Annotated in this window: 63 protein-coding genes and 1 pseudogene (1 of these 64 only partly in view); 5 read left to right on the top strand and 59 right to left on the bottom strand. The window is 38.8% G+C overall.

The window, feature by feature from the left end; translation table 11 throughout:
* Positions 1-115: 115 nt before the first annotated feature.
* Positions 116-1,471, bottom strand: coding sequence for a 23S rRNA (uracil(1939)-C(5))-methyltransferase RlmD (gene rlmD / locus GEZ84_RS08805; protein WP_153224255.1), 1,356 nt, complete (start codon positions 1,469-1,471; stop codon positions 116-118).
* A 37-nt stretch (positions 1,472-1,508) separates the two neighbouring features.
* Between rlmD and recX the strand changes: the two genes are divergently transcribed.
* Together recX and GEZ84_RS08815 are read left to right on the top strand one after the other, a co-directional pair.
* Positions 1,509-2,285 (top strand): recombination regulator RecX, encoded by a 777-nt coding sequence (gene recX, locus GEZ84_RS08810; RefSeq protein WP_153224256.1) that lies wholly within the window; start codon positions 1,509-1,511, stop codon positions 2,283-2,285.
* Between the two features lie 88 nt (positions 2,286-2,373).
* Entirely contained in the window at positions 2,374-2,907 is a 534-nt protein-coding gene (locus GEZ84_RS08815; protein ID WP_000775316.1) for a DUF402 domain-containing protein, read from the top strand.
* A 357-nt stretch (positions 2,908-3,264) separates the two neighbouring features.
* On the opposite strand, the gene GEZ84_RS08820 is transcribed toward GEZ84_RS08815, so the two are convergent.
* From GEZ84_RS08820 to GEZ84_RS09070, 51 genes and pseudogenes are all read right to left on the bottom strand, one after another.
* The gene (locus GEZ84_RS08820) at positions 3,265-4,122 is read right to left on the bottom strand and encodes an Rgg/GadR/MutR family transcriptional regulator (RefSeq protein WP_319946442.1); all 858 of its coding nucleotides are present in this window, start codon (positions 4,120-4,122) and stop codon (positions 3,265-3,267) included.
* Positions 4,123-4,134: 12 nt separating this feature from the next.
* Entirely contained in the window at positions 4,135-4,908 is a 774-nt protein-coding gene (locus tag GEZ84_RS08825) for a class I SAM-dependent methyltransferase (protein ID WP_153224257.1), read from the bottom strand.
* A gap of 397 nt (positions 4,909-5,305) precedes the next feature.
* Positions 5,306-6,073, bottom strand: coding sequence for an epoxyqueuosine reductase QueH (locus tag GEZ84_RS08830; RefSeq protein ID WP_000567570.1), 768 nt, complete (start codon positions 6,071-6,073; stop codon positions 5,306-5,308).
* A 134-nt stretch (positions 6,074-6,207) separates the two neighbouring features.
* Complete coding sequence (gene groL / locus GEZ84_RS08835) at positions 6,208-7,830, bottom strand: chaperonin GroEL (protein WP_153224258.1); 1,623 nt, start codon at positions 7,828-7,830, stop codon at positions 6,208-6,210.
* 15 nt (positions 7,831-7,845) lie between these two features.
* Positions 7,846-8,130 carry a co-chaperone GroES gene (groES, locus tag GEZ84_RS08840; protein WP_140834723.1) on the bottom strand — a complete coding sequence of 95 codons (285 nt, stop codon included), beginning with the start codon at positions 8,128-8,130 and terminating at the stop codon, positions 7,846-7,848.
* A 155-nt stretch (positions 8,131-8,285) separates the two neighbouring features.
* On the bottom strand, positions 8,286-8,681 hold the full coding sequence (locus GEZ84_RS08845; RefSeq protein WP_153224259.1) for a single-stranded DNA-binding protein: 396 nt from the start codon (positions 8,679-8,681) through the stop codon (positions 8,286-8,288).
* A gap of 77 nt (positions 8,682-8,758) precedes the next feature.
* Positions 8,759-9,520: an SDR family NAD(P)-dependent oxidoreductase gene (locus GEZ84_RS08850; protein WP_153224260.1), complete on the bottom strand. Its 762-nt coding sequence runs from the start codon at positions 9,518-9,520 to the stop codon at positions 8,759-8,761.
* 41 nt (positions 9,521-9,561) lie between these two features.
* Positions 9,562-10,188 (bottom strand): YtpR family tRNA-binding protein, encoded by a 627-nt coding sequence (ytpR, locus tag GEZ84_RS08855; RefSeq protein WP_153224261.1) that lies wholly within the window; start codon positions 10,186-10,188, stop codon positions 9,562-9,564.
* Positions 10,189-10,203: 15 nt separating this feature from the next.
* On the bottom strand, positions 10,204-10,521 hold the full coding sequence (locus GEZ84_RS08860) for a thioredoxin family protein (protein ID WP_000615777.1): 318 nt from the start codon (positions 10,519-10,521) through the stop codon (positions 10,204-10,206).
* Complete coding sequence (locus GEZ84_RS08865; RefSeq protein WP_153224262.1) at positions 10,518-10,817, bottom strand: DUF4651 domain-containing protein; 300 nt, start codon at positions 10,815-10,817, stop codon at positions 10,518-10,520. Before GEZ84_RS08865 ends, GEZ84_RS08860 begins: the two co-directional genes overlap by 4 nt.
* Positions 10,818-11,022: 205 nt before the next feature.
* A complete protein-coding gene (locus GEZ84_RS08870; RefSeq protein ID WP_194252054.1) occupies positions 11,023-12,096 on the bottom strand; it encodes an N-acetylmuramoyl-L-alanine amidase family protein in 1,074 nt (357 codons plus the stop codon).
* A gap of 119 nt (positions 12,097-12,215) precedes the next feature.
* Entirely contained in the window at positions 12,216-13,823 is a 1,608-nt protein-coding gene (locus tag GEZ84_RS08875) for a CTP synthase (protein WP_153224263.1), read from the bottom strand.
* Between the two features lie 236 nt (positions 13,824-14,059).
* Positions 14,060-14,647, bottom strand: a complete 588-nt coding sequence (gene rpoE / locus GEZ84_RS08880; RefSeq protein WP_194252055.1) for a DNA-directed RNA polymerase subunit delta — start codon at positions 14,645-14,647, stop codon at positions 14,060-14,062.
* A gap of 449 nt (positions 14,648-15,096) precedes the next feature.
* Positions 15,097-15,732 carry a hypothetical protein gene (locus GEZ84_RS08885; protein ID WP_153224265.1) on the bottom strand — a complete coding sequence of 212 codons (636 nt, stop codon included), beginning with the start codon at positions 15,730-15,732 and terminating at the stop codon, positions 15,097-15,099.
* Positions 15,725-17,056: an AAA family ATPase gene (locus GEZ84_RS08890; protein ID WP_153224266.1), complete on the bottom strand. Its 1,332-nt coding sequence runs from the start codon at positions 17,054-17,056 to the stop codon at positions 15,725-15,727. Before GEZ84_RS08890 ends, GEZ84_RS08885 begins: the two co-directional genes overlap by 8 nt.
* A 101-nt stretch (positions 17,057-17,157) precedes the next feature.
* Positions 17,158-19,809 carry a valine--tRNA ligase gene (locus tag GEZ84_RS08895; protein WP_153224267.1) on the bottom strand — a complete coding sequence of 884 codons (2,652 nt, stop codon included), beginning with the start codon at positions 19,807-19,809 and terminating at the stop codon, positions 17,158-17,160.
* Between the two features lie 13 nt (positions 19,810-19,822).
* Positions 19,823-22,840, bottom strand: coding sequence for a DEAD/DEAH box helicase (locus tag GEZ84_RS08900; RefSeq protein ID WP_153224268.1), 3,018 nt, complete (start codon positions 22,838-22,840; stop codon positions 19,823-19,825).
* A gap of 11 nt (positions 22,841-22,851) precedes the next feature.
* Positions 22,852-23,358 (bottom strand): annotated as a pseudogene (locus GEZ84_RS08905) (GNAT family N-acetyltransferase).
* Entirely contained in the window at positions 23,345-23,923 is a 579-nt protein-coding gene (locus GEZ84_RS08910) for a flavin reductase family protein (RefSeq protein ID WP_153224269.1), read from the bottom strand. The pseudogene GEZ84_RS08905 and the gene GEZ84_RS08910 overlap by 14 nt, the downstream one beginning before the upstream one ends.
* 282 nt (positions 23,924-24,205) lie before the next feature.
* Positions 24,206-24,601 (bottom strand): helix-hairpin-helix domain-containing protein, encoded by a 396-nt coding sequence (locus GEZ84_RS08915; protein WP_000038635.1) that lies wholly within the window; start codon positions 24,599-24,601, stop codon positions 24,206-24,208.
* 95 nt (positions 24,602-24,696) lie between these two features.
* Positions 24,697-24,951, bottom strand: coding sequence for a DUF1912 family protein (locus GEZ84_RS08920; RefSeq protein WP_153224270.1), 255 nt, complete (start codon positions 24,949-24,951; stop codon positions 24,697-24,699).
* Positions 24,952-24,961: 10 nt separating this feature from the next.
* Positions 24,962-26,296 (bottom strand): DUF438 domain-containing protein, encoded by a 1,335-nt coding sequence (locus GEZ84_RS08925; RefSeq protein ID WP_153224271.1) that lies wholly within the window; start codon positions 26,294-26,296, stop codon positions 24,962-24,964.
* On the bottom strand, positions 26,296-26,529 hold the full coding sequence (locus GEZ84_RS08930; protein WP_000368734.1) for a DUF1858 domain-containing protein: 234 nt from the start codon (positions 26,527-26,529) through the stop codon (positions 26,296-26,298). The genes GEZ84_RS08925 and GEZ84_RS08930 overlap by 1 nt, the downstream gene beginning before the upstream one ends.
* Before the next feature lie 115 nt (positions 26,530-26,644).
* A complete protein-coding gene (locus GEZ84_RS10735; RefSeq protein WP_194252056.1) occupies positions 26,645-26,797 on the bottom strand; it encodes a hypothetical protein in 153 nt (50 codons plus the stop codon).
* The gene (locus tag GEZ84_RS08935) at positions 26,794-26,976 is read right to left on the bottom strand and encodes a hypothetical protein (RefSeq protein ID WP_050242259.1); all 183 of its coding nucleotides are present in this window, start codon (positions 26,974-26,976) and stop codon (positions 26,794-26,796) included. The genes GEZ84_RS10735 and GEZ84_RS08935 overlap by 4 nt, the downstream gene beginning before the upstream one ends.
* 1 nt (position 26,977) lies before the next feature.
* Complete coding sequence (locus GEZ84_RS08940; protein WP_153224272.1) at positions 26,978-27,757, bottom strand: hypothetical protein; 780 nt, start codon at positions 27,755-27,757, stop codon at positions 26,978-26,980.
* A gap of 366 nt (positions 27,758-28,123) precedes the next feature.
* Positions 28,124-29,233 (bottom strand): SPFH domain-containing protein, encoded by a 1,110-nt coding sequence (locus GEZ84_RS08945; protein ID WP_153224273.1) that lies wholly within the window; start codon positions 29,231-29,233, stop codon positions 28,124-28,126.
* A 12-nt stretch (positions 29,234-29,245) separates the two neighbouring features.
* A complete protein-coding gene (locus tag GEZ84_RS08950) occupies positions 29,246-29,803 on the bottom strand; it encodes a hypothetical protein (protein WP_000386258.1) in 558 nt (185 codons plus the stop codon).
* Positions 29,804-29,823: 20 nt separating this feature from the next.
* Entirely contained in the window at positions 29,824-30,327 is a 504-nt protein-coding gene (locus GEZ84_RS08955; RefSeq protein ID WP_153224274.1) for a hypothetical protein, read from the bottom strand.
* Between the two features lie 169 nt (positions 30,328-30,496).
* On the bottom strand, positions 30,497-30,847 hold the full coding sequence (gene rbfA, locus GEZ84_RS08960; RefSeq protein WP_153224275.1) for a 30S ribosome-binding factor RbfA: 351 nt from the start codon (positions 30,845-30,847) through the stop codon (positions 30,497-30,499).
* A 250-nt stretch (positions 30,848-31,097) separates the two neighbouring features.
* Positions 31,098-33,896 (bottom strand): translation initiation factor IF-2, encoded by a 2,799-nt coding sequence (infB, locus tag GEZ84_RS08965; RefSeq protein WP_153224276.1) that lies wholly within the window; start codon positions 33,894-33,896, stop codon positions 31,098-31,100.
* 16 nt (positions 33,897-33,912) lie between these two features.
* Positions 33,913-34,212, bottom strand: a complete 300-nt coding sequence (locus GEZ84_RS08970; RefSeq protein WP_001041390.1) for a YlxQ-related RNA-binding protein — start codon at positions 34,210-34,212, stop codon at positions 33,913-33,915.
* Entirely contained in the window at positions 34,205-34,498 is a 294-nt protein-coding gene (rnpM, locus tag GEZ84_RS08975) for an RNase P modulator RnpM (protein WP_000857561.1), read from the bottom strand. Before rnpM ends, GEZ84_RS08970 begins: the two co-directional genes overlap by 8 nt.
* Before the next feature lie 21 nt (positions 34,499-34,519).
* Entirely contained in the window at positions 34,520-35,656 is a 1,137-nt protein-coding gene (gene nusA, locus GEZ84_RS08980; protein ID WP_153224277.1) for a transcription termination factor NusA, read from the bottom strand.
* A 43-nt stretch (positions 35,657-35,699) separates the two neighbouring features.
* Entirely contained in the window at positions 35,700-36,179 is a 480-nt protein-coding gene (rimP, locus tag GEZ84_RS08985; protein WP_001808691.1) for a ribosome maturation factor RimP, read from the bottom strand.
* Between the two features lie 127 nt (positions 36,180-36,306).
* Positions 36,307-37,458 (bottom strand): glycoside hydrolase family 3 protein, encoded by a 1,152-nt coding sequence (locus GEZ84_RS08990; RefSeq protein ID WP_153224278.1) that lies wholly within the window; start codon positions 37,456-37,458, stop codon positions 36,307-36,309.
* 169 nt (positions 37,459-37,627) lie between these two features.
* Positions 37,628-38,263 carry a tRNA (guanosine(46)-N7)-methyltransferase TrmB gene (gene trmB, locus GEZ84_RS08995; RefSeq protein ID WP_153224279.1) on the bottom strand — a complete coding sequence of 212 codons (636 nt, stop codon included), beginning with the start codon at positions 38,261-38,263 and terminating at the stop codon, positions 37,628-37,630.
* Positions 38,260-39,054, bottom strand: a complete 795-nt coding sequence (ccrZ, locus tag GEZ84_RS09000; protein ID WP_000363005.1) for a cell cycle regulator CcrZ — start codon at positions 39,052-39,054, stop codon at positions 38,260-38,262. Before ccrZ ends, trmB begins: the two co-directional genes overlap by 4 nt.
* 162 nt (positions 39,055-39,216) lie before the next feature.
* Positions 39,217-39,828: a CPBP family intramembrane glutamic endopeptidase gene (locus GEZ84_RS09005; RefSeq protein WP_153224280.1), complete on the bottom strand. Its 612-nt coding sequence runs from the start codon at positions 39,826-39,828 to the stop codon at positions 39,217-39,219.
* A 30-nt stretch (positions 39,829-39,858) separates the two neighbouring features.
* Positions 39,859-40,107: an immunity protein BlpZ gene (blpZ, locus tag GEZ84_RS09010; RefSeq protein ID WP_153224281.1), complete on the bottom strand. Its 249-nt coding sequence runs from the start codon at positions 40,105-40,107 to the stop codon at positions 39,859-39,861.
* Positions 40,108-40,143: 36 nt separating this feature from the next.
* Entirely contained in the window at positions 40,144-40,527 is a 384-nt protein-coding gene (locus GEZ84_RS09015) for an immunity protein (RefSeq protein WP_194252057.1), read from the bottom strand.
* Positions 40,528-40,609: 82 nt separating this feature from the next.
* On the bottom strand, positions 40,610-40,795 hold the full coding sequence (locus tag GEZ84_RS09020; RefSeq protein ID WP_153224283.1) for a hypothetical protein: 186 nt from the start codon (positions 40,793-40,795) through the stop codon (positions 40,610-40,612).
* A 361-nt stretch (positions 40,796-41,156) separates the two neighbouring features.
* Complete coding sequence (locus GEZ84_RS09025) at positions 41,157-41,561, bottom strand: immunity protein (RefSeq protein WP_153224284.1); 405 nt, start codon at positions 41,559-41,561, stop codon at positions 41,157-41,159.
* A gap of 28 nt (positions 41,562-41,589) precedes the next feature.
* Complete coding sequence (locus GEZ84_RS09030) at positions 41,590-41,910, bottom strand: hypothetical protein (RefSeq protein WP_000645118.1); 321 nt, start codon at positions 41,908-41,910, stop codon at positions 41,590-41,592.
* Positions 41,911-41,924: 14 nt separating this feature from the next.
* On the bottom strand, positions 41,925-42,152 hold the full coding sequence (locus GEZ84_RS09035) for a bacteriocin class II family protein (RefSeq protein ID WP_319946443.1): 228 nt from the start codon (positions 42,150-42,152) through the stop codon (positions 41,925-41,927).
* 140 nt (positions 42,153-42,292) lie between these two features.
* The gene (locus GEZ84_RS09040) at positions 42,293-42,697 is read right to left on the bottom strand and encodes an immunity protein (RefSeq protein WP_153224286.1); all 405 of its coding nucleotides are present in this window, start codon (positions 42,695-42,697) and stop codon (positions 42,293-42,295) included.
* 58 nt (positions 42,698-42,755) lie between these two features.
* Positions 42,756-43,424 carry a CPBP family intramembrane glutamic endopeptidase gene (locus tag GEZ84_RS09045; RefSeq protein WP_153224287.1) on the bottom strand — a complete coding sequence of 223 codons (669 nt, stop codon included), beginning with the start codon at positions 43,422-43,424 and terminating at the stop codon, positions 42,756-42,758.
* A gap of 438 nt (positions 43,425-43,862) precedes the next feature.
* A complete protein-coding gene (locus GEZ84_RS09050; protein WP_153224288.1) occupies positions 43,863-44,267 on the bottom strand; it encodes an immunity protein in 405 nt (134 codons plus the stop codon).
* Positions 44,268-45,277: 1,010 nt separating this feature from the next.
* Positions 45,278-45,634: a hypothetical protein gene (locus tag GEZ84_RS09060; protein ID WP_153224290.1), complete on the bottom strand. Its 357-nt coding sequence runs from the start codon at positions 45,632-45,634 to the stop codon at positions 45,278-45,280.
* A 687-nt stretch (positions 45,635-46,321) separates the two neighbouring features.
* Positions 46,322-47,662 carry a sensor histidine kinase gene (locus tag GEZ84_RS09065; RefSeq protein ID WP_153224291.1) on the bottom strand — a complete coding sequence of 447 codons (1,341 nt, stop codon included), beginning with the start codon at positions 47,660-47,662 and terminating at the stop codon, positions 46,322-46,324.
* Between the two features lie 13 nt (positions 47,663-47,675).
* Positions 47,676-48,413: a response regulator transcription factor gene (locus tag GEZ84_RS09070; RefSeq protein WP_153224292.1), complete on the bottom strand. Its 738-nt coding sequence runs from the start codon at positions 48,411-48,413 to the stop codon at positions 47,676-47,678.
* Between the two features lie 295 nt (positions 48,414-48,708).
* Between GEZ84_RS09070 and GEZ84_RS09075 the strand changes: the two genes are divergently transcribed.
* Positions 48,709-49,038, top strand: coding sequence for a helicase BlpT (locus tag GEZ84_RS09075; protein ID WP_153224293.1), 330 nt, complete (start codon positions 48,709-48,711; stop codon positions 49,036-49,038).
* Between the two features lie 60 nt (positions 49,039-49,098).
* Here the strand turns inward: GEZ84_RS09075 and GEZ84_RS09080 are convergent, their stop codons facing one another.
* Both GEZ84_RS09080 and GEZ84_RS09085 read right to left on the bottom strand, forming a co-directional pair.
* On the bottom strand, positions 49,099-50,148 hold the full coding sequence (locus GEZ84_RS09080) for an ABC transporter permease (RefSeq protein WP_153224294.1): 1,050 nt from the start codon (positions 50,146-50,148) through the stop codon (positions 49,099-49,101).
* Positions 50,145-50,876 carry an ABC transporter ATP-binding protein gene (locus GEZ84_RS09085; protein WP_153224295.1) on the bottom strand — a complete coding sequence of 244 codons (732 nt, stop codon included), beginning with the start codon at positions 50,874-50,876 and terminating at the stop codon, positions 50,145-50,147. The genes GEZ84_RS09080 and GEZ84_RS09085 overlap by 4 nt, the downstream gene beginning before the upstream one ends.
* Positions 50,877-50,943: 67 nt before the next feature.
* Here GEZ84_RS09085 and GEZ84_RS09090 point away from each other — a divergent pair, with 67 nt between their 5' ends.
* Both GEZ84_RS09090 and GEZ84_RS09095 read left to right on the top strand, forming a co-directional pair.
* Entirely contained in the window at positions 50,944-51,354 is a 411-nt protein-coding gene (locus tag GEZ84_RS09090; RefSeq protein WP_033679703.1) for an HIT family protein, read from the top strand.
* A 9-nt stretch (positions 51,355-51,363) separates the two neighbouring features.
* Entirely contained in the window at positions 51,364-51,651 is a 288-nt protein-coding gene (locus GEZ84_RS09095; protein WP_000777752.1) for a hypothetical protein, read from the top strand.
* 275 nt (positions 51,652-51,926) lie between these two features.
* On the opposite strand, the gene dnaJ is transcribed toward GEZ84_RS09095, so the two are convergent.
* The 5 genes from dnaJ to hrcA all read right to left on the bottom strand — a co-directional run.
* On the bottom strand, positions 51,927-53,063 hold the full coding sequence (dnaJ, locus tag GEZ84_RS09100; RefSeq protein WP_153224296.1) for a molecular chaperone DnaJ: 1,137 nt from the start codon (positions 53,061-53,063) through the stop codon (positions 51,927-51,929).
* Positions 53,064-53,261: 198 nt separating this feature from the next.
* Complete coding sequence (locus GEZ84_RS09105; protein WP_153224297.1) at positions 53,262-53,894, bottom strand: DJ-1/PfpI family protein; 633 nt, start codon at positions 53,892-53,894, stop codon at positions 53,262-53,264.
* A gap of 215 nt (positions 53,895-54,109) precedes the next feature.
* Positions 54,110-55,933 (bottom strand): molecular chaperone DnaK, encoded by a 1,824-nt coding sequence (gene dnaK, locus GEZ84_RS09110; protein WP_153224298.1) that lies wholly within the window; start codon positions 55,931-55,933, stop codon positions 54,110-54,112.
* Between the two features lie 474 nt (positions 55,934-56,407).
* Complete coding sequence (gene grpE / locus GEZ84_RS09115) at positions 56,408-56,932, bottom strand: nucleotide exchange factor GrpE (RefSeq protein ID WP_049538869.1); 525 nt, start codon at positions 56,930-56,932, stop codon at positions 56,408-56,410.
* 26 nt (positions 56,933-56,958) lie between these two features.
* Positions 56,959-57,189 carry the 3' portion of a heat-inducible transcriptional repressor HrcA gene (gene hrcA, locus GEZ84_RS09120; RefSeq protein WP_153224309.1) on the bottom strand. It continues 804 nt past the right edge of the window, so the window shows 231 of its 1,035 coding nt (coding positions 805-1,035); its start codon lies beyond the right edge, outside the window; it ends in the stop codon at positions 56,959-56,961.

The raw sequence follows: 57,189 nt of genomic DNA on the forward strand, positions 1-57,189 counted from the left end.
TCGAACCCGTGTTACCGCCGTGAAAAGGCGGTGTCTTAACCCCTTGACCAACGGACCTGAGTTGTTTTCAACTCTTACTATTATACAGACTTTTTAAACTTTGTCAACACCTTTTTTAATCTTTTTTAATTAATTTTACAACAGCTTCAGTTCGAGCGGTGTGTGGAAACATATCGACCGACTGAATATAATGGATATTGTAGACTTCTACTAACCTCACCAAATCACGAGCCAAGGTCGAAACATTGCAAGAAATATAGACCATTTTTTCTGGTACATAGGTAAGAATAGTATCTAATAACTTATCGTCCAGACCTGTACGCGGTGGATCTACGATCAGAGCATCTGCTCGGTAGCCTTCCTTATACCAACGAGGAATAATCTCTTCTGCCGTTCCAGCTTCATAATGAGTATTGTCAAATCCCATTCTTTTAGCATTTCGCTTGGCATCTTCAATGGCTTCTGGAATAATATCCATACCTCTTAGTGTTTTAACTTTCTTTGCGAAGGCAAATCCAATCGTTCCAACTCCACAATAAGCGTCAATCAAATGGTCTTCTTTATTTACATCCAAGGCTTTTACCGCCTCGTTATAAAGAACTTCTGTTTGTTCAGGATTTAGTTGATAGAAAGCTCGAGGAGATAGTGAAAATTCATAATCAAGTACACCTTCTTGAATACTCTTTTCTCCCCAGATAATCTCTGTCTTTTCGCCATAAATCTCACTGGTTTTAGCTGTATTTGTATTCACAGCTACTGTCACAATTTCTGGGAAAGCTTTAACTAAGTCTTTTACTAGTTGGGCTAAATTAAGCTGACGATTTGTAACAATAATAATCTGAACCTGTCCAGTCTTTCTTGCTCGTCGAACCATTATAGTTCTAACACCTAGAACTTTTCTCTCATCCGTGATTGGAATTTGGTGAAAAGTAAGTAATTCCGCTAGACGATTAGCAATCACTTGGGTTTCCTTGTCTTGTACCAGGCAGTCTTTCAACTCTACTAAATAGTGAGAGTTTTGTGCATATAAGCCCGCCTTAACCTGATTTTTGAATTTTCGAGTCTGAAATTGTAACTTAGCACGGTAATATTTTGGTTCCTGCATACCAATCGTCGGGCGGATTTCATAATTTTCATATCCTGCAGGGGCAAATTTTTTCAGCGCTTGATGAAGCAAGTCCGTCTTGAACTCCAGTTGCTTATCATAATGCAGGTGCATGATTTGGCAGCCTCCGCACTCATTGTAAATAGTACAAGCTGGCACAACTCGAAATTTAGACTTCTTGTTGACCTTCAGTAATTTTGCCTCAACAAAGTTACGTTTAATAGAAGTAATCTGACAATAGATATCTTCACCTTTGAGAGCACCAGGCACAAAGACTAATGTTTTTTGATAAAAGCCGATTCCCTCACCATTAATTCCCATGCGCTTGATTTTTAACGGTATTTTTTGTTTCACTTTCAGATTCATACCCCTATCTTATCACATTTTGAGTTATAATAGAACTATGAAAATCACAAAACTTGAAAAGAAAAAAAGACTCTATCTGATGGAGCTTGATAATGGCGACAAATGCTACATTACTGAAGATACTATTGTTCGTTTTATGTTATCAAAAGATAAGGTGATAAGTGAAGAAGAATTGAAAGAGATTCAGGGCTTTGCCAAATTTTCTTACGGTAAGAATCTAGCCCTCTACCACTTATCCTTTAAAGCGCGTACTGAAAAAGAGGTCAGTGAATATCTAAAAAAATATGATATTGATGAAAACATCCTTTCTCAAGTCATTATTAATCTTAAAGAGGATAAGTGGATTAATGATAGCCAGTACGCTTATGCTATCATCAACGCCAATCAACTTTCAGGAGACAAGGGGCCTTATGTACTGACTCAGAAATTAGCACAAAAAGGAATTTCAAAATCTACTATAGAAGAGATCTTGAATGATTTTGATTTTTCGGAAGTTGCTCAACGTGTAGCCAATAAACTATTGAAGAAATATGAAGGAAAACTTCCATCTCGTGCTTTGCAAGATAAGATTATCCAGAATCTGACCAACAAGGGATTTTCCTATTCTGATGCTAAAAGTGCCTTTGACCAGTTGGATAGTCAAGTTGACCAAGAAACGACTCAGGAACTCATCTTCAAGGAACTTGATAAGCAATATGCTAAGTATGCCCGAAAATATGAAGGATACGAACTTAAACAGCGTTTAACCCAAGTTTTAGCACGAAAGGGCTACGATTTTTCGGATATAGCAAGCGCTCTTAGAGAATATCTTTAATATTTTCATGTAAAATTCACAGATTTTAGGTAATTTTATGGTACAATAGTAAACGATAAACTTATAAATTGTAGAAAGTTGGTTAGTTATGAAGCTTCCAAAAGAAGGCGACTTTATTACAATTCAAAGTTATAAGCATGATGGGAGTCTCCACCGAACTTGGCGGGACACCATGGTACTAAAAACAACAGAAAACGCCATTATTGGTGTCAACGATCATACACTGGTTACCGAAAGTGATGGTCGTCGTTGGGTCACTCGAGAACCTGCTATTGTTTACTTTCACAAGAAATATTGGTTTAATATCATTGCCATGATTCGTGATAATGGAATTTCCTACTATTGCAATATGGCTAGCCCCTACTATCTGGATGAAGAAGCACTGAAGTATATTGATTACGATTTGGATGTTAAAATTTTTACAGATGGAGAGAAACGTCTCTTGGACGTTGAGGAGTATGAGCGTCACAAACGCAAAATGAATTATTCTGATGACTTGGACTATATTTTAAAAGAACATGTCAAAATTCTTGTTGATTGGATTAACAATGGACGTGGTCCTTTCTCAGAAGCCTATGTAAACATTTGGTACAAGCGCTATGTAGAACTAAAGAATCGGTAAAGTTGTCAAAGGTCAGGAACAAAATCCTGACCTTGTTTTTTTTGATAGTGTAAAATAAGTTGTGTAGACACAAAAAAGGAATAAATCTATTATAGTAGAGTTACAACACATTACTAGAAAGAGATTTATGCAGAATTCACGAAATATATAAAACAAATAAATATACTGATATTTTTTAATATCTTTGTTCCTTGTAAGTTTATAATAAACTTATATCGTTTAATACAAAAATACGGAGATGACTCGTATAAAAAATACAGGTCAACTTCGTATCAAAAAATTTTTTTGTATTTCCACCTAGCATCAATCATTTAGCACAACATTTTAAAAATAATATCTTTACAGAGAAAATGCTATTTAATCTACCAACTCATTTAATCGTTTTTGAAAATATAAAGCAATACTTTTAGATTCAATAAACTCAAAATATTTTATGACATTGTTCATTTGTTTAATTCCAGACTCTTTAGATTCAGTCAGATATATTTTATATCCTTCTACAAATTTGAATGTAGATTTTTCAAAAACTTTTGTGTCATCTTTTAATAATTTCTTTAATTTCATTTCAAAGTAGTCTGCATATATTAGATGTGAATTTTCAAGGCAACAGAACCAAAAATTTAAACAAGCTGACACAACTAAATTTCTATTCTTACCGATTTTTTCGTAATAATGTGTACGCTCTAGTATTTCTTTTCCGACCCTGTAAATATAATCTATTTCAAAAAGATGATATAAATTACCAATCAGCGTTATCTCATAGGACTCCCATCGTTCCTTCTGGAATAAATAGTCATATACTAAATTTAGATCATCTCTACTAACTACATGATTACAATCTATCTGATTTAATAATCCCTGAACCATAATTGTATTTATTTTATGAGTTTTTTCCCCAGTCTTCTCAAAAAGCTTTTGTTGCTCATTTTTTATTACCTCCAATCCTTTGGTATTCAAACTATAAAAATTCGGAGATAAATTAACCAAAAAATCATCAAGCTCCGATCTTTTATAATGTTCTAGGTAATTACAAAAATTCTCTATCGAAACATTGATATTTGATAATAATTCAAAAAACGTTGAAAGAGAAATTTCATTTTCTCCCCTTTCAAACCTAGAGAGTTGAGATTTTGATATAGAATCAGCTGCAGCATACTCTAAAGAATATCCGTTTAATTTTCTAAAATATCGAAAAGCTTTTCCGTAATTTTTCACAATTTCGTTCCCTTAACTTTCTTTTCGAGCGATAAACATACCATATTCTTTAGGAATGATCAACATACCATTATTAAACTCACTTTCCAATCTTTTACGTATTATTTCCTCTTCTAGTGAACCTATTTCTGAAATTCCTTTAAACGATTGGATGTATTTAACTAGGTCATCTATACTAGTTAAATGTAACTCATCATCATAGAGTAATGTATCGACAGAGTTAAAATACCTACTCAGGTACCTTTTACCATTTTGTAAAGTAAACGTTTTATTTTCTAAATCTTGATTAACCTCATCTTTAAATAAATTTGCCAAATAATTTACAACTCCATTTTCGCCAAATGTAGCACAGTAAAAAATGCCTTCGGTTTTTAATACCCTATTCACCTCAGAGAGAGCTTTAGGAATATCATTCACATGATGTAAAAGCATATTAGCAATAACAATATCAAAAGTTTCATTCTCAAAAGAAATCTTTTGAATATCCATTATCTCATAGTTGACATTGTCTCTATTTCCAATCACTGACTTCGTAGTTTCTACCATGTCATTAGAAAAATCCGTTATAATCAATTGCTTCATCTTGTCTATAGAATCAAGATTACTTTTCCATAGTTCTCCTGTACCACATCCCAATTCTAGAACCTTTACTTCATCAGTGATTTGGTAGTTAGAAAATATCCAATTATTAAAGCCCAATTTATTTTTGGAATACTTCTTATGCAATTCTACTCGAATATCAAGATTATCATGACTTTTATATTGTTCAATTACTTTATCAATCATTTTAAATGACCTCCACTCTATAATTTGACATTATATCACAAGAATAAAGATAGTGTAAAAAAAGTTGTATAAATGCAAAAAAGGAATATTCCATTATAGCAGAGTTGCAACACATTTCTATAAAGAAATTTATTCCTACGACTCAGTTTAGCGTGCTTAACTTCCTAACTCAAAAACAAAGCATCGATTAATTTATCCGTTCTTCTTTGGAAACGGGTTTGAACTGATAATTGCTCGTTTTGATTTAAAAAGCTCCTTTTAGTAAAACTTTATTTTTTAAGAGTCCTAGCCTTATTGAAGTCTCGCAAATTATGGACTAGGAATTCATAGATCGGTCCATCGACTTCTCTCCATCACCTTTTCCTAGCAAAAAACCTGCCTCGAGGCAGGTTTTCGTTTAAATATCTAATTTCGTAACGGTAAATTTAATGTGGGAATAATCTTTCTCTATATCCTTATCTACCATAAAGGCTGTAGCATCTTTCTTAACCTGAACAAGGTCAATGTTCTGGGCTTGGGCTGCATAGACGCATCCACAATAACATTGACGGTAGATGTCATACTCTTCACACATCTCTACTGAACGTTTGTATCCTTGATTTTTCTTGAAATCACTTGGAAGATAATGAGTTGTGTAAATTTTTTGCACATCGATTCCGATGCTGTTGATGGTTTGAGAATTCTTATGAGGACTGATGGTCAAGGCTGAACCAAAGTAGTCAAAGCCCAAATCCATAGCCACTTGCGCTGTCTTATCCAGTCGATAGTCAAAGCAAACCTTGCAACGGTCGCCACCTTCTGGTTCTTCCTCAAGTCCTCTAACTAGTTTTCTATATTCATTTGGTTCGTAGGGAGCTTCTAGGTACTGAACCGTATTTCCTGTCCGCTCATTGAAATCACTGACAAATTTCTTGGTAACATAAGCTCGCTTATGGTATTCTGCCTTGGGATGGATATTGGAATTGGCAAAATAGATGGTCACATCTGCATACTTGGTCAGATATTCTAGGGTATAGGTACTGCAAGGGGCACAGCAAACATGCATGAGAATGGTTGGCCGTTGCTCATTTTTCTCCCATACTTGTACCATCTTCTGCATGACACGGTCATAATTAATCTTCTGATTGGGGTTCATCTTGCTCAGAATTTCTTCTACATCGATCATGTTCTTCTCCTTTTTCTAGTCTTATTTTATCATATAAGTTAGGAGAGCTCAAATCTATTTAGAAGTGAATAGCATAAAAAGGAGGGATAGGCATTCCCTCCTTTTGTGATTTTTATAAGTTTCTTTCTGAAAGCTTACATCATCCCGCCCATCATACTTGGATCCATGGCTGGAGCTGGGGCTACTGGTTCTGGTTTATTGGCTACGACTGCTTCCGTAGTCAAAATCAAGCTGGCTACAGATGCTGCATTTTGTAGGGCTGAACGGCTCACTTTAACTGGGTCGATAATCCCTTGATCAATCATATTAACCCACTCGCCAGTTGCTGCGTTAAAGCCTGTACCAACTTCAGCATTTTTCAAACGATCGATAACGATTGAACCTTCAAATCCTGCATTGTGGGCGATTTGACGAACAGGTTCTTCCAAAGCACGGAGAACAATATTGCGTCCTGTTGCTTCATCTCCTGTCAATTCCAAATCAGCTACGGCAGGTATAACATTTACAAGTGCTGTTCCACCACCTGCAACGATTCCTTCTTCAACAGCTGCACGAGTAGCGTTGAGGGCATCTTCAATGCGGAGTTTCATTTCTTTCAACTCAGTTTCAGTTGCGGCACCGACCTTAATAACCGCTACACCACCTGACAATTTGGCCAAGCGTTCTTGCAATTTTTCACGGTCAAATTCAGAAGTTGTGGTTTCGATTTGAGACTTGATAACCGCAACGCGGTGAGAAATCGCTTCAGGATTTCCAGCACCTTCTACGATAACCGTGCTATCTTTGTCCACAGTTACTCTCACTGCTTGACCAAGTGCTTCAATTGTCGCATCTTTCAACTCAAGACCAAGGTCTTCTGTGATAACTGTTCCGCCTGTTAAGATGGCAATGTCTTCTAGCATGGCTTTGCGACGGTCACCAAAACCAGGTGCCTTGACTGCTACCACGTTGAAGGTTCCACGAATCTTGTTCAATACAAGGGTTGGAAGAGCCTCACCATCCACATCATCCGCAATAATCAAGAGCGGACGATTGCTTTGGAGAATGCTTTCTAGGAGTGGCAAGATTTCTTGGATATTTGAAATCTTCTTATCAGTAATCAAAATGTATGGATTTTCAAGATCTGCCACCATTTTTTCGCTATCTGTCACCATGTACTGTGAAAGATAACCACGATCGAACTGCATTCCTTCTACGACTTCAAGCTCTGTTTCCATACCACGTGACTCTTCGATAGTGATGACTCCGTCTTTGCCAACTTTTTCCATGGCTTCAGAAATGTACTCACCGACTTTTTCAGAACGAGAAGATACAGCAGCAACCTGAGCGATGGCTTCTTTATTAGCGACAGGGATGGCATTATTTTTCAAGGCTTCTACTGCTGCGGCAACTGCTGTTTCAATCCCACGACGAATTCCGATTGGATTGGCACCTGCTGTGACGTTTTTGATTCCTTCGCGGACAATTGCTTGGGTCAAGACTGTTGCAGTTGTCGTTCCGTCACCTGCGATATCGTTGGTTTTTGAAGCTACTTCTGACACCAATTTAGCACCCATATTTTCAAAATGGTCTTCCAATTCGATTTCTTTGGCAATAGTCACGCCGTCATTGGTAATCAAGGGTGAGCCAAATGATTTTTCCAACACAACATTACGACCTTTTGGTCCCAAGGTTACTTTAACAGTATCTGCAAGGATATCGACACCACGAACCATGGCTGAACGAGCATCAGATGAAAATTTAATTTCTTTTGACATACTTACTTTCTCCTTCTATTCTTCAATAATTGCCAAGATGTTCGCTTCGCCTACGATGATGTACTTTTCATCGCCATCTTTGACATCGAGACCTGCGTGAGCTTCAACCAAGACACGGTCTCCAGCTTTAACACTTGGAGCAACCAAGTCACCGTTCAAGGTACGAACACCTTGTCCAATAGCCACAACTTGGGCTGTTTTTGTTTTTTCTTGAGCTGAACCTGCAAGGACAAAGCCACCAACAGTTTGTTCTTTTTCCTCAATTTTTAAGACCACACGGTCTCCTAATGGTTTCAACATCTGATTTCCTCCATGATGAGATAGATAGTGTTAGCACTCTTTATACCTGAGTGCTAAATCATAGTTCTATTGTATCACTTGGTCAGAAATAGTCAAGAAAAAAGTCTGACTTTCTCAAGATAAAAAGCCTGAGAGCAACTCAGACTTTTCAATGTTTAAAATGGTAATTCCTCCTCTTCCAAAACCAAGTCAGCCAAATCTTGGCCTGCGTTATTTTCACGCATGGCACGTTGAGCACGACTTTCTAATAATTGGAATCCTGTAACAAGTACTTCAGTCACGTAATTCATCTGGCCATTTTTCTCAAAACGACGGGTACGTAATTCTCCATCCACTGAAATGAGACTTCCTTTAGTTGCGTAGCTTGCCAATGTTTCTGCTAGTCTGCCCCATAGAACCATATTGACAAAGTCAGCTCCACGCTCCCCATTTTGGTCTTTGTAACGACGGTTCACAGCGATAGTTGCTCGCGCTACTGACTTGTCATTGTTGGTTTTGTGCAATTCTGGTGTAGACGTCAAGCGTCCGATTAAGATAACTTTATTATACATATTTTCTTCCTCCTACTTATCTATTCGCAGAAAATCAAAAAAAGTTACAGAAATTTGTAACTTTTCGAGGAAATTTCTTATTTTTTATGAATCATGAAACCTGTCGCCTGTTGATTGGCCATAATAGTCATATCTGTAATCTGCACACGGCGAGGTTGACTGGTCACATAGACTACTGTGTCTGCGATGTCTGGTGCCTGCAAGGCTTCGATTCCCTGATAAACCGTCGCAGCTCGCTCTTTGTCACCATGAAAACGCACTGTAGAAAAATCTGTTTCGACAATTCCTGGCTGAATGGTGGTCACCTTGATATCCGTTGCAATGGTATCAATTCGCAGTCCATCTGAAAAAGTCTTAACTGCTGCCTTGGTAGCTGAGTAAATAGCGGCACCAGCATAGGCGTAGATTCCTGCGGTTGAGCCCATATTGATGATATGTCCTTGATTGGCTTTTACCATTTCTGGCAAGAAACAGCGAGTGACTGCCATCAAACCTTTGACATTGGTATCCAGCATGGTCAACATATCCAACTCCTCATAGTCCTGATAAGGTGCCAAACCTAGAGCCAAGCCTGCGTTATTGACCAGAATATCAATCTGCCCTACTCTTTCTAGAATATCGGAGCAGACAGTCTTCACCATGGTCATATCCATGACATCTAGCGGAAAAGTCCAAACTGTTTGATTTGGAAAAGTTTCTGCAAACTCCGACTTGAGGGTTTCTAGTCTGTCTATCCGTCGTCCAGTTAGAACGACATTCTCACCCTGCTCCAGATAAGCACGCGCAATCGCTTCACCGATTCCTGATGTCGCCCCTGTAATCACTACATTTTTTGCCATCTTATTTCCTTCTAGCTGGTCTATCAGATACTGACAACTTCCTAGGCAGTCCAGTGTTTAGCTGGATCAAATGGAGTTCCAACAACTTGGTCTTCTGATAATTCAATAACACCACGTTTTTGCGGAGCATTTGGCAGATGCAATTCACGAGGACTACACATCATGCCAAAACTCTTTTCACCACGAAGTTGGCCTGGGAAAATGAGATTGCCTTTGGGCATCATGGCACCTGGAAGAGCGACAATGGTTTTCAAGCCAACACGCGCATTGGGAGCACCTGCAACAATTTGCACAGTCTTGTCACTTGCGACTGCAACTTGGCAGATGTTGAGATGGTCACTATCAGGATGGGCTACCATCTCGACAATCTCACCAACAACAAACTTAGGTTCCTTGTCATTAACAATTTCTTCTGCAAAACCTTCCGCCTGCAATTCTTGGTTCAAACGAGCTACTTGCTCATCTGACAAAAATACTTGACCGCGCTCTGCAATTTCAAATAAACTTGAAACTTCGAAAACATTCCACGCCACTGTTTCTCCATTATCTTTGAGGAAAACACGAGCTACCTTGCCTTTGCGCTCCACATCTAGTTTGGCATCTCCGCTATTTTTCACGATGACCATAAGGACATCACCGACATGTTCTTTATTATATGTAAAAATCATTGTTTCCTTTTTCTCCTATTTCAGTCCTGCTAAAAAATCGTTAATTTGCTGCTTGCTTTTACGGTCGCGATTGACAAAACGACCAATTTCCTTGTCCTTTTCTAGAACAACAAGGCTAGGGATTCCATATACATCCCAGAGTTTGGCCAAATCCATATACTGGTCTCTATCCACTCGAATAAAGGTAAACTCTGGATTGGTCTCCTCAATTTCTGGTAAGGCAGGATAAATATAACGGCAATCGCCACACCAGTCCGCCACAAAAAGGAAGACCTTCTTGCCATCTTTTTCTACTAAAGATGCCAATTCTTCTAAACTTGCTGGTTGTATCATAAGACTTCCTCCTCATAGACTAGGTCTTCATTTTCATAGACAAAGGTATAATGACGGCCATCCTCAAAAATGACCCCTCCGACAAGTCGTTCTAGACTGCTTTCATAAACTTGAACATAAAGAGTCGCAATTTCCCCCATATCTGAAAAATGGTCTCGCACAATTGCTGTTAACTCTTCCTGAGTCTTCATGAGCTTACGGTCATCTGCAACTTTTTTCGTAGCAAGGGCAAGGCTTCCAATACCAAGCAGAGCCAGACCTGCCATCCACATTTTTTTAGCTTTCATACCATTCATTTTAACACAAAAAAGGCTTTAGGACAAATGAGGAAGCCGCAGAAAAGCAAGTAAAAAGCCTCTTCCTTTAAGGAAAAGGACTTCTTATACTCAATGAAAATCAAAGGGCAAACTAGGAAGCTAGACGCAGCTTGCTCAAAACACTGTTTTGAGATTGCAGATGGAAGCTGAGGTGGTTTAAAGAGATTTTCGAAGAGTATTATTCTTATTGCCAGGCGCCTGAGTTGCCAACGTAGTAACCATCAGGTGTGTAGGTATTGCGAAGCATCTTACCTGATGAAGCTAGATAATACCACTTGCCATTATCTTTGACCCAATCATTCGCTAGCATGGCTCCAGAAGAACTTACATAATACCATTCTCCCTTGTCATATACCCAAGTGCTTGCTTTCATAGCTCCTGAAGTTGATAAATAGTACCACTTGCCTTGGTCGTAAAACCAGTCACTAGCAATCATGGCTCCTGATGATTTAAAGGCATACCAGTTGCCACCTTGATAAAGCCAAGTTTGATTGAACATGACTCCTTTATCATTCATAAAGTACCAGTTTCCATTATCCTTAACCCAAGCATTCTGCACTAATTGACCTTGTTTTTGATAGTACCAGTTTTGGTTTGATTGTAGCCAGCTTTCTGCTTTTACAATGGGATAAAGTTCTTTGAAAGCTCCTCCATCATATTTGTGACTGATAGATTTTAGTTTTTCAAGTTTCAACTCACTATTGTCATAGTCTGCCCAAGCATATACTTTTTGACCATTGACAGTCTCTGGTAAGGTAGCAGTGTAAGTCTTGGTTTGATAATCCCATTTAGCATCGAGGTAAGTATATTGATCATTTGATTCTTCAATACGATAGTAGCCTCTCTTTCCACTATCATTATGAATATTATCCACAACTTTCGTTGACCAGATCTTCACTTCGTTTCCGCTCTTAGCCTCGACCTTGATATCTCCTCTATAGCCATATGGAACATAGAAATTCAGATAACGCCCATCTACGCCAATCATAGACTTGTCCTTTTCTTGACCTAGGAAATTGACTGTCTGATCTTGACCATTGAGACTGACCGTCCACTCGATTTTCTCAGTTTTTGGCAAATCCAAGATTTTGATATCTACTTCATGGCCATTGTTAAACCGAAGAATCTTGCCATCTTGATACTGTACTCCACACTTAACAACCCATTCTTCTTTAAGCTCAAATGCCTGTCCTGAATAAGGGAAAGCTAGCAAAGCTAGGCCTGTTAAAGCTAAACTAAATAGTGTCATTTTTTTCATTGTAGTTCCTCCTTAGGATTTTTTATGTTAATTATATCACTATGTTTTTATTTTGCAAATCTTATCCTAAATATGCAAGCAAAAAACCTCTGAGATTCTTCTCAAAGGTTCTGATTTAACTAATTGCTGTTCTCAACCGCTGCAGTCACAAAAGCAGTGTAGAGTTCTTCTGGGCGATTTGGACGGCTTGACAGTTCAGGGTGATACTGACACGCTACAAAGAATTTATTTTCAGGAATTTCCACGACTTCGACCAAACGATTGTCTGGAGAAACTCCTGAGAAGACAAAGCCTGCTGCCTCAAACTGCTCACGGAAGGCATTATTAAACTCATAACGGTGACGGTGACGGCGTTGCACCACTTCTTGATTGTGATAAGCAGCTGCTGCCTTAGAGCCACGTTTCAACTTAGATGGATAAAGCCCCAAACGAAGGGTTCCACCCATATCCTCAACATCAATCTGATCACGCATGATATCAATGATAGGGTATTTTGTTTCTGGTGCAAGCTCTGCAGAATTGGCACCCTCAAGGCCTAAAACGTTACGAGCAAACTCGATACATGTCAACTGCATTCCCAAGCAGACACCTAACATTGGAACATCATTTTCACGCGCATAGCGGATGGCTTGGATTTTCCCTTCCGTACCACGTTGACCAAAACCACCTGGTACGATGATTCCGTCCGCATCAGACAAGAGCTCTGCTACATTCTCTGCTGTCACATCATTGGCATTGATCCAATTGATTTTAACTTCTGCATCATTTGCATAACCAGAGTGTTTCAAGGCTTCAACCACAGAGATGTAGGCATCTTGCAACTCAACATACTTACCGACAAGGGAAATCTTGACTTGTTTCTTGAGGTTCATGACCTTATCCACCATGGCTGACCATTCTGTCATATCCGCTACTGGTGCGTCTAATTTCAAATGATCACAGACAATTTGGTCCATGCCTTGTGCCTGCAAGTTCAGTGGAATTTGATAAAGGTGTTCAACATCCAACGATTCGATAACGGCTTCTGGTGCCACATCACAGAACTGTGCTAGTTTGTTTTTAATTCCTTGACCAGCTGGCTCTTCTGTACGAATCACCAACATATTTGGCTGGATTCCCAATCCACGCAATTCTTTGACAGAGTGTTGGGTTGGTTTGGTTTTCATTTCACCAGCGGCCTTGAGGTAAGGAAGCAAGGTTGTATGAATGTACATGACATTGTCCGCACCCACATCTGCCTTCATCTGACGAAGGGCCTCTAGGAATGGTAAGGACTCGATATCTCCTACTGTTCCACCAACTTCTGTGATAATGACATCAGAGTCGGTCGTTAGAGCGGCACGCTTGATTTTCTCTTTCAAAGCATCTGTGATATGAGGAATAACCTGAACAGTTGCCCCAAGGTATTCTCCACGACGTTCCTTACGAAGAACTTCACTGTAAATTTTACCAGTTGTCACGTTGGAATATTTGTTAAGATTGATATCGATGAAACGTTCATAGTGACCCAAGTCCAAATCTGTCTCAGCTCCATCATCTGTCACAAAGACTTCTCCGTGCTGGTAAGGACTCATGGTTCCCGGATCGATATTGATATAAGGGTCAAACTTTTGAATCGTTACTTTGAGACCACGATTTTTCAAGAGACGCCCCAGACTCGCTGCAACGATCCCTTTCCCAATAGACGATACCACACCACCAGTTACAAAAATATATTTCGTAGACATAGATTCCTCTTTCTAAAATACTCAAGACCTTGTTAACTACGAGGGGAGATAGAAAACAAGACCCTACTAATAAGAATAATCTGGGACTACTGCACCAGATTCACAACAAAAATACAAGAAGATAACTTCTTGAAAAAATAAAAATAGCTCCCTAAGAACTAGGGAGCTCCGACCTCTAAAAGAGGTGCCCGAACAATATGATACCTAAAAATAGGGCAATTGTCAATAGCTAACTTTTATTCCACGATGTTTTCAGCATCATCATCTGAAAACTCGTCGTCTTCTTCGTTGAGATCCACGTCTTCACCCAAGTCATCTGGGGCGATTTCGTTGATTTCTGCATCGTAAGCTTCCACTTCATTTTTCTCATCATCTGGATTTTCATCATCGTATGAAAGAGCTGGATCTGCTTCGTATGCATCTTCGTCTTCTGGATCATCCGCATTGTAATCAATGGCATCTGAATCACCATCCATGAAGGCATTGACACGTTTTTTCTTAGTTTTTGGTGCTACTTCATCGTCGTCGTTTTCTTCAAGAGCGATGATTTCTTCGTCGATTTCGTCCACACCATACCATGAACGAAGCCCCCATTTGTTGTCTCCAAGTGAGATGAAGCTACCGTCAAAGTTCAACTCTGTGTAGAACAAAGGCAAAGCTTCACGGATATCGCTATTTGATGTTCCAAGGTAGTTTTGAATTTCGTTTACAAGATCGCTAAAATGCATCTCATGGTCGCGACCACGAAGTTCCAAGATAGCACGCGCCACCTCAATCATAGATAGTTCACTTTTTTCTTGCCCAGCAAATACTTCTAATTCCAAAGCGTTTCTCCTCATTTATACTACTATCGCCAGAGCGAACAGACTCTGACCTCATTTTATCATTTACTCTTTATTTTACGATAATTTTGCAGAATAGTCAAAGGTTAAGGGGGATAAAGTGACAGGACTTTTTATTGGTAACTTCTCAAAGTAACTTCCATTTGCCCAACCGAAGTGGAAATTAGTCTAAAACGAATTTTCATTTCTTTGCTACCCAGCCGACGGCATCAATAGGTGGAGTTTTAATATCAATCCAGATGAATTCAATGCGATTATATATGAAAATTAAGCTACAATGTCGAACTTCTCAGAGCGGTTCGAACTTACAGAATTTGTCATGTAGTAACCTGCTTTCTAAAAGTAATTAGCTAGTCTGAGATAATAGGTAATAGCTAATGTTAGACTGGATAAAATCTTTAAAATATTCTTAGTGAGAAGAAAGTTATAGATTAAGAAAATGAATATGAACTAACATTTCTTTTTACATGGTTTATTTTTAAATTATAATATTGTAAAAACTCATGTTCGTTTAAAGTATATACCTCATTAACTAGACTATGTTCATATTTATTCAAATCCCAAAATGTAAAAAATTGTTTAGTAGTTCTTTTTGAAATTTTTTTCTTTAAATTCCGATTCTTAAAGCTCGCTGGGATGGTATTTGCTGTAGCAATTTCGAGATATTCCGACGAAACATCATTCTTCTCTTCACGATATACTACAATATAATTCAATCGTTTTTGAAAATCTTTCAAATTAAAACCAAATGAGTCCGTCAAAATCAAAAGACTATCTTTCAATTTTAAATTTAGGCCATGTTTCTGTTTTTGATCAATCTTGGCATTCTTAAATTCTATCAAAAATATTTGATCATTATTTCCTTCCAAATAAGTATCAACTGATTTTAAAATTGTATATGATGCATTTAAATGTTTGGCACAGTAAATTTTTTTTACATTATCAAAATCAACCACATCGTCAGCAATATTCGATAAAGCGTATCCTTGGTCATCTTTTGAACAATCTCTCAGTGTTTTTTTGCAGTTATTTTTGATAACATGACCATCCATAAAACAATTAATCATCATTCCCCTCCAAAAGTTCCTCGAGCTTGTCAAGTTTTTCAAAAGGTACTGTTAATAAATCATAAATTTGATTCGTCTCATGTTTAATATCTTCGATAATAGGAATGTTTGACTCATCAATTTTCGCTAAATAGTATTTTGTTTCTGACGTAAGTTTATGAATTTTGGAATAAACTTCAATAGCATTCAAAAGATAGGGACTATGAGTGTTGATAAGAATATGCAATCCAAATTCCTTCTGGAGTAATACGATAATTTCAGCAAATTTTAATTGCCATTCTGGATGTAAATGAACTTCAGGTTCATCTAATATCAGTGTCCCATTTTCCCTAATTACTCCTTTTTCCAAAAGAGATTTAATTAAGTAAAAAGTTTTCATACCCGAAGAATAATTAACTATATTAAGTTTTTTTTCGTCCTCCTCATCCTCTGAACTATTTACAGACTCTGTTCTCAATATGTCGTTAATATTCCCAAACACTAAGTTCAATCTATCTGTTGTTCTAGCTCGTAATGTATAGGTATCATAACTTTCATCTTCCATTTGTTCTATCAAGTGAGTATTATGATTCAATTTTGAATTAAATTTAAACATAAAATTATTCAAAAATAAATTATCAACTATAGCAGCTGCATCATCAATATAAACTACATCTGTTCTAAAATTTATCATTTTATCTGAAGAAGCTATATTTTGGTTAATTTCAACATTTATTTTATCTTCTTTTATTTGTAAGGAAATTATTCCCTTTATTGGATTATATATATTATTTATTTGATTATTAAATTCATCATTCAAATGCTTTGTCAAAATTTGATTAAAAATAGATTGATCCGACTGAGATAACACTCCTTCAATGCTGTTAGAAATAGCATCCAAATCTATGGCATCAAGATTTGAAACTGAATATCTAAAATGTTCATTATTAAATTCATCGATTGAGTCAGTAATACTTTGTTTAAGAGTATCTCTATAAAATTCACCAATATTTTCATCAAGAATAAGTAACAAATTTTCTGAAATTGTTTTTATTAACTCTCTAACAATATGTCTTGGAGCTATTCTTCTAACTTGTCCTCTTGCAGTATAAGTTTCCCAATTCACCTCAACATCTGATAAATAATTTGACAAAATTTGATTAATTGACTTAGTTCTATCACTAGAAATTTTATTAATTACATCATAGTTAGCACTAAATATCGAAAATAAAGAACGGCTAATTGTACTCTTTCCGGTCCCATTATACCCGGCAATAGTTGTAATTCCTTTTATTTCAATTTCTGCATATTTAACGTTCCCTATATTATTTATTATTAATTTCATGTATTATCTCCTTTTGAAATAGGACTCTCACTATCATTTTATCATAAACCACGTAAAAAAGCAGAGCAAAGGCATAAATTGTCTATTAAGTATATGTTATTTTATTTCACCAACTTCTTCATCTCATCAATACGAGCTACGGTCGCATCGTATTTGGCTTGGTAGTCGGCTTGTTTATCGCGCTCTTTTTGAACGACTTCTGGTTTGGCGTTGGCTACGAAGCGTTCGTTAGAGAGCTTCTTGCCGACCATGTCCAGTTCTTTTTGCCATTTAGCCAGTTCCTTGTCGAGGCGAGCCAGTTCTTCTTCGACATTGAGGAGATCTGCGAGAGGCAAGTAGATTTCTGCTCCTGTGATGACGCTTGACATGGCGAGTTCAGGTGCAGGAATAGTTGATGCGATTTCCAAGTGTTCTGGATTTGTGAAGCGTTTGATGTAATTGACATTGCTGTTAAAGAAGGCTTCCAAGTCGCTATCGCTTGTTTTAACAAGGATTGTGATTGGCTTGCTTGGTGCTACGTTTACTTCTGCACGCGCATTACGAACGGCACGGATCAAGTCTTTGAGGCTTTCTACGCCTGTGTGGGCAACAAGGTCTTCAAAGGCTGGATTTACAGTTGGGTATGCAGCTGTTACGATAGAGCCTTCTGAGATTTGTCCAAAGATTTCCTCTGTCACGAATGGCATGATTGGGTGGAGGAGACGAAGGATCTTGTCCAAAGTATAAAGAAGAACAGAGCGTGTGATGACCTTCTCTTCTTCATTATCGCTATAAAGGACTTCCTTGGTCAACTCAACGTACCAGTCCGCAAACTCATCCCAGATGAAGTTGTAGAGGATGTGACCAGCCACACCAAACTCAAACTTATCAAAGTTGGCAGTTGCTTTTCCGATAGTTTCATTGAGGTTGTGGAGAATCCAGCGGTCTGTGACATTTCCAGCTTCCTTGTTAACAACTTTTTCCACATTGGCAGTTGCTTGCTCAAGGGTCAAGCCTTCATTGTTCATGAGGATGTAGCGAGAGATGTTCCAGATCTTGTTGATGAAGTTCCATGAAGCATCCATTTTTTCGTAAGAGAAGCGAACATCTTGACCTGGTGCAGAACCGTTTGAAAGGAACCAACGAAGGCTATCTGTTCCGTACTTATCAATAACATCCATTGGATCAATCCCGTTACCGAGAGACTTAGACATCTTGCGTCCTTGCTCATCACGAATGAGACCATGAATCAAGGCATTTTTGAATGGCGACTTGCCAGTAAATTCCAAACCTTGGAAAATCATTCGAGACACCCAGAACGGAATAATATCATAACCAGTCACCAAAGTTGAAGTTGGGAAGTAACGTTTGAAGTCTTCTGAGTCGACATCAGGCCAGCCCATGGTTGAGAATGGCCAAAGAGCAGAACTGAACCAAGTATCCAAGACGTCTTCGTCCTGAGTCCAACCGTCACCTTCTGGAGCTTCTTCGCCGACATATATTTCACCCTCAGCATTGTACCAAGCAGGGATTTGGTGTCCCCACCAGAGCTGACGAGAGATTACCCAGTCGTGGACATTTTCCATCCATTGGAGGAAGGTATCGTTGAAACGAGGTGGGTAGAATTCTACCTTGTCGTCTGTGTCTTGGTTGGCAATGGCATTCTTAGCTAATTGGTCCATCTTGACAAACCATTGCGTAGACAAGCGTGGCTCAACCACAACGCCAGTCCGCTCTGAGTGACCAACACTGTGGATACGTTTTTCGATTTTGACGAGGGTTCCGATTTCTTCCAACTTAGCAACGACTGCCTTACGAGCTTCAAAACGGTCCATGCCTGCAAATTCAAAGGCAAGCTCGTTCATAGTTCCGTCGTCGTTCATGACGTTAACTTGTGGCAAGTTGTGGCGTTGACCAACCAAGAAGTCGTTTGGATCGTGGGCAGGCGTGATTTTCACAACACCAGTACCAAACTCAGGGTCTGCGTGCTCATCCCCAACGATTGGGATGAGTTTATTAGCAATTGGAAGGATGACATTTTTACCAATCAAATCCTTGTAACGTGGATCTTCTGGATTGACCGCAACCGCCACATCCCCAAACATAGTTTCAGGACGAGTTGTCGCAACTTCAAGGGCGCGTGAACCATCTTCCAGCATGTAATTCATGTGGTAGAAGGCACCTTCAACATCCTTGTGAATCACCTCGATGTCAGAAAGGGCTGTGCGAGCTGCTGGGTCCCAGTTGATGATAAACTCACCGCGGTAAATCCAGCCTTTCTTGTAAAGGTCCACAAAGACCTTGCGAACGGCTTTTGACAAACCTTCGTCAAGAGTGAAACGCTCTCGAGAATAGTCTACAGAGAGGCCCATCTTGCCCCATTGTTCCTTGATGGTAGTGGCATATTCGTCTTTCCATTCCCAGACCTTGTCGAGGAATTTCTCACGGCCGAGGTCATAACGGCTAATTCCCTCACCACGCAAGCGCTCCTCAACCTTAGCCTGAGTGGCAATCCCCGCGTGGTCCATACCTGGAAGCCAAAGCGTATCAAAACCTTGCATCCGTTTTTGACGGATAATGATATCCTGCAAAGTCGTATCCCAAGCGTGACCAAGGTGAAGTTTACCAGTTACGTTTGGCGGTGGAATCACGATTGAATAAGGCTTAGCCTTTTGATCTCCTGAAGGCTTGAAAACATCAGCTTCAAGCCATTTTTGGTAACGACCAGCCTCAACCTCGGCTGGATTGTATTTAGGTGAAAGTTCTTTAGACATGTGTTTGTCCTTTCTAGTTAATTTCTAAGCTACTTTGATAAGCATCTAAAATGTCAATAGTATCTCTTATAATAGGGCTCTGTGTGGCTTTGTAAAGAGATTTATTCCCAATAATATAAAACTCTTCTTTAGCCCTAGTCACTGCAACGTTTAAAATATTGGGTTCAGAGACAGCCCAGCGAGCAGCTCCCTCACTCATATTATCTGCTCCAAGCACAAAATATACAATCTTATTTTCTTTTCCTTGGAAAGTATGTACCGTCCCTACATTTATAGGTTTTCCATTTTCCCGCTTTGTGAAACCGATTTTATCTAGTTCTTTCGCTAGTTGAACCGATACATTTTTAAAAGGAGTAATGACATAAATATCATCAAATTCCTCATGTCTTTTCTGCAACTCTTCTTTCAAATAATCAGCTTGCTCAGGAACAAATTTATCCTTAGCACCTCCACCAACGTCAAACCATTCTCCCAGACCTCGAGCTTCTTCCTTTCCTTGAACCATTAAATTATCATAAGAAATTTTATTGGAAATACTGAACATCGGATCACTAGAACGACGATGAACCCAGAGAGGAAGTCCTATCCATGTCCCATCTTGTTTTTTAAAACCATATCTACTAGCAGAATCCATCAATTCTTGCGTTGATGATACAAGATATTTAGAGTCTATCTTGTGGTGCTGTGCTAAAAATCCTAAAATATTTTTATCCATAGTCTGTACTGGTTGTATTTGAGAAGGATCCCCAACAGCCATAATATGCTTACTTCTAAAAATAGCCCCCACACTTGCTTGAGGTAATGCCTGACCAGCTTCATCAATAAATATATTACCGATACTATTTTCAGGCAAACACCAAAACATGGAATTAAAGCTTGCAAAAGTTGTACTAATAACTGGAACAGTGAAATTAATCCAATCCCATGCAGTTTTATATAAATCACTAGCATTATCTCTCATTGAATAGTTTTGAGGTTTCTCCCAAATCCATAACGCTTTTTCAAAATGCTTTTTATTGTCATATATAAATTGTTTTCTAACTGCAAGTGCTTTAATAAACAAACGACTCTGCTCTTCTAGATAGGCATCATCAAACCAAAAATTTGATACTTGCAGCTCTTCATACGGAACGGAAAAATTCAACTTATTAACTGTACATGTAGCAAGTTCCGATTGTAATTTCAAAATTTTTTCCTGATGACGAATTAATTTATCTTCTTGTTTAGATTTCCATTCATTATACCTCTGTTGCCTTTGACTCAATTGATTTAATTCAAGTTCATGCATTTTTATCTCTTTTTGCAAACCGTGGCAATATTGACTTTCATTATGTACTTTCTTCAGTTCTGCTTTTAGACTTTCATTTGCTTGATTCAATCTCGTAAAATAAGTATCTAATTTCGATGGTGTGAAAAGTCTTTTTAACCATAAGAAACGTGGAGCTTGTAATTTTATCAACTCGACATCTTGTGTTGCTATCTGTTTGTTAACATTTAACATAGAAATAAGATGCTCGCGTTCAGACAGCTCAGTTTCTATTTTCTTTTTACTATTTTCTAATTGAGTATATTTATCCCGTATTTTAGATAGTTCTGAACGTCTTTGAGCATCATCCTGATGAAACTCTATCTCAACCTGCTGGTAAGCATTTTTCAATTTTACATGCAATCGAATCTTATCTGCTATCTCTTGCATCTTTTCTCTTTTATCAAACAGCTTCTGATATTGAATTTTAAACTCTTCGTATACTGATGGATTCGATTGAAATTTATCCGAATTCAACTCTTGTCGTATTGCTTTTAAAACATTTTGCAGACGGTCTCTATTCTGTTTTTTTCCACCTTCTATCGAAAATAATCCCCAATGTTTTTTGTCGTTAGAAACATCTTCATCTTCTAACAATAAATCATTACTGATTTCAGCAAAATAATTAATTTTCTTTAATTCATCTAACCAATTTGATTTCTGATAGATTTCTTTTCTTTGGGGTAATTCATTAACAATATTTTTAACAGCTCCATTGTTAGAACTTGCAACTACGATTCCTTTATCTGCAATTTCTTTTGGTAATTTTGCAATAAGATAAGGATTGTCATGATAAACTAGATTCCCTTTAAGTTTAGGATCCGATAATTCACTAATAATTCTAGCTTGTTCCGTTACCAAATCTGCAAAAATGTCTTTTAAAAGTGTCGTTTTACCAGTCCCCGGAGGTCCATTGACACTTCTTACCTCCTCATCCGCATTTGAAGCTAGATTTACAGCTACTTGTTGCATCATAGAAAGAGCATATCTAGGGTTACTAGGAAATCTTCCTAATGGATAATTTTTCGGTTCAAGTATTGTTTCTAAATCTTTGGGATTAAAATAGTATGATTCTTTATTGCTGTCCAGATTGACCCTTACAGAATCGAATCCTGACAAATAACTATTGAGATTTTCATTATAAATTGATTTTGCATATTTCAAATCCTTTAGAAAAAATGAATGTAAATTTATTTCGTCATCAAAATTCTTAACAAAATAATATCTGCAATCACTTGGTGAAATCTCATACTTTTTGAGAAGTTTACTAAAAACTTCGTTGAACTCTCCATCAAGAAACGCCTGACCTAATTGTTCTCGAAGCTCATTTTCTGCTATTAAGAAATCTTTAGGCAATTCCCTATTTTTGAAAATTTGCCCACTCATAGTTAAAAAAAACTTATCAGCTAAGAACTTCAAATCTTTATCAAAGTATAGAGCAAAAGTAAATTTATAAGAAGCTCTTCCCAATTCTTCCTCTGTCTCCTTTAAATTGTATTTGCCTCTTAACACTTCAATAATTTTTCGAAAAGGGAAAATTCCACAATAAACAGCAATCCCTGAACTAGATTTTAATTTTTGACGTTTAAAAAAATCTTTTAATATGGATTGATAATCATCCCCTTGAAAAATTTTATACTTAGAATCACTTTTTTCAATATTCCCTTCTGATAATTGTTCTACTGTAATCCAAGCATCTAATATTTGATTATGACTACTTCTCATCATGTCTCCTCTTAAAGAATATAAAAACAAGAATATATCTTACTCGTAAAAAAACTCCCCCACTCACTCCTCAGCAAGCCATATCTCAAATCATCACAGCGGTTGCCTCGGGCATCTTTACGGTCTCTTATGCGAGCTTCGAGGGTAAAGTCAAGCTTTTCTGCGACTCGTTGACTTTGGACATTATAGCCAAAACAAGTTAGTTCAATCTTGTGAAGACCTAGTTCTCTAAAAGCTATGTCAATCAAGGCACGCGCTGCTTCTGGCACATAACCTCGTCCCCAATAGTCTGGGTGCAAGGTGTAGCCAATCTCCAGTACATCGTCTTCGTGCCGATGGTTGAAGTCAACAGAACCAACGATCTCATCCGTTCCTTTGACAACAATCCCGTAGCCTGCTGGGTAAGAAACTTATGAACGACTAGCATAATCAAAGATATCCTCTGCATCCGCCACTGTACGGACTCGTAAGACCAGACGCTCTGTTTCCAACCGTTCTGGTAACTCAGCTCTTGTCATCCTTCTTCCTCGCTTTTTTGATGAAACTCCCCTTAATATCTACACGCTTGTCCAGATAACGATAGACGCGCTGATAGCCATCTCCCATGAAATATGTTGGGGCAAACAGTTCATTTCTAAAATGCCCCTTTTCATCCAAAAGTTCTGGGTCAACAAGTCGCTCAACAATCTTAGCAAAGATATGGCAGATTCCATCTTCCTCGATAATCCGATCTACCTGACAATCCAAAATGACTGGACAATCCTCTAAAATCGGTGCCTGAGTTCGTTCAGAAATTTCATAATGCACTCCCAAACGTTCCAATTTCTCCTGATGACTGATAAAACCAGCCTGCTCCATCTCGAGCATGAGATTTTCATCAGGAATATTCACAGTAAACTTCTGGTAATGCTTGATTTGCTCAGCCACATTTTCCTCAGCTCCGACACCAATGACTAGCCAATCTCCTAGACTATAAGAGGAACTACAGGTCGTGATGTTATATCCAAAATTCTGATCTTGATATCCTAAAATAAAAACAGGAAAGCCATAGTATAGTTTATTAGTTTTAAATGATTGTTTCATAACAACCTCCTTTGACTAAGACACAAAAGAAAAGCCCTGCCATCTACATGACAGGGACGAATGTATTTATCCGCGGTACCACCCAATTTCGGGCAGTTGCCCGCAACTTTAGTCTTTAAAAGAAAAGACATAATTTTATTTCATTTTCATCCATCAGCAACCAGTTTTGACACATTTGTGGACTTCTCAGCGCCGCCACTTTCTGTAAAATGCGGGATTCAAAACACCTCTAATGGCTCTATTGTAGCAAGATTTTTTCGGAAATGCAAGGCACAAGAAAGATTACTTGAACTTGATGCCATTTTCTTTCAATTTCTTGATGGTAGCTGGGCCGATTCCTTTCAAGGCAAGGAGTTCTTTTTCAGTCCAGTTTTTGAAATCTGAAGCAGACTTGATTCCTTCATCATAGAAAGTCTTAGCACGATCAAGTGGAAGTCCACCCAAGTTTGCTGCAAAATCTTCTACAGAATTGGCTACTTTTTGAGCTTGCTCTTTGGTAGCTTCTACTGCTTGTTCAACTTTTTTAGAAACAGCTTTACCAGCTTGGCTTGCTGACTGTTCTGCACGTTTTACGACTTTTTTTGTCTCTTCTACAACCTTAGTCACAGTACTTGAAAAAGCACCTGCACGACGGAGGCTATTTCGTAATTGTTTTTTACGATTGAGTTTCTTTGACATGATAAAATCCTTTCAATAAAAAACCCCTGCTCTGACAAGGATTTAATAAAAGTATTTTATCAAGATTTTAGTAAAAAATCAAGAATCTATCTCGTTTAATAATTTCGCTCACCAAACAAGCCATCTGGCAAATCATGGAATCCCTTGCCTGCTTTGAAGTTTTCAAACTTACTAAGCAAGAACTGATAAGCATCCAAGCGACTTTCGTAGCGAATCATGGCATCTTTGGCACGCTCGTCTTGGTCTTCTTCGTAGACTTTTTGGCTTTCCTTATGCGCCATGTCGTTAATCATAATCTGAGTATTAACCCAAGCTTCAAATTCCTTCATAAATTCTTGTTCGTAACTCATTTTTTTCTCCTTATTCTAGTCCACGGAAATAGTCCGTATCAATCTCACGGTAGGGCTGGATATCCTGAACGTATTCCAGCACACCTTGGAATTCTCCGTTTTCATCGTGCACTGCGGCGTAAGTGATGTGGACAAACTTACCTCGCGACTCAGACTTGAACCACATCTCATACTTGTCCTTGACTCCCTCACGAAGACCCTTCATGATAGTCTTGACCTTGTCCAAATACTTAGGCGGATGACAGAGTTCGACATTGCGCCCGACTTGGGACGGTGTCCGTTTGAAAATCATCTCATCAGCTGGCGTATTGTCATTATAATACTGGAAAATATCGTCCTTATTGACAAAGGTAATCTCCATAGGAAGGTGATTGAGGATGAGATTGGCCTGCTCGACCGATAGATAGCCATTCCCAAAAGCCTGTTGACTATGGCGGTCCAGCACTGCTTCCTTTTCCTTAGGGGTAAAGGTAATGGTAAACTGTCCTTCTGGCGTATCGATAACTTGTTGAACTTGCCCCTCTGCCGTATCTAGCTGTACAGGCTCCCCTGCAATCTTTTCCTCAACAAAGCTCTGTCGTTCTGGCACCCATTTCTCAGACGGACGGATGATGGCATAACCATAGGCATCGCTCTCCTCCGCAATCTGAAGCCAGTCATCCTGAGTGAAAGACTCAAGGAGAATCATAAGGAGGATGGACTCTTCCTTGAAAATCATACTTTCAAACTCTGTCGCAAAGGCTTCAAAATCTTCTTTTACAGTGGAAATCGGCACTTCAGGTAGTGACTTGGCTGTCTCTAAAGCTGTTTGAAAGAGTTCTCTGATCTGATCATCCACTCCCCACATAACTTTGGGAGGCGAATCGTGCCCATAACGCTCCATGATGGGGAAGAAGAGCTCTTCCTTGCGCTGGTAGTGGATGTCAAATTGCCCCACAAGTCCCATCTGACGCACCAAGCCCTTACGCATCTCCACCAGCATTTCTTCATCTTCCATAGACTCATAGGTATCTAACAATCTACGAATGCGAATCAAGGCAGCACGGAGAGCCAGATTTTCTTCTTTAAAAATCCGAACTGGGTGACCTGGGTGCTCGGTATCTGCAACTTCGACAGCCTTAACAGCATTTTTAAAAAGATTGGCATGGACATCACAGAGTTCCATGACATCTTCAAAGGTGACACCTGAGTCTGAGTTCATCAGCTCGTGTTCCATGAGGGAAATCTCGATGGCTGAAACGCCTGTAAAGGTCGCATCAAAACGCGCCTGAACCGACTCAGGAGAGGCGCCATTATGCAATTCTAACAAAATATCCCGTAGGACATGAATCCGTTCATCTGCCATTAGTCTAATCCAATCACTTCGTAGCCATTCGCTTCCAGTGTACGGACAATCTTGTCCATAGGAGTTCCTTCCAGCTTAGAACCCTGTTTAAGTGATACCTTGCGACCGATAGTATTACGCATCAAGGGATTAGCAAGAGGTTTAAAACCCAGCTCTACTAGGATTTCCAAGACTTCTGGATGCTTATCCACCACTTCTGCAACAGGAATTGACACATCGATGATATTGTCCATGACGACCTCCATTATCGTTTATAAATGATATTATTTATTTTATTATACCATAAGGAAAGAGATTAAAAAACTAGCAGTACAAGACTTGCTAGTTCCCCACGACTTGGATTACTATCTAAATAAGTTTAAAGAGCCAATCCAATAGTTTAAATAATAGCTTGTAAAACAGCAGTTGGACTGCAAAAGAGATAATCATCCACAAGAATTTCACAATCCCAAAAATTGGTTTGATAAAAATAATGGCAAGAAGACCCCAGAAAAATTTCATTTTCTATCCTCTGGCTTGATGAGCCACCGAGCCGTATCCATTAGCTTGTCTGCAATAAAAAGTTTCCCCAGACCGACAACGGCGTGGTCATCTTTCTTTATCGTTTTCATCACTTTTACACCTTGCATGGTCAAAAAGTAATTCCCATAAGTTTTAGCTAGAATTTTTATGAGTCCCATATCACTCTCCTTCGATGATTTCAGCCTCTTTTCGGATCGTTTCAACATCTTCTTGATATTGAACTTCACTATAGTTGACTAGCTTGGATAATTCTTTCTGCAAGCTTTCCCCCATTGGTTTCATAGTTGCAAAGGTTAAACCACCTGAAATGATACCTCCCAAGATAGGAATAAATTTCCCCATTCCTTTGGCCAGCCCTCCCTTGGTCAGATTCACACCAAATATTTTTAAGACTTTTTTCAAAATAGGGTACCAAAGCGTCTTTGTTAACGCTTTATTAGGTACTGTTTTCATTACCTGTTTGGCAATTGTTATACCACCAGCACGTAGCAAGGCAGCGGTTCCATTTACCCCCAACATGACGCCTAGATAAAGCAAGAGGGTATTTTGAGCATCTTCACTCAACTCATCGCGTGAAGCCCAAAGATCCTCATAACCATAAATATAACCTAATTCTTGAGCCAATTTCAGAGAAAAACCATAAAATTGAGCCACATCAGCTGGAATGGTAATTGCCATAGCAATCCCTCCAGGTAATCCTGCAACAACAGACGTTCCACTCGCCAATAAAACATTATCCCGAATACAGGCATTAGCCACTCGATCTAAGGTTTCTTGAGATAAGAGAGACGTTGGGCCTTGTTCTAATAAAGTAGGAATGTCCTGTGGATCCAATTCTTTGGAAAACTTATCCACTAAAAATTTCGAACGATCAACCTTAACAACAGGTAGTTTCACCACTTGTTGCAATACTTGCATAGCCAACTCTTGTTCAGCCATATACAAACTCCTTTTACTTCTGTAAGTTATATTCTATGATAGCATACTCTTTTAAAGTATGTTTCAAATCCCCCTCAAAAATTTTCAAAAAATCCTTAGCAACTTATTTGTTAAAGAACTTTAATAGTCTTTGTAGAGACAACTCGAATATTCAACTCTACCTTTACAACTTGATATTCTATCTATGAACGATAGTCTATTGTTGTTTCAACTAAAATGTTCCTTGAATACACACTAATACTCTTCGAAAATCAAATTCAAACCACGTCAGCGTCGCCTTACCGTACCCAAGTACAGCTTGCGGCTAGCTTCCTAGTTTGCTTTTTGATTTTCATTGAGTATAACTATGAACTTTCGAGTTTCATTTTATAAATCCATAATTTCTTTTTTCTTTCGATCAAATTCTTCTTGAGATAGTATCCCTGCATCTAAAAGAGATTTTAGTTTTGTAAGTGCTTCGATTTGCTCATCTAATGATAAACTTGCTTTCATGGCTTTTTCATCTAAACTTTGAACCATATTCATTCCAAATATCATTCCAGCACTATCACCTAGACCATGTTGCTCCACTCCTGATGCAATTTTTTGTTGTGCTGCAATATTAGAAGATTTCTGCGATACATCATCATAAGCTTTTAAATTCATCTTATTTGATGAAAATTGTTTAACCAATTCCTTAGATTCTGGTGAGAACTCAATATTAGCAATGGCAACTTTTACAATCTCAAATCCAAAACGTTCTTTCCAAGTCCCTGCATACTGTCCATCATTTGATACTTGTTCTGCAAGAATTGAAGCTTGTGAGGGTAATTGTGAAATACGATAAGTTGTGGACAAAGAATTAAGTGCAACAATAAAAGATTGAAGAAATTCTGTCACTATTTGTGATCTAGCTTGAGCGCTATCAAAGGTATAATAAGTCACATTGGCAGGAAGAAAATTTCTGATAAATTGCTTAGCATCTGTAATTTGGATAGAAAATGTTCCAAAAGCACGTACTTCTAAATCTGTCCCATAAAACAAATCATTATACATGACTGGACCACGAGTCCCAAATTTAATATCACGAATTTCTCTCAAATTAACAAAACAAATCTGTTTTTGCTGATCACTTTGGCCACCGAATCCAACACGATTAACAACATTGTCAAACAGTGACTTTTTCAATCCATCACCGTTAAAAACACTGCTTTCACCATTTTGGTATTCATATCCACCTGGTTCTGTAATAATTTCCTCTATACCAGACTGACTAAAGATAAAGGCAGCAGTATTTTCTGGAATAAAAATCTTGGATCCGTTGGAAATAACACCTACAGATCCCTTCGTATTGACACCCCTACCATTATTACTTTCTTGAACAATACCTGGACTTACAGCTGTATGTTCATCAAAAGCTTGAACTGTGATAATTTCTTTCCACTGATCTGCAAATGTCCCACCAATAGAATCTGTAATTGCTTTTATCAACCCCATTTAATTGCCCCCTTATAAACTCTGCTCCATATCACAATAGGCACATCTCACTGTTTGCTTCACTTGACCTGACAAAGGTGCTCCACAAAAGCTACACTTGGTTGAAATCTTTTCTGGCTCTGCATCCTTAATTCCAAGCCCTGCTTTAAAAGTGTCAAATGTATCCTTAAATGTTTCTGCCAAAACATCTGCTCCAAATAAGCTGCTATCTCCTAAGGTTTCAAAATTACTCGTATCACCTGAAATCAATTTAATAATGTTTCTAGCCCACTTATCAGTATCTTTAGTATTATTAAATGCAAAGATAGCTTGTCCACCATTATAATAAATTTCCAACCGTTTCACACCATTGGTTTTGGTTACTGAAACTTGAGGTTTCCCTTCAAAAATTTTAATCTGGTTAATGGGGATAGTAACTTGGTCTTTTTTTCCTCCCCATAAACCTTTTTTGATATATATTAAGTGTAGATTCGTTAAAATTAATTCATCTGTAGACAAACCATTTTTCCCAAAACTCACATGGTCACTATTCATAACCATGTATTCATGTGGCAATAATTGATAATCCATATTGAACTCCACTCTTCCTATTAAAGACTAGCTTTCCACTGCTCCACTTGTTCATGTAGATTATCACGATAATCTTTTAGAACCTTAATAACTTCTTCTTTCCCTTGAATCGGTGCTTTCTTGAGTGGACCATATTGTTTTTTCAAATCTTCCATCTCTTTTTTAGTGCTATCTTTTAGTTCTTGGATAGCAGCGCTATCTTCTAAAACAGTCCCTTTAAAGGCTTCGTCTGCTTCTGTATAGTAATTATCGATTATTTTCTCATTCATAATCAAGTAATCTTCATAAGTTTTTATAGACTCAATTGTCGCATCGCTAACATCTTGTGGGTTGAAATCGCCTGAACTGAGTTTTTCTTTTGCTTTGGCAAGCAACCCTTTCTTTTCAGAACTACTAGATGAAGCTTCTGTTTGACTCTCACTAGAAGAGCTACTTGTTTTTTCAGATAGAGAACTACAAGCAACTAGAGTAGAAACGGAAAGACATAGCAAAGCTAAACGACAAATTTTTTTTATATTATTCATTAATAGAATCTCCTTTTATTTATGAAATCATCATATCATATTTCCTAAAAAAAAAAAGCATTTTCTGTTTAGCTAACCTTTAAAAATACAGAATTCTAGTTAAAAGAATATTTTTCCATTTCAAATTCCACCTATTTTCTCCACCAAAAAAGAGGGGTACCCCTCTTCTTTAGTTTTTATCCAGATTACGTAGCATTTCGTCAATCTTGTTTCCATACTCGATGGATTCGTCTTTGACGAAGGTCAAATCTGGGACTTTGTACAATTTCAAATTGCGACCAAGTTCACGTTTGATGGTACCAGTCGCTTTTTCAAGCCCGATTTGAGCTTTTTGATTATCTGAAGCAAGGTTACTCAAAATGGTGTAGTAAACCTTGGCTACAGACAAGTCACCTAGCATTTGAACATCTGTGATGGTCACGCCTTGAACACGCGGATCACGGACTTTCTTTTGCAAAATCTCATTGACTTCACGCTTGATTTCCATGCCCACACGATCCGTACGGAAATGATTTGCCATGATATTCCTTTCTCTACTTTGAACCAAAAGCTAGGCCAGCAGACCTAGCTATTTTTAAACTTATTGATTTTCATTTCAAATTGAAACGAAGTTCAATTTGAGATCATCTGCTTCTTTCGCTGTGATGAAAGTGATGGAACTGATTTATCAGTCCCATCACAGGGGATTTTTGAGACCCTAGGCTCAAAAATAAGCAATGAAACCATCGGTTTGCTTGCATCCCTCACCAGCTAAGAAAGGAGCAAAAATCTTATCTTTTGATTTCTTCCATGACATAAGCCTCAATCACATCATCAGTCTTGATGTCATTGTAGCCATCAATCATCAATCCACCTTCACGACCGTTTGTAACTTCTTTAACGTCGTCTTTGTAGTGTTTCAAGCTTGCGAGTTCACCATCGTAAATAACGACACCATCACGGATAACACGGACTTTAGAGTCACGGGTAACCTTACCGTTGATAACCATGAATCCACCGATAGTTCCCACTTTAGACACCTTGAAGGTTTCACGAATAACTGCTTCACCGATAACTTTTTCTTCGAATTCTGGATCAAGCATCCCTTTCATAGCTTCTTCCATCTCTTCGATAACCTTGTAGATAATGCTGTGGAGACGGATTTCCACATCGTCAGCTTCTGCTTGTTGACGAGCTTGTGGTGTAGGGCGTACGTTGAAACCAACGATAAAGGCATTTGAAGCTTCCGCAAGTGTTACGTCAGATTCGTTGATGGCACCGACTGCTGAGTGGACGATGGTAACTTTAACACCTTCCACATCAATCTTTTGAAGTGAGGCAGAAAGGGCTTCAACTGAACCTTGTACGTCGGCCTTGATGATAACGTTAACAGATTTGAGTTCACCAGCTTTAAGGGTATCAAAGAGGTTTTCAAGGCTGACACGTTGGGTAGCTTGACGTTGTTTCATAAGGGCACGTTTGGCACGTTCTTCACCAGCCGCACGCGCAGATTTTTCATCTTCGTAAACAGCAAAGTGGTCACCTGCCATTGGCGCTTCGTTCAAACCTGTGATTGACACTGGTGTTGATGGCCCAGCAACCTTAACACGACGACCAAGGTCGTTGGTCATAGCACGGACACGACCGAAGGTATTGCCGACAACGATTGGGTCTTGAACATTCAAGGTACCTTGTTGAACAAGAAGGGTTGCGACCGCACCTTTTCCTTTATCCAAGCGAGCTTCGATAACTGTACCGATCGCACGCACTGTTGGATCTGCCTTGAGTTCTTGGATTTCAGCTACAAGAAGGACTGTTTCCAACAACTCTTCGATGTTTTGGTTGAATTTAGCTGAGATTTCAACAAATTCAGAATCTCCACCCCAAGCTGTTGACATAACACCATGCTCTGCCAATTCACCGATAACGCGTTCTGGGTTGGCACCTGGCTTATCAATCTTGTTGATGGCTACGATGATTGGAACGTTGGCTGCTTTTGAGTGGTTGATGGCTTCAATTGTCTGAGGCATAACCCCGTCATCTGCCGCTACGACCAAGATAGTAATATCGGTAACAGAAGCACCACGCGCACGCATCGATGTAAAGGCCGCGTGTCCTGGTGTATCAAGGAAGGTAATCTTCTTGCCATTTTCCACGATTTGGTAGGCACCGATATGCTGCGTGATACCACCTGCTTCACCTGTCGCAACACGAGAATTACGAAGGGTATCTAGGAGGGTTGTTTTACCATGGTCAACGTGTCCCATGATGGTTACAACTGGTGGACGCTCTACCAATTCATCTTCATTGAGATAACCATCTTCGACAAAGAAACGTTCGATGTCGGCATTATCCACTTCAACCTTTTGTTTAGCTTCGATACCGTAATCCACCATGAGGAGTTCGATTGTTTCACCATCCAAGGATTGGTTTTGTGTCGCCATAACACCCATCATAAAGAGTTTCTTAACGATTTCAGCTGGTTCACGTTTGATACGTTTTGCGATTTCCGCAACGGTCATACCATCTGTATATTCAAATTCTGTTGGCAATTCATGGAATTTACGCTCTGTAACAGGTTTTGGAGTCTGATTACGGTTGTTCTTGTTATTGCCTTTTTTGTTCTTTTTGTTGTTATTCCAGTTACTATTCTTTTGATTTCTCACTTGATTTTGACTACTTCGATTCTTTTGTTGTTTTCTAGGACCATCTTCTTCGTGATCATAATCGTCACGATTTTTGTCTGGTCGAGCTTGTTTTTTACGACGTGTATCCACTGCAGGTTCTTTTTTGTCAGGGACGACTTCAACCACTGCTTGAACTTGCTGTGCTTGTTGCGCTTGTTCAGCTAACTTAGCCGCTTCTTCAAAGATTTCCTCTGGTTCCTTGCGTTTGTTAGCTTGAGCCAAGGCTTCTTTAGCAGCCTGATACTGCTTGAAGCGTTCCTCACTTGAACGTGCGTACTCTGCATTTTGCTCTGCTTTGAGAGCTGCTGCACGGGCTTTAAAGTCAATACGTGGAGCCGCTTGATTTGGACGTTTGTCCTCTTGTTGACGGCGCTCATTTCCACGATTTTGCTGACCTTGCTGTTTCTTAGCTTGGTCATTAAAGCGACGATTGTCGCGGTTTCCTTGACCTTGTTTTCCACCATTGCGGCCGTCGTTTTTCTGACGGTTCCCGTTTTGTTGTTGGTCACGGTTATTGCCCTTATTTTGCTTGCGTCGTTCTGCCTGCTCTTTGGCACGGGCTTCACGCTCAGCCTTGAAATTACGACTTTGCGGTTTAGCCGCTACTTTTTCTGTTTTAGGAGCGACTGGTTCAGCAGGCTTTGCCTCTTCCTTAGCCACAGCTGGTTTAGCTGGCTCAGATTTTTCGGCTTTCTTTTCTGCACTTGCTTTTGGTGCTGCAGGTTTTGCTTCTTCTTTCGGAGCAGCAGGCTTAAAGCTGGCAGCGATTTTTGCAGCGACAGCTTCTTCCACACTTGACGAGTGGCTTTTCACATCCAAGCCCAACTCTTTTGCACGCGCTACAACTTCCTTACTTTCTTTTCCAAGTTCTTTTGCGATTTCGTACAATCTTTTCTTAGACAAATCATGTCCTCCTCTTCTATTCCATAAGAGACCTCATTTTCTTTGTAAATCCAGCATCTGTCACAGCCAAAACCTTTCTTGATTTCCCGACTGCTATGCTTAATTCCAGTGTTGAAAACACGGTTACAATTTCTACTTGATAATAATGACTTTTATCTTGAATCTTCTTGGTTAGATTGGGTCCAGCATCATGGGCTAGAAAGACCAACTTTGCCTTGCCGTCTTGAATGGCCTTGACCACCAATTCTTCACCCGATATAATCCGCCCTGCTCGCTGAGCAAGTCCCAAGAGATTGCTTATCTTTTGCTTATTCAAGTCCTAACTCTCTTCTTTTCACTTTGTGATCCACATAAGCAATCAACTCGTCATAGAAGCTTTCATCCACTTCCATGCTAAAGCTACGGTTAAAGACCTTCTTCTTTTTCGCCTCTAAGGCTTCTGCATTGTCTAGTTTGATATAAGCGCCGCGGCCATTAGCCTTGCCTGTTGGATCGATAAAGACTTGTCCTTCCTTGTTCTTGACAATGCGGAGCAAATCACGCTTATCAATCACTTCATTGGACACAACAGACTTGCGCAAAGGGATTTTTCTCGTTTTCATCTTTCCCTCCTCTAGCAGCTTTTATTCTTCCACAGTATCGTTTTCTGCTTCCAACTCTACCGAACCAGCTTCTTCCATGGCTTCAAATTCGCTAGCAGACTTGATATCAATACGGTAACCAGTCAAGTGAGCCGCCAAACGCACGTTTTGTCCACGACGACCGATGGCAAGAGAAAGCTTGTTATCTGGAACAACCACCAAGGCACGTTTGCTGTCGTTTTCGTCAAAGATAACTTGGTCAACTTCAGCAGGAGCAATGGCATTGTAGATAAATTCAGCTGGATCTGCTACCCACTCGATAACGTCAATATTTTCTTCGATTGGCACCGTACGACCGCTCTTCGCATCGTAACGAGCTGGGTGGAATTTGCTAGTAATCTTCTTGATATTAGCACCACCACGTCCAACGATTGTACCGATAGCGTCCACGTTTGGATTATGACTGCGAACAGCAACCTTGGTACGGTCACCAGCTTCACGAGCCACGCTCATGATTTCAACAGTTCCGTCATAAACTTCTGGAATCTCTTGCTCCATCAAGCGTTTAATCATTTCTGGATGACTACGGCTAACAAAGACGTTGACACCACGAGGGTTGTCTTCAACCTTGTAAACATAGACTTCGATACGATCGTGAGAAGCAAACTCTTCTCCAGGGATTCGGTCTTGTTTTGACAATTGGGCTTCGATGCTCCCAAGGTTGACATAGATAAAGCGGTTATCAAAGCGTTCTACCGTACCAGACATGATTTCTTGTTCATGTTCTTTGTAAGTATTGTATGTGATAGCACGTGTTTGCTTGCGCATTTTTTCCATGATGGTTTGTTTTGCAGATTGGGCTGCTACACGACCAAACTCAGCAGGTGCTTCTTCAAACTTGATTTTGTCACCAAGCTCATAAGCTGAATTAATGGCAAGAGCATCTTTCAAGCTGATTTCCAAACGGCTATCAAATACTTCATCAACCACTTCACGAACAGTATAAACGGTAAAGTCACCTGTTTTTTCGTTGAAATCAATAGCTACGCTATCAGATTGACCATAGCGTCTGCGATAAGCGGAACGAAGCGACTCTACTACTGCGTCGATGATGTCTTCTTTTTTGATTCCCTTGTCTTCTTCCAAAATGCGGAAGGCCTCTAGCATTTCTTTACTCATGTTTTCTTCACTTTTGAATCCTCAAAAGCTATCCTTTCTTTTTCTATAATTTAACTGCTAAACGTGCTTTTGATACTAAACTGTATGGAATTTGGACGGTTTTCTTACGCGTCTTGTCCATATATTCCATAGTCAACTCGTCCTCTTCAAAGGCCAACAGAGTTCCTTCAAAGACCTTTTGCTTATCGATGGCTTGGTAGAGCCCGACATGGATGTATTTCCCAACCGCTCCAGCGACAGCATCCTTGGTTTTCAAAGGACGTTCCAAGCCTGGACTGGTGATTTCTAGGAAATATTGTTCTGGGAAGGGATCTGGCTTGATGGTGTCTAGGACAGGACTGATTATTTCTGTCAAGTCCGCCGTGTCGTTCAAGGTAATTCCTTCAGGTTTATCTACAAAAATACTGAGAATCATGTCACTGCCAATCTTTCCATACTCGATATCCACGAGTTCGAAAGGAGCTTCTATGACAGGTTCTACAACTTCTCTGACTAATTCTACGATTGTTGCGATTGCGTCCACCTCCTCATAAGCAAGAGGCGAAGATATTTCCCCGCCTCACTTTTCATATTCTTGCTATAAGTATAACACAAATCAAGCTAACCTGCAAGGATTTGACCTTGAAGCTTTTTGTCTGGGCTTACAAGACTTACTGGGCCACTCCTAATAATCCTAAGTCGTATTTCCAAGTTAAAATGCGTCTGACAGACTCATCAATACGTTCTTCTGTCAACTCTCCAGAGGAAATTTTCTTTAATAAATAAGGAATCTGAGTTTGATAGGAAGACCCTAGAATCAGATCGTTTCCAGCTACAATCACTTGAAAAGCAGCTTCTTCCTGACTGACAAAATTGGCTAATCCCGCCATGTCTAAATCATCCGTCATAATAACACCTTTGAAATGCAGTTCCTTACGAAGAAGGTCAGTAATTTTCGGTGAGATAGATGATGGCACTGTGTCAATTTTAGATAAGATATTGTGAGAGACTAACACACTACCAGCCCCTGCATCTATCCCAGCTCGAAAGGGAAGAAAATCAGCTTGTCTTAATTCATCCAGAGAACGATTGTCTTGGATAATAGCAGTATGACTGTCTCCATTATCGCCATATCCTGGAAAATGTTTCAAAGTTGACCCAACCTTACTCTTTTTAAGTTCTTCTACAACCTGCTGAACATAACTTGCAGTTGTTTGGGCATCTTGTCCAATCGTTCGATCATAAATGAAAGCAGAATGATTCCTTGCAAGATCCGCAACTGGGAAAAGTCCAGCATTGATTCCAACAGATTTTAGCAGCTCTGACTTTTGCTTCGTATCAGAAAGCACTACCTCCATCCCCCCTTGATGATAAAGTGCCATAGGAGATTGAAAAGGAGTTTTTAAAATCGAACTAATACGAGTCACTGTCCCTCCTTCTTCATCTGAACCAATCAACAAAGGAATCTTGGCAGCAGCTTGGTAGCCCTTTGTCAAAGCCTTTATATCCTCTAAACTTCGACCCTCAAAATCTCTGCCAAATAAGATATAACCAGACAAATGATAGGATTGGAGATCTTCTATCTGGTGATTAGAAGGAACTCTAGCCCAAAATAATTGCCCCACTTTCTCTTCCAAGGTCATCGCGGCTAATCTGTCTTCGATAACCTTATTTTCCTCTCCTTCACTGGTTTCAATAGTTGTTTCAGTTTTTTCTACTTGCACCTCTACCTGTCTATGTTGTTGATAGTCAGAAAAAATCAAACCAACTATCACAAGGAAAAAGAAAAGATAGAATACAAGAGGATTTATACTATTTCTCATAACCTTTTCATTATACCACTTATCGAGCCGCAAATACACACTTAGCAAAAACTACTGTTTTAAAATGACACTAAAAGGACTTAATTCTGTGCAATTCAGAACTAAATCCTTAGAATATATGATTCGTTTTACTTTTTGAATGCGAAACAGTTTTTGAAATCTCTTTAGATTAAAACTGAGCCTCAACTCGGTAGATAACTTGCCCCTTGTTGGAGAATTTTTGCTCGTATTCTGTCATGACATTGCCTTCAAAATCACTGGCATGTAAATCTAGCCAGACGCCGTTGAGCTTCATGCCATACTGAGAAAAGCTCACTAGGCTATATTCAAACAAGCCACGGTTATCCGTCTTGAAATGAATTTCTCCATTTTCAGGTAAGATACGCTTGAAGGTATCCAAGAAGGTCTTGTAGGTCAAACGACGCTTTTCATGGCGTTTTTTCGGCCATGGATCTGAAAAATTCAGATACAAGCGATTAATCTCACCGTCTTCAAAGTAGTCAGTCAAGTCAGAACCATCTACCCACAGAAGCTTGATGTTAGGCACTCCAACTTCAAGAACCTTGTCCAAAGCGTAGCTCAAAACAGACTTTTGAATATCAATCCCGATATAGTTGATGTCAGGGTTTTGCTTGGCCATACCTGAAACAAAGGCACCCTTTCCACTTCCAACTTCCACATGAATGGGATTGTCATTGCCAAACAAGTCCCGCCATTTCCCCTTGGCTTCCAAGGGATTGAGGACCACATACTGGGGATTTGCTTCTAGTAATTCTGTCGCCCCTTTACGATTTCTAACTCTCATCTTCTCTTTCCATACTTGTCTCGGAAGTGACGTAAGCCATGAATCTCCCGATTGACATTTTCTAAATCTTGGTTCATATAATACTTGGAAATCTGGCTCAAATAAGACAATTGACCGTACCAATACAATTTATTCAATACCGTTTGATTGTACTTATAGCCGTAGTAGGTCAACCATTCCTTCCACTGATGTTCTGGAATATAATGGCAGAGCATATGGGCCACATCAAACATGCGATCGGTCAAGCGAACCGAATCCCAATCTACCAAATAAATCAAGCCACTATCTGTCTCAATCCAATTACTATGTCGTACATCTCCATGGACAATGGTCGCATAGTCCTCTCTAAATCCTGGAATAGTCTGACGTAAATCAGCCATCACTTCACTGATAAAATGATTTTTACGCAAAGCATCTGGAGCCGTTTCTTGCCAAGACTGTAGTAAATCTACAGGTGTTTCCATGGCATACCCCAAACGACTCAACTGTGTCATCAACGGACGTGAGCGATGAAGACGGGTTAAGATATTGACGATTTGTTTACGATTCATATCATAGGGGGTCAATATCTTGCCTGTCAACCATTCTTGAGCACACATATCACGCCCATCTGCCAAACGGCGACTCCATAATAATTGTGGAGCAATTTGTTCTCTAGCTAGACCAGGTAGGATTGGAGAGGTGTTCATTTTTACAAAGATACGCTTCCCATCAGGATAGCTACCCATATAAGCCTTGCCACTTTTCCCAGGTATGGGAGTCAGTGTTAGCTCATTATCACCCAAATCCATTTCTTTCCTCCGTATAAAGTTTCCTTACTATTCTACTAGTTTTTGGCCTATTCGTCAACCGCTCCAGACCTGATTCTCAAAGAAAAGCCTCTGGATTGGCTTGGGATATCATTCTAGAAAGAAAAAGGCAAGCACCGTCTTCTGCTTACCTTTTCATGATTTTTATAAATAATATAAGAGTGGCAAACTGTTGTAAAACATATGGACTAGAGTAGAAACCCACAAATTTTGGCTCTTTTTATAGGCAAAGCCCAGCAACAAGCCCCCGAAAAGATAATAGCAAAACGAAGGAATATCATAAGGTTCATGCAGGAAAGAAAAGAGAGAGGAAGTCAGTACAAGCCCCAGCCAAGAATTATCAAAAACTGCACCTTGAAGAAGCCCTCTAAACATGAATTCCTCCTGTATAGGTGCCAAAACTGTAGCACTAACAATAAAAGAAAGCGAAAGTCCTTTACTAGCTTCCTCAAGGTGTTGATCCGAAGCACCAGAAACAACTGAGAAAAAAGCATGATAGCTAATACTTACAAGCACAGTGAGAAGAAAAATTCCAATGAACAGCAAGAGTTGTTTCCTGCTTAACATCCCAAAAGAAATCATGTCAAACCATTTCGCATAACCAAAACTAAGGAAAAGCAAGAGACTCTTTATAATAATGAATGTGTACTGGTGTTGAAAATAATCCCCTTGATTAATGGAATAACCCGCTGCACCAACGATTGCAAATACTAAAAATCCCAAAAACAAGGCATGACATTTATTGAAAATGGCCATAAAACTATCCTCCTCAACAAACAGACTTCCCTACAAGTCATCCTTTCGCTCTAACCTTTCCAATACAAACCATTTGAGTAACCAAAATCCGACAACATAACCAGCCCCTAAGAATATAGCCATTAAAGCTAACATGGGACTCAGGAAATAAAAGACCACCACAGATACAAAGGTTAGCACAAAAACATTAAAGGCAATGGTGTCAGAAGCCAAGACTAGAATATAGGGTGTCAACCAGTCTAAGGTTTTTGAATCTAGGAAAAATAAGCGTTTATGCATGATGATCTCCTCTTGTCAGGCTCTATTACTGCAAGATTAAGAAGACAGTTTGTTCTTTTTAAGTCTAACCTGACTACTAGATAATAGATACATTAAGGCATTAAAGACAATGAAAATATGTCCATAGAATAAAATCAACCTCACATCCAAACCAAGATAAAGTTTGACCATCAAAAAGATGAGCAAAAGAATTTGAAACCATATCGTTTTTCCAAAAATAAATTTAAAACGGTTTTTAATGTCTGCCTCCTTGATTTGTACCGTCACCCCTTTATTGGTAAGAAGAAAAACTCCTGCTTCAAACAAGCCACTGTAGAGAACCAGCCACCCAATCGATACATTAGAGATTTGTAAAAATGTCCCTAAAAGAATATTCAACATACTGCTCAAGAAAATAACAAGAAATAATCTGTATTTCATATTAAATACCTCCATTCATTTATTTCACGAACTTTTTAATAGAGTCTTCTACTCAAATATCCTGATAAAAGAGGAAAGAAAGCTACTTTTTATAATACTTCAAACCCCAAATGAGTAGAAGCATGATAATCAAGCAGAGAATAGCACCAATGTAGGCAATCAATTGCTGATAGAATTCTCCTGCTGTAATACCTCTATACAAACAGATAATAGACATAAAGCCTGTCAAGCCGATATACATAAGTTGATTGGTTCTAGGACTAACCAAACCATCATTTACTTATATTTAAGAGTATCTCTTTTATGTTAGTGTATGTTAACACTAAAAAACAAGTTAGGCCAATAATATTTAAAATGAACAATAACGGGGTTAAGTCTCTAAAAAAATTATCTACTGACACTACAAGAAATACTATACATATTATAGTCGAAACTATCTTTTTCTTATCCATAATTATTTACTCCTTTCCTAACAAATCCAGCTTATCAATCAAGAGCGATTTTTAACATAATGTAGCAGCAACCTTTGCAACTTTGACAATTTCAGTATAGCACTATTTGTTAAAATTTTTCATCCAAATCTTGAATTGTCATCGAGATATCTTAAATTGCAAAAACTTCATTAGCCCCTACTTTTTATAATACTTCAAACCCCAAATGAGTAGAAGCATGATAAGCAAGCAGAGAATAGCGCCAATATAGGCAATTAATTGCTGATAGAATTCTCCTGCTGTGATCCCTCTATACAAACAAATGATAGACATAAAACCTGTCAAACCAATGAACATAAGTTGATTGGTTCTAGGACTAACTAAATCATCATCTTCAAACTCTCTTATCCTCATTTCCCTAGTGAGGTAAACAGTGACCAAAATAGAAGCCAAGTTAATAACCACTAAAAGAAATTGGAGGACTAAGGAAAAATTTAAAAACTGACGAGATAGAAATAGATAAGTAGAGACAAGTAAGGGCAACTGACCTAGGAACAATCTCGCAAGAAAGATGTTCCGTTTTTTAAAAAATATTTTTTTCATAGCTTTCTCAATTACAATTAAATGATATCTAATCATTTTCTAAAATTTGATAACTTTTGTGAAATGTTTTAGCAGAAACAACTCTATGATTGGTGATATCTATATAATCACCTGGATAACCAAGAACATACATTCCATAACCAGCAAATCCTCCTCCAACTGTTCCAACTAGACCAAACTTGATATTCGTTGCGAGAGAAGTGTTAAGACCTGCCATTAGAATGCGCACATGATTATCCAACCAAACCATATAATTTTTTTGAAAAGCTTCCTCTACCCAACTTGGTTTAGGAGTTGCTTGACCAATTTCCCAAACATCAACAATTTGATTCCCATATTTTGCCTTCATAGCTTCAATCCTTTTTAAATACCATTACATGAGTTTGGAGTTCCCCCTATACCATAAGGACTACATGGTTTTGAAGGATGTATAATAGGCCACTTACCATTTAATTGATCCAAAATTGGAGACAGTGCTAGTCCACCCAATAAAACAGAAAGCATATCTCCCCAACCTCCAAAACCACCTTCAACGCAAGCAAGCATATCAGTATCCATAATCTCAAATTGTTCCATCGTTTTTATATTTATAACAAATACTACTTTTTTGTTTTTTTGTTTTGTTGTTTTGTTGCAACTTTTGCTAATTTAGTCTATCATTGTTTTTTAAAATTTTTCCAAATCTTGAATTGTCATCGAGATATCTTAAATTACAAAAACTTCATTAACCCCTACTTTTTATAATACTTCAAGCCCCAAATGAGTAGAAGCATGATGATCAAGCAGAGAATAGCGCCAATATAGGCAATTAATTGCTGATAGAATTCTCCTGCTGTTATCCCTCTATACAAACAGATAATAGACATAAAACCTGTCAAACCAATGAACATAAGTTGATTGGTTCTAGGACTAACCAAATCATCATCTTCAAACTTTCTTATCCTCATTTCTCTAGTGAGGTAAACAGTGACCAAAATAGAAGCCAAGTTAATAACTACTAAAAGAAATTGGAAAACTACGGAAAAATTTAAAAACTGACGAGATAGAAACAGATAAGTAGAGACAAGTAAAGGCAACTGACCTAAGAACAATCTCGCAAGAAAGATGTTCCGTTTTTTAGCAAGAAACGTTTTCATTTCTTTGCTCCTTTCATATACTATCAGACAAAGAACGACACATACTCACCTGTTCAACTTAAGTAGCCAGAAAAAAGAGACACGTAATAGTAGCATTCATTAAGCCATGTACAACTACACAGGAATATAGATTTCTTTGCTTTATATAAAGACAACCCAATACAAGTCCTGTCACAAGATGCTGAGAAATAATCTCTCCATCATGAGCAAATCCAAAAAGAACAGCTGAAAGAAAAACAGCAAAAATAGGAGAATATTTTTCTAAAGTTCCTAAAATGATTCCTCTAAAAAGCATCTCCTCCAAAAGAGGTTGAGTAAAAGCAGTTGACAACCAAAATAGAACTGTATAAAAGAAACCACTAGTTTCAAAATGTTGAAAAAAACTCAAAGAACTTGTGTTATCGTGGGCTTTTCCAAGGACGGTAGTAAAAAATATAAAACTAACTACTAAAATTAGATTAGCTAGATAAGCAAAAATAATCCATCTCAATTCTACCCACTTGATTGGTAAGCGATCTAAAGTAGTCTCATCCCCCCATCTCTTAACAAGATATACAATAATTGTTAAACATATAAAGAAAGATAAAAAGTAGACACCAACACCGAATACTTCTCCCATCACTCCGTCATAAAATCGTCTAACAACAGATAATGGTACAACTTGAATAGCAAAAGTAAGTAAAAAGCAAGTCAGCACTTTTATAAAGATAGAACTTATGTTTTTCATAGTTTATCCTTTCTTGAATGTCTAGATGATTTTTTAGCATTGTCCCCTGTTTGTAGATTTGCTAAATCAATCATTTTTTCTCCTTTTGTATTTCTTATAATTAACATAACACGATATAATGGAAGTAATAATTAGCGCACCTCCAATAATAAAGTTTAATAAATCCTGATGGTCTACAACTAAGTACAGACCAAATAAACATAGGCCAAATTGCGAACTACAGTTTTGAAATTTCATCAAGCCCCCCATTTTATTTTACAAAATTGATATACACTTCAATCTGGTTCATACAATATACTTTATAAGTATTTACTATGAATAAAACCTGTAAGATTGATACATTTATTTTTTGTCCTGTTGCAACTTTGACAAGTTTAGTATTACTGTTTATTAATTTTTTTCATCCTAATCTTAAATTGCAAAAACTTCATTATCCACTTACTTTTTATAATACTTCAAGCCCCACATGAGCAGAAGCATGATGATCAAGCAGAGAATAGCACCAATATAGGCAATTAATTGCTGATAGGATTCTCCTGCTGTGATACCTCTATACAAACAAATAATAGACATAAAACCTGTCAAGCCAATGAACATGAGTTGATTGGTTCTAGGACTAACCAAATCATCATCTTCAAATTCCCTTATCCTCATTTCCCTAGTGAGATAAACAGTGACCAAGATAGAAGCCAAGTTAATAACCACTAAGAGAAATTGGAAAACCAAGGAAAAATTTAAAAACTGACGAGATAGAAATAGATAAGTGGAGACAAGTAAGGGCAACTGACCTAGGAACAATCTTGCAAGAAAGATGTTCCGTTTTTTAGCAAGAAACGTTTTCATTTTTTTACTCCTTTCTTTTTAGTTAAAGCAAAATAGATCATAGCAGCAATCACATAGGCTATGGTATAAAATAGATGATACCAAGCACTCTCCCTAAGCGGATATAGAAAGATGGACATGATCAGATACAAGATGAAAATGACAAATATTTTTTTCTTCATAAGATTTCCTCCTGAATGTACGCTTTATCTTATACTCAATGAAAATCAAAGAGCAAACTAGGAAACTAGCCACAGGCTGCTCAAAACACCGTTTTGAGGTTGTGGATAGAACTGACGAAGTCAGTAACATATATACGGAAAGGCGAAGTTGACGCAGTTTGAAGAGATTTCGAAGAGTATTAGTTAAGCTAGAATCTTTACACTGCCAGTATAGCACTCATTTTGACCTTGGATCACCCAAATCATAAATGGTCATCAAAACATCTTGAATTGTAAAAAATTAAAAAAAGCAAGCATGAAAAACATACTTGCTCTTTACACCGTATTGATATCAACTTAATTTGTAGATTTTTTATCCTGCTATCACATATCATTTTGACAGGCGAAACAATATTAAAGAAACTCCACTGTAGATTAAACTAGCGATAAAAAATCTTTTTATCTAACTAGATCTATCTTTATTCTTCTTTGGAGATTTTAAAATTTTTTCCCTAATGAAATAAGTAATAAAAGAAACAAACATACCAACAACAAAAACAATAAGAAAACTTTTGAAATCCATAATTACCTCCAAGTACAGCTCCTCTACATACAAGCTCAATCCTTTAAGCAAGCATAATAGCCAATGGTAACATTGTTTTTGCATTCACGAGGAATACCTCTTTTTACTTTCGTCCTATTACAACTTTAATAAGTTTAGTATACTACTATTTTTTAAAATTTTCCATCCAAATCATAAATGGTCATCAAAACATCTTGAATTGTTAAAAATAAAAAAAGCAAGCATGAAAAACATACTTGCCCTAGGGGAATTTAACAATGTGAAAATACATCGAAAACTATTCAGCCTCACTTCCGTCTGTTCTCATATATTCTCATGATTGCAACAAGGATAGCAGCTGTCCCACTTGCCAAAGCGAGAAGGGTAATAATAATGTTGAAGATTTCAGGCGTACTACCTATTCTGTTGATAAGACGGAGTAGAGATATAACTGTCAACTGAATCAGGAGTATGGATTCTCCTCTTATTGATGAAGTCAGTTGGTTTTCAACTGCATATAAAAAGACTGGTAGCATAACACAGGCTATAGCAATCACAAACAGGTTGCTCCCTGTTTCTTCTCCCTCGTTCACCACGGAAATCATGAGAAGATTCGATGCTATGATCAACGTAGAACAGATGATAAAAAAGGATTTCTTATTCATATAGGATACCTCATATACTATAGTATTTTGTTTCGAACCCAAGAAATATTTTTCAAACTATTGCAACACCATCTCGCCGTAAAGCAGTACTGTCTATAACTAGTTTCCTAGTTTTCTTCAAATACTGATTTTTTATTGAAGACAAGAATGGTAAGCTCATTAACCATTATAGCAAAAAATAATGATAACATATATTATTTTTCGGTTTATGAATGATATTCGTTATTTTGGTAAGGAGAAAGTTCTTTGTTCAATTCAAGATGTTTCAATAACCATTCAAGATTTGGATGAAATGTTTTTAAAAACAGCGCTATACTAAACTTGTCACATTTGTAACATAGCAAGAATCTATATTCGGAGGCAAGTAATCATGAAAAATAAGATTTATTACATATCCAATATTTTTTATGGAATATTACTATTTTCTATTGGATTAACATCAAAAGTATTTATTTTTAGCAGTTTAATGTCCATAACTTTAATAACTCTATCTATAATAGGATTGTTAAAAACTAAAAATAAAAAGTAGATATAGCAGAATTAGATTTCAAAAATTAGAAGCCCCTCCCGATAGTTGATGATAGAGAAAATTATTTCATACAAGCAATTTACTGTAACTCAAAACTACTTTGATTAACTATTCAACCATACAGACCGAGAAACAAGAACTCTCGGTCTTATTTTTTATCATTCTGCATGTATCACAGTAAGTACCTGACGAAAGACTTGATTTTGACAGGTGGTATTCAGACTGGTATTAGGATGGCTTTCCACAATCTTCATGACGGTATAGAGACCAACTCCTCTCTCCTCCCCTTTAGAACTGGCTCCAAAGGAGAAGATTTCAGAAATATCGATCCCCTCTTCTTTGATGGAGTTTTCAATGATAAAGGTCTCCTGTGCTCCATTTTTTAAAAAGGCGATTGAAACATGAGGTTGACTGGCCTCTGCACTGGCTTCAATAGCATTGTCACAAAGGATAGACACAATGGTTAGAAAATCAAGTAGGCTCATCCCCTCGACTTGAATCTCCTCAGGAACTTCGACATTAAAGACTATGTTCTTATCTCTGGCTTTTAGAAATTTCCCTGCTAGAAGACTTTTGAGGGCTTTATCACGAACATTCACGAGTCGTCCAAGGTCATATTTATTGTCCTGCAATTTTTCACTAGAATCCTTTAAGACGGAGTCGTAGACCTCTTTTATCTGCTCCATGTCCTCCTCTTCAATGCCCAGACGTAAGCTGGTCAAAATATTGGTGTAGTCATGGCGAAAACTCCGAACTTCCTTGTAAAGTTCCTCTATATGCCGACTATATCGCTCCATATCTCTGTAGCGCAAGGCCTGTTCTTGGTTCAGTCTCTCATGGAGTTTGTCCTTCAAATAGGTATCCAATTTCTTAATAATTCCCATAAAAAAGAGCAAGTAAAAGACTAGGATGAGATGGCGAACAGTTTTTGATTGGATATCGTATGCATATTCAAAGTAAGACAGACTTTCCATGACAAGAAAGTAAGCCCCCATTATCCAGTTAATTTTAGTCAGGGACTTTTGAAAAGCTTTATCTAGAATCTCCCTTCTCAAGTTAGTGAAATCATAGTCTAACCATTTCAAAAAGGCTAGAGAAATGAAGAAATTGGAAATTATTATACACAACCAAATCAAAGAGTAATCATCATGTACTTGCCCTTGTCCCAAAAATGGAAGCACAAAATAAGAAAGACCTCTATAAAAGAGATTCACCAATATCATTGGAAAGAGAGCATAAAAGAAAAGGAGTTTTTTAGGAAGCCCTCTTAACAATAAGAAAGACAAGCCTATACCGTACAAGGGTTCCGTAAAATAAGATAGGTAAGTATTTCCTACTATATAGTTAATCGTTACAAAAACGACTGCTAAAAGTAACTTAAAAAGAAAAGCTTTAAAAAATCTCTCCAGAGTTAGAACAATTCCATCCACCTTAAAAAATATAAACAATTCCAATCCAACTATCAAAAATGTATATACTATCTTCCAAACTATTTCCATTACATTACCTCACTTAGTGCAAGTTATTGATAGCTTCAGACACTTCCCTGACCTTATAACGCGCAATCATACAGCTTCCACCATTGGGAAAGTAAAGGAGTTTTTCTTTCTTATCCAAATGTATCACATTGGCTGGATTGATAAGAAAAGAGCGATGGCACTGCAGGAGACGAGGCTCCTGCTTGAGAACCTCCTCTAGACTCGCTGTAAATTCCAACCTGTCTGTCTTGGTATAGAGAATAACACGATGGGCTCTGGGCGACGTTTCGAAATAGTAAACCTCTTTAAAAGGATACTGGAATTGAGCAAATTTTGATTTAAAATAAAAGCAATCTTCAGCTAGACTTTTACTGTCTTGACTATTGGCATAGAGAAGGGCTGTCTCGATACGAGATTCAAACTCCTCTGCTGAAAGAGCCTTATCAATGTAGTCCAAAGCAGACACTTGGTAGCGAAAGGACAGGGGCATAAACTCCGAGTGAGTTGTCACAAAGACAATCAGGGCATAGGGGTCTCGATCCCGAATCTTTCTAGCCACTTCCAGCCCCTTCATCTCCTCATTTCGAATCTCAATGTCCAAAAAGAATAGCTGATGGGCACCCTTCTCATGCACCTCTGCCAGCAGTTGGTCTGGCTTACCAAAAACTTCAAAAGAGCTAGGAATAATCTGATGTTCTTTCAAAAGTTTCTCAATTGTCGTTTCAATCCTAGTCTGTTGGGAAAAATCATCTTCTAAAACAAATATTCTCATCTTTTTACTCCCCTTGTTTCAATTTCTTCCTAAAAAGAGAATAGCAAAAATACTTTGATACAAGCCCACCAAATCCTAAACAGACCTTAAACGCTCCTGAAAGGTAGCTTGTTCCTAAAATAAGCATGATAATCTTACAACTATTTTATCATAAAATTTTAACAGTACCATTCAGGAAATTTCAAGGACAATTAAAGATTTGAAGGCGAAAAAGGAGATAAAAGTGATAGACTGACAGTATCAAAATACAATTGCTAGAAACAAGACTAGCACCCAGATTAAAGGAGGAATTCTCATGACAGATGCAGACCCTATCAAAAGAGCTCAGACTTTGATTACTGACTTAAACAAAGCCTATCAAGCATGCAAACAAGCAACAGCTGACGACGTCCGCTTTCAGGAGCAACTAAACTCTATTCTTGGTTTTCTAGCCAAGGCTGAAACAGTGGACAATCGATTCTTGATTGAACTGGAAAAATTTTACCAGACTTCCAGTCTTCTCATGGGACTCAGCGCCCTCAATCCAGATGCTCCTACTCGCGCCGCTTGGCGTGCCTATGACCGTTTCCACTTTGACCAAGTCAAGACCAAGTTGAGTCTCTACGGACCAACCATTATCTTGTAAAAATAAAAGAAGCTGAGTCAAACTGAACTCAACTTCTTTTTTAGTGTCATATAGGCAATGTTAGTCCTGCATCTGACGTTTTACCTGATAAGGCAAATACAAGACTAGTAAACCCAAACCAGCTCCTAGTAAGGCTAGAAGGGCCAGTTTTTCTTGGAAGGTCACAAGACCGACAACTAATTCCACAAATAAAACAAAACTGGTCAATCCTCGGACTACAGCCTGTAAGCCTTTTTCTTTTTGCCCCTTGTCCAGCGGAAAGAGTTGAGTCAAATACTGGTAGTCAAAGGCATGATAGAGAGCCAACAACTGGAAGAGCAAGAGGTAGTTAAAGAGAACCACCACTGCTGTGGCAATCCAAGCTTGCTCGATAAAGACCTGCGCCAGCAAAGAAAGCAAGAGCAGACGGAGACTGAGCGCAAAGAGGTCTCCATTTCGTAGATAAGAACGCAGATAGAGATTTTGCCAAATCTTTCCAGGTACCTTCTGAACAACCTTTAGGATAAAGTCCAGATAGGCACGACGCTTGACGCTGTTTGAAATCCCCTTGACCTGCGTAAAGAGGGCAAAGAAACGAAGCAAGACTTGCTTACGCTTGCTTTCTTGGGAAATGACATAGTCCCAGTTCAGTCCAGTTTCAATGAAAAATTTACTAGCCTTTTGACGAAAGAGGAAATATTTTCCTACCCCAAATAAAAGCACATAGACCAGAAAAACAGGCAAGCCATAACCCATGGCTAAAAATAAGGGAGCAAATAACAGCAAGAAAAGGGTCTGGACAAAGAGCCAAAAGACTAGGGAAATGCCAGTTTGACGCTTGAGATGGAGTTTGATTTCCTCTTCTCCAACTAAGAGAAAGAGCTTGTCTGGAGCCTCCATATAAGTGGCAATTCCTCCCCAAAGCAAAAGTAAAACAGACGTAATTCCTACAAACAAAAGAATAGGCCAATGATTTTCAGGAAAATATTGCAAGAGTTGACTGTACTGGTAGGCTAAAAACCCCAGCAAGACAAGCAGGAACAAGACAAAGTGGTCATTGAGAACATAGCGCAGATAACCGACACACTCCTTACGAAAAGCCTGCTTTCTCTTTAAAAACAAGTCTTTCATAGGTCCTCCTCTTTGGTCAGAGCCAAGTAAATATCATTCAAACTAGCCTCAGGCATATCAAAGACTTCGCGCAGTTGCAGGAGATTTCCCTTGGCACGCACCTCTCCCTTATGGAGAATGACAAAGGCATCACACATCTTCTCCGCCGAATCCAACACGTGGGTACTCATGAGAATAGACTTACCCTTTTGCTTTTCCACTTCCAAAAGTTGGATCAAGTCCGCAATAGCCAGCGGATCAAGACCAAGGAAAGGCTCATCCACGATGAAAAGACTTGGATCCACCACAAAAGCACAGATAATCATGACCTTCTGCTTCATCCCTTTTGAAAAATGAACAGGGAACCAATCTAATTTCTGTTCCAGACGGAACATTTTCAACAAAGGTTCCACTCGCTCAAAAGCTACTTTCTGTTCAATACCATAAGCCATAGCAACCGTTTCGATATGCTCTCTGAGGGTCAATTCCTCATACAGGCTGGGCGTTTCTGGAATGTAGCCAATCTGCTTGCGGTAGCTAGTCGCATCTTCTTGCAGGGTCAGGCCATTGATATTGATAGAACCACTATAAGGTGTCAACAGACCGATAATCTCATTGATCGTCGTCGATTTCCCAGCACCATTGAGACCGATTAAACCGACCAACTGCCCACTTTCAACGGTAAAAGACACATCTTTCAAGACAGGGACATGGACATAGCCACCTGTCAGGTTTTTAATTTCTAACATATTTTCTCCAAATCTGGTATAATGTAGCTATATTATATCAAAATTCAATACAGTAGAGGTAGATTTTATGTCAGATTGCATTTTTTGTAAAATCATCGCAGGGGAAATTCCTGCTTCAAAAGTATATGAAGATGAGCAGGTTCTTGCCTTTCTTGATATCTCGCAAGTGACACCTGGACATACCTTGGTCGTACCCAAAGAACACTATCGCAATCTTTTGGAAATGGACGCTACTAGCGCCAGCCAACTCTTTGCCCAAGTACCAACAGTGGCTCAAAAAGTCATGAAAGCCACCAAAGCTGCTGGTATGAATATCATTGCCAACTGTGAAGAAATCGCAGGGCAAACAGTCTTCCATACCCACGTTCACCTCGTGCCTCGCTACAGTGCGGACGATGACCTCAAGATTGATTTTATCGCCCACGAACCAGACTTTGACAAACTTGCCCAAGTCGCTGAAACCATCAAAAACGCCTAAGGAGTTGCCATGAAATTATCCAACCTACTGCTATTTGCAGGAGCTGCAGCTGGAAGTTATCTGGTCACAAAAAATCGCCAAACCATCACAGATGAAGTCTTGAATACCACTGACCGAGTTCAAGCAATCAAGGATGATGTGGATATTATCCAAAACAGCCTACAAATCATCGACCAGCAAAAAGAACTCATCAAGGAATACCAAGAAGACCTGACTTACAAATTTAAAGTCTTGGAGAAGGATATTCAGACTAGACTGGCTGTGATAAAAGAACTGCAGGAAACTGAAGATAAATAAAAAGAGCCCGACAGCTCTTTTTGTTTATACTCAATGAAAATCAAAGAACAAACTAGGAAGCTAGCCGCAGGCTGCTCAAAACACCGTTTTGAGGTTGTGGATATAACTGACGAAGTCAGTAACATATATACGACAAGCCGACGCTAACGTGGTTTGAAGAGATTTTCGAAGAGTATTAGTTATGAAATGGTGAATGCGTTGTCTAAATTGTGGTGTATAGTTGACGGGATATAGCTTGTTTACGCTTTAAAAAGAGCCCGACGGCTCTTTTTGCTTTATTCTCCTTCAAAGGCATCTTTAATATGGTCAAAGAAGCCTTTTTTCTTTGGATTGACTTTTAAATCACCTGCAGCTGCGAATTCTTTAAGCGCTGCTTTTTGGCGGTCGTTCAAGCCTATCGGTGTTACGACATTAACGGTAACGTATTGGTCACCAACTGCACCGCCACGGAGGCTCGGTGCTCCCTTGCCACGTAGGCGGAATTTCTTACCAGTCTGAGTTCCCTCTGGGATAACCAATTCAACATCACCGTGAACCGTTGGAATATCAACTGTATCACCAAGAGCTGCTTGGACAAAGTTAAGGTTCAGATTATAGAAGATAGTGGTTCCTTCACGTTCAAACTTATCGCTGGCTTCCACAGAAACCACTACATACAAGTCACCGTAAGGTCCACCGTTAAAGCCTGCTTCACCTTGGCCTGCTAGGCGGATTTGTTGACCTGTTTCCACACCAGCAGGAATTTTGACATGTACGCTATGGGCTTGTTTTTCATGACCTGTTCCATGACATGTAGTACATGGGTCTTTGATTTCTTTTCCGCGACCGTGACAGACATCACAGGTTACTTGGCGACGCATCATACCAAGTGGAGTCTGCGTATCAACGTTAATGACACCAGCACCATGACAGCGTCCACAAGTGACTGGACTTGTTCCTGGCTTAGCACCAGAGCCGTTACATGTACGACAACTTGCTTCACGGTTATACTTAACTTCTTTTTCAGCTCCAAAAATAGCTTCTTCAAAGGTCAAGTTCACACGATACTGGAGGTCATCCCCTTGACGAGGAGCATTTGGATTGCGCGAAGCACCACCTCCGCCGAAGAAACTTGATAAAATATCCTCAAAACCACCGAAGCCACCTGCACCATTGAAACCGCCGAAACCACCTGCACCACCAAAGCCACCGTTGGCACCCGCAGCACCATATTGGTCATAGGCCGCCCGTTTTTGGTCGTCACTCAAAGTCTCATAGGCTTCTTGAACTTCCTTGTACTTGTCCTCAGCACCAGGCTCCTTGTTGATATCTGGGTGGTATTTTTTGGAAAGCTTACGATAAGCCTTTTTGATCTCGTCTGCCGAAGCGTTTTTTGACACCCCCAGACGATCATAAAATTCAGTATTGTTCATACAAGATACCAAGACCGTAAAATTCGACTGAAAAATAGGAAATCTGGCGCTGGAGCAATGCTCCTAGGCAGATTTATCTTTTTTCCGAGAATTTAGGTCGGGTTCAATTCCTTTCTTTTATATTGAGTAAGAAATTTGGGAACCCGTGTTCAATTCCCTGAACACCCTTATTCCTTTCTATAATTTTCATGTAAATCTTTAGAGGCTGTTTTCTATACTCTGCTTCACTTGATCAAACTCTTCCTCTGATAGAGTAAATATCAAATTCTCTTCAGCATACTCGTTCTGTTCTTTAAAATAGTTGTCCGTATTCTCTGCCAACCCTAAACCGAAAATCACTTTTCTTGCAAACTCTTGATGTGCAAAACCGATAGCCGTAATGATTTGTTTATCTTGGACAAGAACTTTCGGTTGGAAATTCTCACGTGGAAGAAATTCAAAATAGTCAAAGAAGTTTTGCCAAATTCCACCTGTAAATTTCGTGTCGTTCAACAAGCCTGCTTTCGCCAATAAAAGGGGCGCTGAAGAAATGGCTGCAATTAGAATATCCTGCTCATTAAGACTTCTCAAAAACGAGATCAATTTCTCATCTTGTAGAGTAGGACCTATATTTATCATTCCTGGCAAAATCACACAAGAATAATCTTCTATACGGATCTGATCCAATGTTTTCGTCGATTGACAGGACAAACCATCCTCAGAGACCACCATCGAATTCTCAGAAGCGACATAATCAATTGTGATGTCAAAAGACAGAGCTAAAGTGCTTGTCAAAGCGGTTATCTCATAAAGAGAAAAATTAGGATAAATGATACAAAGTACTTTTTTCATATGCAACATCCTCTATTTTATCGAAAAACAGAGGCTGGGTTGCAACCTCTGGATTTCTTACTATCATTACGACGTTCGAGTTTTAAAAATCAAACTAGTAATGCTAAATCGAGCACGCCCTAACCTCTTGGTGAAAAAGACAAATCTTCCTAGAAACTAAAGTTTCTGCGTCAGATTTCCTATTTTCACTGTGAGGTTTTAACGGGCTTTGCATCTTATTTTTCCGTAAACTCTCCGTCTACGACGTCATCGCCTGCGTTTCCTGTTGCTTGTGCGTCTTCTGCTCCTGCTTGAGCTTGTTGGGCTGCTGCGGCTTGTTCGTAGAGTTTTACAGCAAGTCCTTGAGCTTTTTCGTTCAACGCTTCAAGTTTTGCTTTCATTTCGTCCAAGTTGTTATCTTCTTGAGCTTTCTTAAGATCATCAAGTGCAGCTTGGGCAGCATCACGTTCTGCATCGAAGCCTTTACCTTCAGTTTCCTTGATTGTCTTTTCAGTCGCAAAGATTGCTTGGTCTACTTCGTTACGAAGGTCTACTTCTTCTTTACGTTTCTTATCTGCTTCAGCGTTAGCTTCAGCATCTTTCATCATGCGGTCGATTTCTTCGTCAGTCAAACCTGAGTTAGATTGGATCACAATTGTTTGTTCTTTTTGAGTTCCAAGGTCTTTAGCTTTAACAGACACGATACCGTTCTTGTCAATATCAAATGTTACTTCGATTTGAGGAATTCCACGAGGTGCAGCTGGGATATCAGTCAATTGGAAACGTCCAAGAGTCTTGTTATCTGCTGCCATTGGGCGTTCACCTTGAAGAACATGGATATCAACAGCTGGTTGATTGTCTGCTGCTGTTGAGAAGACTTGTGATTTAGAAGTTGGGATTGTTGTGTTGCGGTCGATGAGTTTTGTAAATACCCCACCCATTGTTTCGATACCAAGTGACAATGGCGTTACGTCAAGAAGGACAACGTCTTTGACATCACCAGTGATGACACCACCTTGGATCGCAGCACCCATAGCAACTACTTCATCAGGGTTTACTGATTTGTTTGGTTCTTTACCAGTTTCAGCTTTCACAGCTTCTACAACGGCTGGGATACGAGTTGAACCACCAACAAGGATAACTTCGTCGATTTCTGACAAGCTCAAACCTGCATCTGAAAGGGCTTGACGAACTGGAACTTTTGTACGTTCTACAAGGTCACGAGTCAAATCGTCAAATTTCGCACGAGTCAAGGTCATTTCCAAGTGAAGAGGTCCAGCCTCACCTGCAGTGATAAATGGCAAGCTGATTTGAGTTGAAGTTACACCAGAAAGGTCTTTCTTCGCTTTTTCAGCTGCATCTTTCAAACGTTGCATTGCCATCTTGTCAGTAGACAAGTCAATACCGTTTTCTTTCTTGAATTCTGCTACCAAGTGGTCGATGATTTTTTGGTCAAAGTCATCACCACCAAGTTTGTTGTCCCCTGCAGTTGACAATACGTCGAAGACACCGTCACCCAATTCAAGGATAGAGACGTCGAATGTACCACCACCAAGGTCGAATACCAAGATTTTTTCTTCTTTGTCAGTCTTGTCCAAACCGTAAGCAAGGGCTGCTGCTGTTGGTTCGTTGACAATACGTTCTACTTCAAGACCAGCGATTTTACCAGCGTCTTTTGTTGCTTGACGTTGAGCATCGTTGAAGTAAGCTGGAACTGTGATAACTGCTTTAGTTACTTTTTCGCCAAGGTAGTCTTCAGCGTAGCCTTTCAAGTATTGAAGAATCATAGCTGAGATTTCTTGTGGAGTGTATTCTTTTCCGTTTGCAGAAACTTTTTCAGAAGTTCCCATCTTAGATTTGATAGAGATAACTGTATCTGGGTTTGTGACTGCTTGACGTTTCGCAGCGTCACCAACGATGATTTCGCCGTTTTTGAATGATACTACAGATGGAGTTGTGCGGTTTCCTTCTGGGTTTGCAATGATTTTGCTTTCAGTTCCTTCAAGAACTGCAACTGCTGAGTTTGTTGTACCTAAGTCAATACCGATAATTTTAGACATGTGTTTTTCTCCTTAAATTTTATATTCTATTTTTATTTTTGATACTCTTCTTAAATGGCGGCGCCGTCAGAGCTTGACTTCGTCAAGCTCTTTGACTAAACTTTGAGCCTAAGGTCTCAAAGTTTGCGCAAGTAGCGCCACGGAGAAGAGTATCGTCTTTGGTTCGCTTTGCTCACTATTACAAAGCCAAACATATTTTATCTTTCTTCATAGTTTATTGTCGTTTCGGACAAGTTTTCTATTATATTACGACACGAGGAGTCGAAATCGATTTTATTTCGACGACGAGTTTGTAAGGAGGCTAGGCAAACGCTATAGCGATTGCCGTTTTCTGACGAGTTGCTTCAGCTACCGTCAGAATTGCCTAATCGAACACGCCCTAAGCTCTGGGTAAAAAAGATAGATTTCCTTGTGTTCATCGAACACTTCGTCAATCTCCTATTTTTACTGTGAGCTTTTTACGGGCTTTGTATCTTAGTTATACACAACCACCATTGCTGGGCGTAGGATGCGGTCATGGAGTTTGTAGCCTTTTTGGAAGACTTGGGCGATGGTATCTGCTGGGTGTTCATCGTCTGCTGGGAGAGTTTGGATGGCCATATGGTAGTTATGGTCAAATTCGCCGTCAGCTGCGATTTCTTCGATTCCTTCTTCTTTCAAAGCGTGAATCAAGCTTTCTTGCACCATCTCCAATCCTTTTTTAACGTCGTCTGTCAAACCTTCAACTGCGAGTGCACGCTCAAGGTTGTCGAGCGATGGTAAGATTGCTTTTGCCAAGTCTTGGCTACGATAACGTTGCAAGTTTTGACGCTCTTCATTGGCACGACGTTGGATATTTTGCATTTCTGCATGAGCACGAAGGTATTTGTTTTCGAACTCATCTGCACGTTCATTTGCCAAGTCCAACTCAGACTTCTCAGGAGTTGCTTCTTCTACCGTTTCCACAACTTCCTCTTCTTGAACTTCTTCTACTTCTTCATTTTTTATATCTTGGGCCATTTTCGCCTCCTTTAATGATTTCAATCTTAATGTACTTCGTAATGATTACTGCTGAGGTATCGGTAAAAATCTGTCAACTTCATGGTCAAAACACGGTTGACCACATTGACTTGGTTGATTAGCTGTTGGTAATCCAGATTGACTGGACCGATAATGGCTAGAATTCCAACTCCCCGATAAGGAATGAGAAACTTGCTACTAATCACCGCTAGGTCTGCTAGGCAGGACTCTTGACTATCCGCAACACGAACATTTTG

The organism is Streptococcus mitis, assembly GCF_009496155.1.
GTDB lineage: Bacteria > Bacillota > Bacilli > Lactobacillales > Streptococcaceae > Streptococcus > Streptococcus mitis_BQ.

What these genes read in the sequence shown, in the direction of transcription:
- rlmD (WP_153224255.1), bottom strand. Translation starts at nt 1,471, where the DNA reads ATGAATCTGAAAGTGAAACAAAAAATACCGTTAAAAATCAAGCGCATG.
- recX (WP_153224256.1), top strand. Translation starts at nt 1,509, where the DNA reads ATGAAAATCACAAAACTTGAAAAGAAAAAAAGACTCTATCTGATGGAG.
- GEZ84_RS08815 (WP_000775316.1), top strand. Translation starts at nt 2,374, where the DNA reads ATGAAGCTTCCAAAAGAAGGCGACTTTATTACAATTCAAAGTTATAAG.
- GEZ84_RS08825 (WP_153224257.1), bottom strand. Translation starts at nt 4,908, where the DNA reads ATGATTGATAAAGTAATTGAACAATATAAAAGTCATGATAATCTTGAT.
- GEZ84_RS08830 (WP_000567570.1), bottom strand. Translation starts at nt 6,073, where the DNA reads ATGATCGATGTAGAAGAAATTCTGAGCAAGATGAACCCCAATCAGAAG.
- groL (WP_153224258.1), bottom strand. Translation starts at nt 7,830, where the DNA reads ATGTCAAAAGAAATTAAATTTTCATCTGATGCTCGTTCAGCCATGGTT.
- groES (WP_140834723.1), bottom strand. Translation starts at nt 8,130, where the DNA reads ATGTTGAAACCATTAGGAGACCGTGTGGTCTTAAAAATTGAGGAAAAA.
- GEZ84_RS08845 (WP_153224259.1), bottom strand. Translation starts at nt 8,681, where the DNA reads ATGTATAATAAAGTTATCTTAATCGGACGCTTGACGTCTACACCAGAA.
- GEZ84_RS08850 (WP_153224260.1), bottom strand. Translation starts at nt 9,520, where the DNA reads ATGGCAAAAAATGTAGTGATTACAGGGGCGACATCAGGAATCGGTGAA.
- ytpR (WP_153224261.1), bottom strand. Translation starts at nt 10,188, where the DNA reads ATGATTTTTACATATAATAAAGAACATGTCGGTGATGTCCTTATGGTC.
- GEZ84_RS08860 (WP_000615777.1), bottom strand. Translation starts at nt 10,521, where the DNA reads ATGATACAACCAGCAAGTTTAGAAGAATTGGCATCTTTAGTAGAAAAA.
- GEZ84_RS08865 (WP_153224262.1), bottom strand. Translation starts at nt 10,817, where the DNA reads ATGAATGGTATGAAAGCTAAAAAAATGTGGATGGCAGGTCTGGCTCTG.
- GEZ84_RS08870 (WP_194252054.1), bottom strand. Translation starts at nt 12,096, where the DNA reads ATGAAAAAAATGACACTATTTAGTTTAGCTTTAACAGGCCTAGCTTTG.
- GEZ84_RS08875 (WP_153224263.1), bottom strand. Translation starts at nt 13,823, where the DNA reads ATGTCTACGAAATATATTTTTGTAACTGGTGGTGTGGTATCGTCTATT.
- GEZ84_RS08885 (WP_153224265.1), bottom strand. Translation starts at nt 15,732, where the DNA reads ATGATTAATTGTTTTATGGATGGTCATGTTATCAAAAATAACTGCAAA.
- GEZ84_RS08890 (WP_153224266.1), bottom strand. Translation starts at nt 17,056, where the DNA reads ATGAAATTAATAATAAATAATATAGGGAACGTTAAATATGCAGAAATT.
- GEZ84_RS08895 (WP_153224267.1), bottom strand. Translation starts at nt 19,809, where the DNA reads ATGTCTAAAGAACTTTCACCTAAATACAATCCAGCCGAGGTTGAGGCT.
- GEZ84_RS08900 (WP_153224268.1), bottom strand. Translation starts at nt 22,840, where the DNA reads ATGAGAAGTAGTCATAATCAAATATTAGATGCTTGGATTACAGTAGAA.
- GEZ84_RS08910 (WP_153224269.1), bottom strand. Translation starts at nt 23,923, where the DNA reads ATGAAACAATCATTTAAAACTAATAAACTATACTATGGCTTTCCTGTT.
- GEZ84_RS08915 (WP_000038635.1), bottom strand. Translation starts at nt 24,601, where the DNA reads ATGTCAAAGAAACTCAATCGTAAAAAACAATTACGAAATAGCCTCCGT.
- GEZ84_RS08920 (WP_153224270.1), bottom strand. Translation starts at nt 24,951, where the DNA reads ATGAGTTACGAACAAGAATTTATGAAGGAATTTGAAGCTTGGGTTAAT.
- GEZ84_RS08925 (WP_153224271.1), bottom strand. Translation starts at nt 26,296, where the DNA reads ATGGCAGATGAACGGATTCATGTCCTACGGGATATTTTGTTAGAATTG.
- GEZ84_RS08930 (WP_000368734.1), bottom strand. Translation starts at nt 26,529, where the DNA reads ATGGACAATATCATCGATGTGTCAATTCCTGTTGCAGAAGTGGTGGAT.
- GEZ84_RS10735 (WP_194252056.1), bottom strand. Translation starts at nt 26,797, where the DNA reads ATGAAATTTTTCTGGGGTCTTCTTGCCATTATTTTTATCAAACCAATT.
- GEZ84_RS08935 (WP_050242259.1), bottom strand. Translation starts at nt 26,976, where the DNA reads ATGGGACTCATAAAAATTCTAGCTAAAACTTATGGGAATTACTTTTTG.
- GEZ84_RS08940 (WP_153224272.1), bottom strand. Translation starts at nt 27,757, where the DNA reads ATGGCTGAACAAGAGTTGGCTATGCAAGTATTGCAACAAGTGGTGAAA.
- GEZ84_RS08945 (WP_153224273.1), bottom strand. Translation starts at nt 29,233, where the DNA reads ATGGGGTTGATAAAAGCAATTACAGATTCTATTGGTGGGACATTTGCA.
- GEZ84_RS08950 (WP_000386258.1), bottom strand. Translation starts at nt 29,803, where the DNA reads ATGGATTATCAATTATTGCCACATGAATACATGGTTATGAATAGTGAC.
- GEZ84_RS08955 (WP_153224274.1), bottom strand. Translation starts at nt 30,327, where the DNA reads ATGAATAATATAAAAAAAATTTGTCGTTTAGCTTTGCTATGTCTTTCC.
- rbfA (WP_153224275.1), bottom strand. Translation starts at nt 30,847, where the DNA reads ATGGCAAATCATTTCCGTACGGATCGTGTGGGCATGGAAATCAAGCGT.
- rnpM (WP_000857561.1), bottom strand. Translation starts at nt 34,498, where the DNA reads ATGAAAACGAGAAAAATCCCTTTGCGCAAGTCTGTTGTGTCCAATGAA.
- nusA (WP_153224277.1), bottom strand. Translation starts at nt 35,656, where the DNA reads ATGAGTAAAGAAATGCTAGAGGCCTTCCGCATTTTGGAAGAAGACAAG.
- GEZ84_RS08990 (WP_153224278.1), bottom strand. Translation starts at nt 37,458, where the DNA reads ATGAGAAATAGTATAAATCCTCTTGTATTCTATCTTTTCTTTTTCCTT.
- trmB (WP_153224279.1), bottom strand. Translation starts at nt 38,263, where the DNA reads ATGAGAGTTAGAAATCGTAAAGGGGCGACAGAATTACTAGAAGCAAAT.
- ccrZ (WP_000363005.1), bottom strand. Translation starts at nt 39,054, where the DNA reads ATGGATTTGGGTGATAATGAGCTAACACTGACTCCCATACCTGGGAAA.
- GEZ84_RS09005 (WP_153224280.1), bottom strand. Translation starts at nt 39,828, where the DNA reads ATGGCCATTTTCAATAAATGTCATGCCTTGTTTTTGGGATTTTTAGTA.
- blpZ (WP_153224281.1), bottom strand. Translation starts at nt 40,107, where the DNA reads ATGCATAAACGCTTATTTTTCCTAGATTCAAAAACCTTAGACTGGTTG.
- GEZ84_RS09015 (WP_194252057.1), bottom strand. Translation starts at nt 40,527, where the DNA reads ATGAAATACAGATTATTTCTTGTTATTTTCTTGAGCAGTATGTTGAAT.
- GEZ84_RS09025 (WP_153224284.1), bottom strand. Translation starts at nt 41,561, where the DNA reads ATGAAAAAAATATTTTTTAAAAAACGGAACATCTTTCTTGCGAGATTG.
- GEZ84_RS09030 (WP_000645118.1), bottom strand. Translation starts at nt 41,910, where the DNA reads ATGAAGGCAAAATATGGGAATCAAATTGTTGATGTTTGGGAAATTGGT.
- GEZ84_RS09040 (WP_153224286.1), bottom strand. Translation starts at nt 42,697, where the DNA reads ATGAAAACGTTTCTTGCTAAAAAACGGAACATCTTTCTTGCGAGATTG.
- GEZ84_RS09045 (WP_153224287.1), bottom strand. Translation starts at nt 43,424, where the DNA reads ATGAAAAACATAAGTTCTATCTTTATAAAAGTGCTGACTTGCTTTTTA.
- GEZ84_RS09050 (WP_153224288.1), bottom strand. Translation starts at nt 44,267, where the DNA reads ATGAAAACGTTTCTTGCTAAAAAACGGAACATCTTTCTTGCAAGATTG.
- GEZ84_RS09060 (WP_153224290.1), bottom strand. Translation starts at nt 45,634, where the DNA reads ATGAATAAGAAATCCTTTTTTATCATCTGTTCTACGTTGATCATAGCA.
- GEZ84_RS09065 (WP_153224291.1), bottom strand. Translation starts at nt 47,662, where the DNA reads ATGGAAATAGTTTGGAAGATAGTATATACATTTTTGATAGTTGGATTG.
- GEZ84_RS09070 (WP_153224292.1), bottom strand. Translation starts at nt 48,413, where the DNA reads ATGAGAATATTTGTTTTAGAAGATGATTTTTCCCAACAGACTAGGATT.
- GEZ84_RS09075 (WP_153224293.1), top strand. Translation starts at nt 48,709, where the DNA reads ATGACAGATGCAGACCCTATCAAAAGAGCTCAGACTTTGATTACTGAC.
- GEZ84_RS09080 (WP_153224294.1), bottom strand. Translation starts at nt 50,148, where the DNA reads ATGAAAGACTTGTTTTTAAAGAGAAAGCAGGCTTTTCGTAAGGAGTGT.
- GEZ84_RS09085 (WP_153224295.1), bottom strand. Translation starts at nt 50,876, where the DNA reads ATGTTAGAAATTAAAAACCTGACAGGTGGCTATGTCCATGTCCCTGTC.
- GEZ84_RS09090 (WP_033679703.1), top strand. Translation starts at nt 50,944, where the DNA reads ATGTCAGATTGCATTTTTTGTAAAATCATCGCAGGGGAAATTCCTGCT.
- GEZ84_RS09095 (WP_000777752.1), top strand. Translation starts at nt 51,364, where the DNA reads ATGAAATTATCCAACCTACTGCTATTTGCAGGAGCTGCAGCTGGAAGT.
- dnaJ (WP_153224296.1), bottom strand. Translation starts at nt 53,063, where the DNA reads ATGAACAATACTGAATTTTATGATCGTCTGGGGGTGTCAAAAAACGCT.
- GEZ84_RS09105 (WP_153224297.1), bottom strand. Translation starts at nt 53,894, where the DNA reads ATGAAAAAAGTACTTTGTATCATTTATCCTAATTTTTCTCTTTATGAG.
- dnaK (WP_153224298.1), bottom strand. Translation starts at nt 55,933, where the DNA reads ATGTCTAAAATTATCGGTATTGACTTAGGTACAACAAACTCAGCAGTT.
- grpE (WP_049538869.1), bottom strand. Translation starts at nt 56,932, where the DNA reads ATGGCCCAAGATATAAAAAATGAAGAAGTAGAAGAAGTTCAAGAAGAG.